We start from the raw sequence: 57,671 nt of genomic DNA on the forward strand, positions 1-57,671 counted from the left end.
GAGGTGTGGCTCGCGCGGCAGACGTCGCTGGGTCGCACGGTGGCGGTGAAGCTGTTGCCGCCGAAGCTGGCGAAGGACCCGGAGTTCGTGGCTCGGTTCGAGAAGGAGGCCACCGCGCTGGCCGCCCTCAACCACCCGAACATCGTGCAGATCATCGACCGGGGCGTCGCGGGCGAGCACTACTACTTCGTCATGGAGTTCGTGGAGGGGCGCTCGCTGAGAGAGGCCATCTCCGCTGGCGCGCTGTCGCCGCAGCAGAGCCTGAGGCTGATGCTCCAGGTGGCGCGCGCCGTCGAGTGCGCGCACGACAAGGACATCATCCACCGCGACCTCAAGCCGGAGAACATCCTGCTGGACGGGCGGGGCAACGTGAAGGTTGCGGACTTCGGGCTGGCGGGCATCCGTCAGTCGGAGTCCCGGTTGCAGCTCACCGCGACGGCGGTGGCCATGGGCACGCTGAACTACATGGCCCCGGAGCAGCGGCGCGACGCGAAGAACGTGGACGGTCGCGCCGACCTGTTCTCGCTGGGAGTGGTCCTCTACGAACTGCTCACCGGGGATGTGCCCCTGGGGCGCTTCAAGCTGCCGTCCCAGCGCGTGGCGGGGTTGGATTCGCGCGTGGACCTGGTGGTGGAGCGCCTGCTGGAGACGGACCCGGAAGCCCGCTACGAAAAGGCGGGGGAGTTGTGCGCGGCGCTGGAGACGATGATCTCCACCTCGTCCGCACCGGGCCTGATGACGGGCATCCAGCCGGCACGCCAACTGGCGACCGCGCGCGCCCCGACGACGAGCCAGATTACCCGTCGCCTGCGCATGGGCTGGCGCCAGGTGCGCAGCGGGCTGTCCATCGTGGGCGGGCTCGCGGTGATTGGCCTGGCGGCACGGGTGTTCATGGACGCGTCGGGCCAGAACGGTTCCGAGCGGACCTCCTCCGAGCAGGGCAGGAAGGTGCGCACGCCCACCCGGCCGTTTCCGCCGAACACGTACGGCGAGGCCTTCACCTCGTCGAGCGTGGCGTTGGCCCAGAAGCCCGGCGGGGAGACCCGGTTCGGCGTCACCTTCGAGGGCCAGGGCACCGAGGAACTCAACCTCCACAGCGGGCGGTGGGTGATCGAGGAGGGTGAGCTCAGGGCGTGGCAGGGCGGCCTGGATGCCTCGGGACGGAGGCTGGTGCCGCGCGCGTACGTGGCGCACCGCTACTTCGCGGCCGACGACTTCGACGCCCAGGTGTTGATGGACGTCAAGCCGCTCGGGGACGAGTACCCCGAGGAGCCGGACGCCCAGCACTACGGCGAGCTGTCCTTCCGCATCAAGGACCTCCAGGTGTCGGCCTTCGCCATTCCGGGCGTGGGGATGCGCCTGGCGTGGCGCTACTTCACCGAGGATGGCCACGAGGTGGTGGGCAACAGCGCGCAGGACACGGACGGGCTCGTCGAGGACGAGATGCCGTTGCCCTCGACAGGGCCCTACTTCGTGCGGCTGAAGCTGAGCCCGAAGGCGGAAGGCGTCGTGCTCGCGGAGGGCTTTCTCGGCAAGCAGCGCTTCGCCCGGAAGCTGCTTCCGGGCCTGAAGAACCGCGTCGGCAAGGTGGCGGTGGGGTGCCGCAACCTGGCCTGCACCTTCGACGACCTGTCGGTGAAGGGACAGTTGAAGGAGCGTCCTCCCCGCCAGGCGGTCGCGGGCCAGGAGCAGTAGTCCCCCGGGGCCAGCTCCGCCCCGCGCGCCGGTCTCCTGTTTCGGACACTCCACTCGCATCGCGCCTCGCCTCGGGGCCTTGTGGAGCGGGCAAGTGTTCTCCTGCCGAGGGCTGTCCTCGGGGAGACGGGTTCTCGCCCTGGACGACCTTGCGCGGGCTTCGCGGGCGTCCCACTTTCTTCCGGTGTTCGGGGCCCTGGGGGCTCCGGTCGAGCTGCCGGGGGACGGGATGGAATTCTGGCGCGTCGTGTTGGCGCCCATCTATGCGGCGTTCCTGGCGGCGCTCGTCGTCGCGGCGTTCACGTTTGGACGGCGAGGCGCGCGAGCCCGCATCCCGCGACTTCCACTGGTCTGGTTCGGCATGCTGGCCCTGGGCGCGCTCGCGCTGGTGTTGCGCCTGGGGGAAGGCGGTGCGCCGACGCTCCTGTCGGACGAGGCCGTTGGCAAGTCCCTGGCGCTCGCGCTGCTGGTGGTGGCGGCGCTCCTGGCGGTGCGTGGCACGCGGGTGCGCTCGGGCGCGGACCTGCTGCGCGGCACGGTGCCCCAATCGCTGGACGAGGCCGTGGCGACGCTGCGCTCCGGTGAGGCGCCGCGCTGGGGCGTCTACCAGGGCACGCTCGATGCCGACGAGGTGCTCACGTCACCGGGCGGCATGCCCTGCGCCTTCTTCGAAGCCGAACTGCGCGAGGTGGCGGCGGACGGTCGGAAGGGCGCGCTCCTGTCGCGAGAGCGGGCCTATTCGCCCGCGCTGACGTTGCGAGGCGCACAGGTCCGAGCTCACGTGAGGTTCTCTCCCGCGTCGCTGATGGCGCCGATGCGGCCTCGTCGCTGTCGGACGCTGTCGGTGATGCCGCCCTCGTCCTGGTACGAAGAGGTGCCCGTGAGTCCGGAGGGGCGCGGGCTGTCGGGCGCGAGCGAGGCCGACGATGAGGCTCGGGCGCTGTCCTGGGAGCGCGTGGGGAGCGCGGGCGACACCTGCTTCGTGGTGGGCGAGCTGCGGCGCGGCGCTCGCGAGGGCACCTACGAGCTGAGGGGCCGGCGGGGCGGGGCGGCGATGGTGGTGCTGGGCTCGGACGCCGACGTCACGAGGGGCACCCTGGCACGCCTGGCCTGGAGGCACTTCGCGGCGGCCGGAGCGATGTCCATGGCCGCCGCGTTCATGCTGTCGCGCTCGATGTGAGCCGCGCTACGGCGTGGACGGACCCCACGCCGTGGAGAACACGAGCTGCTCCTGGCTGTCGGCGAGCCGCACGGTGAAGGTCCGCTCGATTCCGCCGAGCCCCCGAGGCGTGCTCTTCGCCAGCTCCGCCAGCACCGCGCCGGCCGTGCGCAGGTGGAAGCCCGTGTTCCACAGGCCCTCCAGGTCGCTGTGCACCGTGCGCAGCTCCTCGCCGCTGCGGCGCTCCTCGATGGAGCGGCGCAGGCGCACCAGGCCGTCCACGAAGCGGCGGCACTTGGCCAGCGTGTTGCGGTTCTTGTCCGTGACTTCGGCGAAGCTGAAGTTGCCACCGGGCGGCTGCCACGTCTTCTCGCGCAGGAGCAGGCCCGAGGCGAGCTGCTTCACCGTGGAGTCCCGCTCGATGAACCACGCGGCGATTTGCGCGGCGCGGGTGGGGGAGAGGTCTCCGGACAGGAAGCTGCCCTTGTTCATCACCTCGGTGAGGTACGACTCCCAGATGGGCGCGTAGACGAGCTTGCGGAACTCCGAGGACACGCGGGCCGTCTGCTCGCTCCACGGCATGGCGCGGGCGAGGGCGCGTGAGAACAGCTTGAGGTCGAACGTCTGGAGCCGGGGCACCAGCTCGCGCAGCATGTCGTCGGACACCTTCAGCTCGACTTGCGTCTGCACGTCCGTCTTGCCCAGGTGCGCGTCGAGCTTCGCCGTGACGCTGGCCGCGTCATTGGCGTCCAGCACACCCCAGACGACGGCGTCGTCCACCGCCTGCTGCAGCTCCTGCTTCGTCAGCTTCTTCTTCTGCCCCCACAGGAGCATGTGCAGGCCGTAACGGAAGTCCGACGCGGCCGGGGCCTGGGCGAAGGACTCCATGTCCGCCCGGAAGTCCACCGCCCAGCGGTTGCGGTGGCCCATCAGCGCGTCCTCGTACGTGCGCTGCCCCAGGAACGCCTGCCGCCGCGCGCCCTGCGTGTTCTCCTGCGACACCCAGGTCTGCTTGAGCGAGCCGCGCGCCTTGAACACCTCGAAGGTGCCCAGGCTCAGCGAGAAGCCCACGGTCTGCTGGAGCGTGAAGGACGCGGTGTTGAGGTAGTTCTTCAGGGTGAACCTGCCCGCGTTCTCCGGCGCGCGCAGCCACGACATCAGGTCCACCAGGTTGCCGAGCACCAGCTGGCCGTGGAAGTTCAGCGCGGTGGCCTCGTCCAGCTCGACTTCGAGCAGCGTGGAGGACTCGGAGATGCGCAGGTATTCGTACTGGAAGGCGGCGCCGATTCGCGCCTTCACCACCTTCTCCAGCGCGCCCTCCACCTTCTGCTTCAGCTCCTCCCACTCCTGCTTCAGGTGGTCCAGGTTGACGAGCTGCGGGTCCAACCCCAGCCGCTCCAGCACGGTGCGCAGCAGCGCCAGGTCCTCCGAGGAGGCCACCTTCTGAAGGGCCTTGTCGATGAGCTCCTCGACCTTGGCCTCGGCCTGTCCCGCGAGCGCGGACAGCACTTCCTTGAGTCGGGCCTGCACGGCCTCTGGGTCCGCGAAGGCCACCTGGATGCCCAGGCCCGCGCCCTGCGTGGCCTCGTGGGACTTCGCCTTGCGCACCGCGAGCTGGAGACGGCCCGGGCTCGGACGGGAGAAGCTGAGCTGGTAGTCGTCAGTGAGCGAGACGCGCGCGCGCACCAGCGCGACGATGGACGTCTTCAGCTCGATGAGCTCGCTGTTCCGGACGAAGGACAGGTCTCCCAGGTTGGTGGTGAAGAGGTCCGCCCAGCCCAGGTCCAGCCCCGTCTCCAGCATGCCGCGCACCCGCCACGACAGCGCGTCACCCGTCCCCAGCTTCGTCAGGTCCGTCGAATTCACCAGCAGGCGCGGCGAGGCCAGGTCTTCTTTCGCGGCCTCGCGCATGTTGCGCGCCAGCGGATGCGCGCGGTAGTCGCTGAGCGTGGCGGACAGCTCCGTCTTCCCATTGGCGGAGACGAAGGAGTAGCGGCCGGATGCCCCCGCCTTCACGAGGCCGGTGGCCTGATAACGCATCCACCCCTTGTCGCCGCCCAGGAGGAGCTGCGGACGCGGCGAGTCCGAGGGCGGGGCGTTCGCCGCTGCCGCCTCACCGACGATGCCGTTCTCGTCCACGTCGCCGGAGGAGTTGAAGTTGCGGACGGTGGCCTCGGCGCTGGCCTCGAAGGAGAGCGCGAAGTCCCCCAGGTTCAGCTTCGGCGGGAGGATGCCCTCGCGCGTGAGGCCCTCCTGCGCCAGCGTCACCCGGATGTCCTGGTCCTGGAGCTTCACGTCCGGAATCTTCTCGGCCAGCTCCGCCGGCAGGTTCGCCAGCGTCTCAATCACCTTCATGTGAAGCCCCCTCGACCTGCATGGAAGTGCCGTCCCAGCATGCTCCAGGTTATCCCGGGAGGCACGTGCTGTCGGCTTCGAGGTGGAGTCCAGGGCTGGCCCGGCTGGCTGCCTGGGCGCGAGGGGGTGGGCCCGCGGGGAGGAAGGTCACACCTCGTCGCCGAGGCCGTATTCCTTGAGCTTCCGGGCCAGGGTGTTGCGGCCAATCTCCAGCACCTTCGCCGCGGCCGTGCGGTTGCCCTTCACCGAGTCCAGGACGCGCAGGATGTGGAGGCGCTCCACCTCCGCGAGTGGCAGCAGTCCGGCCTCGGCCGATGAGGGACTGGCCGTCGCGCGAGCGGGGTCCGCCATCGACTGGGGCGCCGTGCTGGCGGGAGGCAACCGGTCCATGTCGGGCAGGGGGAGGTGCTCCTCGAGGATTTCGCCCTCGCACAGCACCACCGCGCTCTCGATGCAGTTCTCCAGCTCGCGCACGTTGCCGGGCCAGCGGTAGCGCTTGAGTCGCTCCAGCGCGAGCGGGCTGAGCCGGGGCGGAGGCAGCCGGTGACGTCGCGCCACGGCGGCGACGAAGTGCCGGGCCAGTCGCTCGATGTCCTCCGCGCCGCGCTCGCGCAGCGGGGGCAGGACGACCTCGACGACCTTGATGCGGTAGTAGAGGTCCTCGCGGAAGCGTCCCTCCGCCACCATGCGCGCGAGGTCCCTGTGCGTGGCCGCGACGATGCGCACGTCCACCTTGATGGCCTGGGTGCCGCCCACGCGCTCGAACTCGCGGTCCTGGATGACGCGCAGGAGCTTGCCCTGCACGGGGAGGGGCAATTCGCCAATCTCGTCGATGAACACCGTGCCGTTGTCCGCCGCCTCGAACTTGCCGGGCATGCGGTGGTCCGCGCCGGTGTAGGCGCCGCGCTCATGGCCGAACAGCTCGTTCTCGATGAGCGTCGCGGGCAGCGCGGCGCAGTCCACCTTGACGAAGGGCTTGTCGCGGCGCGGCCCGTTGACGTGGACGGCGCGCGCGAAGAGCTCCTTGCCACTGCCGCTCTCTCCGCGCAGCAGCACGGTGGCGTCGGTGGGCGCGGCCTTGCGCACCAGCCGGTAGATGGCCTGGAGCTGCGGGGACTCGCCGATGATTCGGTTGAAGAAGTAGCCCACCGGGGCGTGCGGCTGGTCCTTCGCGCGCTGGAGCTCCTGGTACAGGCTGGTGCTCTGCAGGGCGGTGCTCACCTGCGAGGCAATCGCGTCGAGCCGCTCGGTGTCCTCCGGGGTGAAGCGATCTCCCCCGCGACGGTTGAGCACCTGGAGCACGCCGTACAGCGCGCCGTCCGCGTCGCGCAGGGGCACCGCCAGCAGGCTGGTGGTGCGGTAGCCCGTCATCCGGTCGATGTCCGCGAAGAAGCGCTGCTCTCCGCGCGGGTCCGGGACGTTGATGGAATGGCCCTCCTGGGCCACGGTGCCCGCGACGCCCTGGCCCAGCTTCACGCGAATCTGCGACACCTCCGGCAGGTGCGCCGCGCGGCTGAACAGCTCCCGGCGCGCGGGGTCCAACAGCCACAAGGTTCCCCGGTCCGCCTGCATGGTGGCGGCGATGCGGTCCATCAACGTCTGGAGGAATGCATCCAGGTCCACCTCTCTGCCGACGAGCGCTCCAAAGGGGAGGAGGACCTGGGTGATGTCCGCGGCAGGGGGCATGGTGGGCAGTGGCGGGAGGATGAAGGCCGACGCGTCACCATAGCATTCGAGTGGCATCGTTCCGCCCGCCTCTCAGGCCGCGCGGCCCAGGATCAGTCGCTGCCCCTCGCGGGCCGGCTCGCACACGGGGAAGAGGGTGCGCGCCTGCTCGGCCATGTCCTCCAGCGTCTCGTCGGTGTGCGCCGGGTCATGGTGGAACAGGCACAGCCGCCGCGCGCCCACCGTCTTCGCCACGTCCGCCGCGTCCATCATCGTCGAGTGGCCCCAGCCCTTCTTCGGGATGCCCTTGCGGCCGTCGTACTCCTCGGGCGTGTACTGCGCGTCCAGGCACAACACGTCCGCGCCCTCGAACAGCCGCGCCACCTCCGGCGTCAGGTCCTCGCGGCACAGCTCCACGTCCGTGGCGTAGATGAACGAGTGCCCATCCGCCTCCACCCGGTACGCCAGGCACCCCTGCGGGTGCGGCACGTCGATGGGCGTCACCTTGAAGGGCCCCACCTCCACCGTCTTGCCGTGCAGCGCGGACAGGAAGTCCATCCGCGAGCGCATGATGCTCAGCGGCACCGGGAAGTGCGGCGGCTGCATCTGCGCCGCCAGCTCCGACTGGAGCGCCTGCGCGCCATTCGCGCCGGGACCGTACATCGTCAGCTCCGTCGTGGGCAGGTACGCGGGCGTGAAGAAGGGGAAGCCCTGCACGTGGTCCCAGTGCAGGTGCGAGAAGAACATCGCGACCTTGTGCGGCGGGCCCTCGCGCATCATCACCTCACCCAACGCCCGGATGCCCGTGCCCGCGTCGAGGATCAGCCGGTGGCCCTGGCTCGTCACCTCCACGCATGCCGTGTTGCCGCCGATGCGCGAACCCGAGACAGCGATGCTCCCCCGAACGCCGTAGAACCGGATATCCATGACGACCTCCTCATTCAATGGAGGGCCTCCGTGAGGACGCCCTGATGCCCCGTGCTTGAGCACGTGGGATGCCATGTCCAAGTGGCTGGAATTATTGACGAGAGGTCTGACGTTGCGGGGCACCGCACCATTCTGGAGCGCCCCTGGATGGTGCGGCCGTACCATTCCGGGGCATCGAGAATTACGGGGAGTTCCGGCTGATGGCCGGGCTGCTGGGGGCCCTGGCGTTCATCGCCCGCGTGGGAGATCCGGTATAGGACGGAGCCATGGCGTTGATTGCGTTCTGCACCATCAAGGGCGGCGTGGGGAAGACGACGCTCTGCGCGCACGTGGCCTCCGCGCTGGCGGACATGGGCAAGCGCGTGCTGCTGTTGGACCTGGATCCCCAGGCGCACGCGTCGCTTGTGCTGGGGCTGGAGAGTCGCGAGGGGCCATGTGTCGGGGAGGCCCTGGGCGCGCGGCCCAAGTACCGGTTGGACCAGGTGGTGGTGGCGTCACCGAAGCGGCCCACGCTCTTCATCGCGCCGGCGGCGCCTCGCATGGCTTCGATGGAGCGCGAGCTGTTCCAATGGGGACACCGCCTGCAGGCGATTCCGCGCGCACTGAAGACGCTGAGCTGGACGCCGGACGTCATCCTCGCGGACACGCCGCCGAGCATCGGCGCGTACACGGAGGCGGTGCTGGGCTTCTCCGACCTCGTCGTGGCGCCGGTGCCCACGGGGGCCTTCGCGCTCCAGGGCCTGGGCGAAATCGAAGCGGCGTGGCGCGACGTGCGTGAGCAGCAGAGCGGCGAACTGGTGGCGGTGGTGAACCTGTGGGACCGGCGCACCACGGCGACCAACGAGGCGATGGAAGAGGCGCTGAAGGACTCGACGGTGCCGGTGCTGCGCGCGCGGATTCCGCGCTCGGAGTCCATCAATCAAGCGGGGCTGGGCTACGAGGTGGTGTTCGACACGAGCCCCGCGGCGCCGGGTGTCGAGGAGCTGCGGGCCCTGGCGCAGGAGCTGGCGAAGCGCGTGGGCCTGCGCTGACTTACGGCGTGGGCACCCGCCCCGGGAGCACGGGACGGGCGCCTTCGCGCGAATCAATCAGAGGTGGTAGTGGCCGGCGGCCTCGGGCTGGTAGGGCACGGCGACGATGCGCAGTCGCTTGGTGCGCCCGCTCGGCAGCGGCCAGGCAATGGACTGCCCCACGGACAGGCCGATGAGGGCGCTGCCGATGGGGGCGAGCACGGAGATGCGACCCTCGTCGCTCTTCGCGTCCCTCGGGTAGACGAGCGTGACCTGCCGCTGCTCGCCGGTCTGCTCATCCTCGAACAGCACGGTGCTGTTCATCGTCACGACGCTGGGAGGAACCGTCTCCGAGGACACCACCTGGGCCCGGGACAGCTCCGAATCAAGCATCTCCACGAGCTCGGCCGTACGGCCCCCTCCATGGTGGTCGATGACCTGGCGCAGACGCTCCAGGTCGGTCTCAGTCACGATGAGGGACTGCTCGCTGGTCATGTCGATGGCTCCCGTGAAAAGTAAAGAATGAGGATAGGGTCAACACCGCGCCAACGGCTGGGCGAAATATCTATTCCCGGCGAGCCCGGAGAGCCATGCGGGGCCTCAGCCGCCGTCGTCCGGGAGCTTCAGCACCCACCACTCGATTCCCTGGGCGCCGTCGTCCGCGAGGAAGAAGACCTGGGGCCCCGCGTGCGTGAAGAAGTAGGGGAGCGCGCCGAGCGGTCCGGGTACCAGTTCCTGTCGTAACCGCGTCCCCGACTCCATGCCGTGGGTCTCCCAGAGCTCCGCGCCATTGACGCCATCGTCCGCATGGAAGAGGGCCGTCGTGCCCACGCCTGTCATCCAGCGGGGCTCCGAGTGGGCGGGGCCCGGGTGGATGTCCTTCACGAGGAAGGCGCTGCCGGGCGTGCCGTCGGTGCGCCACAGCTCGATGCCGTGGGTGCCGTCATCGGCGCTGAAGAGGACGCTCGGGCCGAGCGCGCCGAACCACAGGGGATAGGAGCCCTCCGGGCCGGGATACACGTCGAAGGCCAGGGTGGTGCCGCTCTCGGTGCCGTCGCTGAGCCAGGGCTCGCGGCCCGCCAGGGGGTCCGCCGCCGCGAAGAAGACGCGGTCTCCCGCCACCGTGAAGGTGTCCGCGTACGAACCGCTCGGGCCCGGCCAGATGTCGCGCAGGAGCCGGGTGCCGCTCTCGGTGCCATCACTGACCCAGGGCTCCTCGCCGTGTTCGCCATCGTTGGCGGCGAAGATGAGCCGCGAGCCGAGGGCGGTGAGGGTGTTGGGGAATGAGCCGGTGGGGCCTGGCAGGAGGTCTTTCACCAGATGTGTCCCGGCCTCGGTGCCGTCGCTGATGCCGAGCTCCCATCCGGCGTCAGGGAAGTTCGCGAGGAAGAAGATTCGCGAGCCCACGACGGTGAGGCAGCGCGGCGAGCCGTCCTCGGCGCCAGGGGCCAGGTCCTTGACGAGCGTGGTGCCCGCGGGGGTTCCGTCCGTGCGCCACAGCTCCTCGCCGTGGTTCGCGTCGCGCGCGTTGAAGTACGCGATGCCGTCCAGCACGACCGGGGTTCCGTCGCCCTGGCTGCCCCCCGAGCCGGGTCGGATATCCTTCACCAGCACCGTGCCCTCGGTGGTGCCGTCCGTGCGCCACAGCTCCCGGCCGTGGACGCCATTGTCGGCGAAGAAGAGGACCCATGGGCCGACGACGAAGAAGTCGGAGGGCTCGGAGGATAGAGGGCCCGGGCGCAGGTCCTTGATGAGCACGGTGCCCGCCGGGGTTCCGTCCGTGCGCCACAGCTCCTGGCCGATGCTGCCGTCGTCCGCGTCGAAGTAGAGCGTGTTGCCTCGTGCCGTCCACGCGCGGGTGTTGGCGCTGCCTGGGCCCGGGAAGATGTCCTGGATGAGGCGCGCGGGCGAGGGGCTCGAGTGCAGCGTGTCCTCGTCGTCGCCCGTCCACAGCAGGTGCTTCGCGGCGACTCGGAAGTCGTAGCCCACGTCCCGTGCCCACAGCTCGGCGCCGGTGCCGCGCTCGTTCGCGGTGAAGAACACCCTACGGCCGCTGACCGTGAAGTCGCGCGCGGCGGATGAGAACGCACCGGGGGACAGGTCCTCCAGTCGAGAGGTTCCGCGTCCGGAGCCATTGCTGCTCCAGGGCTCGTGGCCCTTCCCGGGCTCGCGCGCGGAGAAGTACAGCCGTCCCCTGGCTTCACGGAGGAAGGCGAGGGCGGAGCCCTGGGGGCCGGGCACGAGGTCCTTGACGAGCACGGTGCCGTCGGGTGTGCCGTCGCTGCGCCACAACTCGTCACCGTGATCGGGGGACCAGGCGGAGAAGTAGAGGCGCCCGTCCATCGCGGTGAGTTCGCGGGGGTTGGAGCTGGTGGAGCCCGCGGCGATGTCGCGCACGGGGAAGGTTCCGAGCACGGAGCCATCGCTGCGCCACAGTTCGTCGCCATGGTCGGGGAAGCTGGTGACGAAGAAGAAGAGGTTGCCTGCGGCGCGAGCGCGCAGCGGCCCTTCGAGCGTGGGGAACGGGAGGTCCATGAGCCTCACCGTGCCACTCGGATTGCCGTTGCTCGTCCAGAGCGCGAGCGCGGGGAGTTCACCGGGAAGGTCGTCGTCGTCCTCGTAGCTGACGAAGAAGAAGAGTCGGCCGTCCACCTGGGTGAGCGCCCTGGGGCGGACGATGACGCCAGGTGGGGCGTCGACTTCCTTCACGGCGACGGTGCCGCTGGTCGTGCCGTCGCTGCGCCAGAGGACCCGGTCGACGAAGAAGTAGAGCCGGCCTTGAGCTGCGACGAGTTGGGAAGGGAAGGCGCCGGATGGACCTTCCGCGATGTCCTTCACCAGCGCGGTGCCTCCCTCGGTGCCATCCGTCCGCCACAGCTCGACGCCGGACTGGCCGTCATGGGCGAAGAAGAAGAGGTGCTCGCCGAGCTGGACGAGGCTCTCGGGATGGGAGCCCAGGGGGCCTGGACGCAAGTCCACGACGAGGCGGGTGTTCGAACTCCGTCCTTCACTGCGCCACAGCTCCTCGCCGTGCTCGCCGTCATGGGCGACGAAGTAGAGCGTGTCTCCCACGGCGGTGAACTCACGCGGCTCCGAGCCGAGGGGCCCAGCGCGGAGGTCCTTGACGAGGAAGGTGCCTCGGTCCGAGCCATCGCTCTTGAAGAGTTCGGTGCCTCGGGAGCGGTCGGTGGCGACGAAGTAGAGGGTGCCGTTGACGTCGGTCAGTTCATGCGGGCCGGAGCTGAGGCGGCCTCCCGCGATGTCGTCCACGGGGTAGGGGGAGTCCAGCACGTCCGGGGTGCCCCCCAGCTTTCCCATCGACAGGGTGTCCGCATCTCCTCCGCCACAGCAGAGCGCGGAGACCAGCAACGTGAGGAGCAGTGACAAAGGCAGGAGCGGCAACGCCATGAGGGACACCGTTCTTCGCGCGACATTTCTCGCGCGAGTGGGCGCCAAAGGTGGCTTGCTCCCGCCTCGTGAAAACCCACCCTCCAGGGACGGGGAATTGAGCGCCCGGGCACATCGCCACGGTCGGTCCGAGGCGACTCAGCGGCCGAAGCCGCGTCGAGAAGCGCGCCACGGTGGATGGAACAGTGTCAGCCTGGGGACCACTGTCTGGTCCGGAGGGCCAACATGTTCACGTTCATCGACGGCCTGTCGTCCTTCCTGACGCCGTTCGTTCCTTGTGACTCCGGCTCCTGGCGCTGCGTGAATGGGCCTCGGGAGTGCTGGAGGGCCACCCGTTCCAGCTCTCCGTCAGACATCGAAAGATGCCGACTGAACTGCGTCCCATGGCAGAGGACGTGGCCAACGCGCTGGCCGCGCACGCCACGTCCGCGACAGCACTCGCACGAAAGCTGGACCGCTCCATCATCGCGCTCTGGGGCTGCCCCCTCGAACGGCTCGACCAACGCGTCACCGTGGCCGAGCTTGTCGCCGAGGGACTTCAGCTCCAGACGTTCGAGCCCTGACGCTCAGAACGGACTGTCCGCGCCGCGTGTCGGCAACACCGACACGCCGCCGGACAAGTACGCGTCGATGGACTTCGCCGCCTCGCGGCCATCAGACAGGGCCCAGACGATGAGGCTCGCGCCCCGGCTGGCATCCCCCGCGCTGTAGACACCATCCGCCGAGGTGGCGAAGCGCTTGTCCACCTGCACCGTGCCGCGAGGCGAGAGCGCCACGCCCAGGTCGTCCACGAGTCCCGTTGTCTCCGGGCCGGTGAAGCCCATCGCCAGGATCAGCAGGTCCACCTCGAGCGTCGTCTCGGAGTCGGGAACCTCCACCAGCCTCGGGCCGCCGCCGACCGCGCGCTGCACCTCCACCTTCACGGCGTGCAGGGCCTCCAGCTTCCCGTCCGTGCCGACCAGTCGCTTCGTCTGCATCGCGAAGCCGCGCTCGCCGCCTTCCTCCTGGCTCGACGACGTGCGGAAGACCACCGGCCACCGGGGCCACGGGTTGTCCAGCGCGCGCACGGAGGGAGGCGAGGGGAACAGCTCGATTTGCTGCACGCTCTTCGCGCCCTGCCGCAGCGCCGTGCCCAGGCAGTCCGAGCCCGTGTCACCACCTCCAAGGATGACCACGCGCTTGCCCGCAGCGTTCAGTCGCTCCTGCTGTTCACCGTGCCCATCCACGAGCCGGTTCTGGTGCTCCAGGTACTCCATGGCCTGCACCACGCCGCTCAGCTCGCGCCCGGGCACCTCCAGCTCACGCGCCCGTCGCGCGCCCATTGCGAGCAAGAGCGCGTCATGTCGCCCGCGCAGTTCACGGAAGCTCACCGAGCCGCCCACGTCCACGCCGGTGCGGAACACCACGCCCTCCGCCTCCATCAGCGCGAGGCGACGGTCCACCACGGACTTCTCCAGCTTGAAGTCCGGAATCCCGTAGCGCAGCAGCCCTCCGGCCTTCGGGTCGCGCTCGTACACGGTGACGCTGTGCCCGGCCGCATTGAGCTGCGCCGCCGCCGCCAGCCCCGCGGGTCCCGAGCCCACCACGCCCACGGTGCGCCCCGTGCGCCGGGTGGGAGGCCGGGGCTTCACCCAGCCCTCCGTGAAGGCGCGCTCGGCGATCTCCTTCTCCATCTGCTCGATGGTCACTGCGTCGCGGTCGATGGCCAGCACACACGCCGCCTCGCACGGCGCGGGGCACAGCCGGCCCGTCATCTCCGGGAAGCCGTTGGTGCGGGTGAGGATGTCGTACGCCTCGCGCCAGCGGCCCCGGTACACGGCCTCGTTGAAGTCCGGGATGAGGTTCCCGAGCGGACAGCCCTGGTGACAGAAGGGGACGCCACAGTCCATGCAGCGCCCTGCTTGTCGCTTTGCTTCCTCGGGAGCCAGCGGCAGCGCGAACTCCCGATAGTCGCCCAGCCGCTCCTGCTTCTCACGCTTGTGCGGGTGGACGCGAGCCCACTCCATGAATCCGGTCGGCTTGCCCATGGTTCAGCCCCTCCCGCCGACGACGTGTTGGAGCTGCGCCCCCACCGAGGTCTCCGGTGGCTTCTTCGCCGCGCGTCGCGCCTGCAACACGCGCTTGTAGTCCGTCGGCATCACCTTTACGAACCGGGGCACCATCAGCTCCCAGTTGTCGAGCACCCGCCGCGCCAGCGCGCTGTGCGTATGCCGCAGGTGTCGCTCGACCATGCCGTGCACGAGCCAGATCTCCGACTCGTCCACCAGCGACTCCAGCTCCACCATCTCTAGGTTGCACCGCTGTCGGAACGTCGACTCCTTGTCCAACACGTACGCGGTACCGCCGCTCATGCCCGCCGCGAAGTTGCGGCCCGTGGGGCCCAGCACCACCACCACGCCGCCCGTCATGTACTCGCAGCCGTGGTCGCCCACTCCTTCCACCACCGCCTGCGCGCCGCTGTTGCGCACCGCGAAGCGCTCACCCGCGAGTCCTCGCAGGTACACCTCGCCCGCCGTGGCGCCGTAGAGGGCCGTGTTGCCCACCAGCACGTTCTCCTCCGCCACGAAGCGGCTGGACTGGTGCGGGTAGACGATGATGCGTCCGCCCGAGAGGCCCTTGCCCACGTAGTCGTTGGCGTCTCCCTCCAGCTCCATCGTGACGCCGGAGACCAGGAACGCGCCGAAGCTCTGACCCGCCGAGCCCTTCATCCGCACGTGCAGCCGCCCGTCCGGGAGCCCTCGCGCCCCATACTTCTTGGCGATCTCCCCGGACAGCATGGCGCCCACCGCGCGATGCGTGTTGCTCACCGGCCGCGTCAACAGCATGGCGGGCCCACCGTCGATCACCGCCTTCGCGTCGCGAAGCAGCTCGTGGTCCAGGTGGTCCGACACATCCTTGGAGCGGGGCACCGTGCAGTGACGGGGCTCGCTCTCCGGAGCAGCGGGCGCGGCCAGCAGCGCGGAGAGGTCCACGCGTCGCGCCTTCCAGTGGTCCACCGCCGCGCGCTGGCGCAGCAGGTCCACCCGGCCCACCAGTTCCTCCATCGTCCGAGCCCCCAGCGCCGCCATCTTGCGCCGCAGGTCCTCCGCGATGAGCAGGAAGAAGTTCACCACGTCCTCGGGCTTGCCCTGGAAGCGCTCTCGCAGCGCTCCGTCCTGCGTGGCGATGCCGGCCGAGCACGTGTTGAGGTGGCACTTGCGCAGCATGATGCAGCCCACGGCCACGAGGCTCGCGGTGGCCATGCCGAACTCCTCGGCGCCCAGCAGCGCGGCCACCAGCACGTCGCGCGCGGTGCGCAGGCCACCGTCCGCCTGCACTCGGATGCGCGAGCGAAGGCCGTTGTGCACCAGCACCTGCTGCGTCTCCGCGAGGCCCAGCTCCCACGGAAGGCCCGCGTGGTGGATGCTCGAAATCGGCGAGGCGCCCGTGCCGCCCTCGTAGCCGGAGATGACGACGCAGCCCGCGCCCGCCTTCGCCACGCCGGCGGCGATGGTGCCCACGCCCACCTCGCTCACCAGCTTCACGCTCACCCGCGCCTTCGGGTTGGTGGACTGGAGGTCGTAGATGAGCTGCGCCAAGTCCTCGATGGAATAGATGTCGTGGTGCGGAGGAGGGGAGATGAGCGTCACGCCCGGCGTGGACCAGCGGACCTTGGCGATGCGCTCGTCCACCTTGTGGCCCGGAAGCTGTCCGCCCTCGCCCGGTTTGGCGCCCTGGGCGACCTTGATCTGCAGCTCGTCCGCGTTGACCAGGTACTCGGTGGTGACACCGAAGCGCGCGCTCGCCACCTGCTTGATGGCGCTGCGGCGCAGGTCGCCGTGCTCGTCCGGCAGGTAGCGCCGAGACTCCTCGCCGCCCTCGCCGCTGTTGGACCTGCCACCCAGCCGGTTCATCGCGATGGCCAGCGTCTCGTGGGCCTCCGCGCTGATGGAGCCGAAGGACATGGCGCCCGTGACGAAGCGACGCGCCAGCGAAAGGGCCGGCTCTACTTCTTCCAGGGGGACGGGACGACAACCCTCGGTCACGACCTCCAGGAGACCGCGCAGGTTACAGTGCTCGTGCGTCTCGTCGTCCGCCAGCCGCGAGTACTCCGCGAACTGCGCCGCGTCGTTGCCGCGCACGGCCGCCTGGAGCTTCGCGATTGTCGCCGGGTTCCACTTGTGCCGCTCACCCTGTCGACGCCAGCGGTACTGGCCGCCCACGGGGACCTGGCCCTCCGCCGTTTCGAAGCCGCGCGCGTGGCGCTCCGCGACCTCGCGCCCCAGCTCGGGCAGGCCCACGCCTTCCACTCGGGAGGGCGTACCGGTGAAGTGGCGTTCAATCAGGCCGCGCTGAAGTCCCACCGCTTCGAACAATTGGGAGCCTCGGTAGGACTGGAGCGTGGAGATGCCCATCTTGGACATCACCTTCATCAGTCCTTCCTCCACGGCGTGGATGAAGCGCTCCTGCGCCTTCTCCGCGTCCACCCCCAGCTCGCCCCCGTCCGCCATCGCCCGCACCGTGTCCAGCGCCAGGTACGGATTCACCGCCGCCGCGCCGTAGCTGAAGAGGCAGGCGAAGTGATGCACCTCACGCGCCTCCGCCGTCTCCAACAGGAGGCCCGTGTACATGCGGATGCCGTCACGGACCAGTCGCTGGTGCACCGCGGACATGGCCAGCAGCGCGGGGATGGCCGCGTGCGTGACGTCCACGCCCCGGTCGCTCAGGAGCAGGATGCTCGCGCCCGCGTCCACCGCGTCGACCGCCGCCGCGCACAGCTTCTCCACCGCCGCTTCCAGTGCGCCCTCTCCGCCGTCCAGGGGATAGAGCAGCGACAGGCGCTTCGTCTCGAACAGGCCCTCGCCGTGGATGGAGGCAAGCCGTGCGAGCTGCCCGTTGGTGAGGATGGGGCCGGGCAGCGAGAGCCGATGGCACTGCTCGGGCGTCTCCTCGAAGGTGTTGCTCTCCGGGCCCAGCGCCGTCGCCAGCGTCATCACCAGCGACTCGCGCAGCGGGTCGATGGGTGGGTTCGTCACCTGCGCGAAGAGCTGGTGGAAGTACGAGAAGAGGCTGGGGGCCTGGTCGCTGAGCACCGCGAGCGGAGTGTCCGTGCCCATGGAGCCCACCGGCTCCTTGCCCGTCTCCGCCATGGGGGTGATGACCGAGCGGATGTCCTCCACCGTGTAGCCGAACGCGCCCTGGAGCCGTGTCAGCTCGTCGCCCCGCAGCCGCTCCGGCGCGGCGATGGTGGGCAGGTCGTCGAAGGTGAAGACGTTGCGTTGGAGCCAGCGACGGTAGGGCCAGCGCGTGCTGATGTCGCGCTTCACCTCCTCGTCCTCCAGGATGCGGCCCTCGGTGGTGTCCACCAGCAACATGCGGCCCGGCGTCAGGCGCCCCTTGCGGCGCACCTGCGAGGGTGGCACGTCGATGACGCCCGTCTCCGAGGCGAGGATGATGCGGTCATCCTCCGTGACGAGGTAGCGCGCCGGCCGCAGCCCGTTGCGGTCCAACGTCGCGCCGATGAGCTGCCCGTCCGTGAAGGCGATGGCCGCGGGCCCGTCCCACGGCTCCAAGAGCGCGGAGGAGTACTCGTAGAACGCGCGCTTCTCGTCCGACATCAGCGCGTCGCCCTCCCACGCCTCCGGAATCATCATCATCATCGCGTGGGGCAGGGTGCGGCCGCCCAGGTAGAGCAGCTCCACCATGTTGTCGAACTGCGCGGAGTCGCTCTTGCCCGGGACGATGATGGGCCACAGCGGCTCCAGGCTCCCGCCCAACCGCGCCGTCTGGAGCAGCCCGCGACGCGCCGTCATCCAGTTGCGATTGCCACGCAGGGTATTGATTTCGCCGTTGTGCGCGATGAAGCGGAACGGCTGCGCCAGCTCCCACGTGGGGAACGTGTTGGTGGAGAAGCGCGAGTGCACCAGCCCCAGCGCGCTGACGAACTCCGTGTGCTGGAGGTCCGGGTAGAAGCGCGGCAGGTCCGCCGGGAGCAGCAGCCCCTTGTAGACGAGCGTCTCCGAGGAGAGGCTGGCCAGGTGGAAGCGGCCCATCGGGTCCACGCCGCGCGCCTGCACGCGGTTCTCCGTCAGCTTGCGGATGCGGTACAGCTTGCGCTCGAACGCGCTGGGCACCACGCGGCGCCGCGCGATGAAGAGCTGGCGGATGACGGGCGCGGCCTCGCGAGCCACCGGCCCCAGGTGCTCCGGCGCCACCGGGACGTCGCGCCAGCCGAGCACGCGCTGCCCCTCCTCGGCGACGACCTCCTCCAGCACCGCCTCGCACGCGGCCCGGGCTTCAACCTCTTGCGGCAGGAACACCTGCGCCACGCCGTACTGTCGACGCGGAGGCAGCTCGAAGCCCAGCTCCGGCGCCTCATGCTCGAAGAAGCGGTGCGGCAACTGGACGAGGATGCCGGCGCCGTCTCCCGTTCGAGGATCCTTCCCCGCGGCCGCCCGGTGACTCAGGCGGTTGAGCAGTTCCAGGGCGTCCTCGACAATGCCTCGAGAGCGCTCACCTCGCAGGTGAGCCACGAAGCCCACTCCGCAGGCATCGTGTTCGGTCTCGGGCTCGTAGAGGCCGTACCGGCCGGGGAGGATCGCGGTCATCAACTTCCCCTTTCCCGCCTGACGCGGGAGGTCATCGCTGTGTCGCTACACGCTAACGCGACGCGTCGACTCCCGTAAAGAAGCCACGAGCGAGAGGCCGGTGGTCGGGCAGTGGGCCAAGGGGCCTTGCCGGCCACCCCCAAGACGGAGGCCCTCGTCAATGGGTGGCCAGTCGATTGCCCTCGGGGGAGGGGCGGCCTCGTCACGCCGTGGGAGGGACCCACCGTGGTGGGTGGACCGGGGGCGCTCGGGATTCGCTATGAAGCGGCGCGTCCGCGCGAGCTCTTCTCGCACGGCGTCATGAGGACCGCGCCATGCCCTACACCCCCATCATCGGCACCCTGGGCTACGTGATGTCGCCGGACGGGCAACGGGTGCTGCTGATCCACCGCAACGCCAGGCCCGACGACGCGCACCTGGGCAAGTACAACGGGCTCGGCGGGAAGATGGAGCGCGACGAGGACGTGGGCGCGTGCATGCGCCGCGAGATTCGCGAAGAGGCGGGCATCGAGTGCACGCGCATGGTCCTTCGCGGCACGCTGTCCTGGCCCGGCTTCGGCAAGCATGGTGAGGACTGGCTCGGCTTCGTCTTCCGCATCGACGCCTTCGAGGGCACGCCGCTGGAGCGCAACGCGGAGGGCACGCTGTCCTGGGTGCCCCTCGCCGAGCTTCCTCGCCTGCCCATGTGGGACGGAGACCGGCACTTCCTGCCGCTCGTGTTCGACGAGGACCCTCGGCCGTTTCACGGCGTCATGCCGTATTCCGGGGGACGCGCGTTGAGCTGGAGTTTCACGCGGCTGTGAGACGCACCCTGTCTGGGTTTGCCACGCGCGGGGTGCGTGTATTGGCCACTGTGATGAAACAAATACGTCCAAGTTGAGCTTGCGCGTTGACGAGCCCTGGCTCGCGGGCGTAGTTCTATGGATTCTGAAGATGAGAATGGTTCTCAATTTCAATATCCCCTCCGTGGAGGGCGTCCCGCCGGCCGAGCGGAGCGTGTCGTCCGGGCAACTGTTCCGCCTGGGCGAGACGTTGGAACGAGAAGGCGTCTGGGCCCGGTGGGGCTGGGCGCTCGTCATGGCGGTGGTGGCTCACGTGGGGGTGTTGGGGGTGGGAATGGCGCTGCCCGCGCCCGCCCAGGTGGCGCCCGTGGCGGAGGAGCCGGAGTTGGTGTTCCTCTCCTTCGCGCCCCCTCCGCCCGCCTCGGGAGGCGCTCCGCGTCCCGCTTCGGTCGAGCGTGCGTCGCGGCAGGCCCGCCCTCGCGCGCCGCGTCCGGTGGTGGTGCCTCGGGCCGTGGTGCCGCAGCAGAGGCCCGAGATCGTCGAGCCCACGCCGCCCGAGGAGGCTCCGGCCGTTGAAGAGGCGGAGACGAGCGTGCCCGAGGCCACCGCGGAGGCGCGTCCCGAAGACACGTCGAAGCCGAGCGTGGTGGGGGGCGTCGCGGGTGGGGTGGCTGGTGGCACGCAGGGCGGCATCGTCGGCGCTCCGGGGGGGACGGGCGAGGCGGTGGGGTTGGGGCAGGTGCTGCGACCTCCGTCCGTCTTGAAGCAGCTCACGCCGGAGTACCCCCGACGGGCTCGCGTCGATGGCGTCCAGGGGCTCGTCCTGGTGCGCATCATCGTCGGCACGGACGGTGAGGTTGAGACCGAGCACACGCGGGTCATCCGCTCCATTCCCATGCTCGATTCGGCGGCCATCGCGGCCGTCAATCGGTGGCGCTTCACGCCGGCCATCGGACGCCAGGGCAAGCCCGTGCGCGTCATCCTCGAGCTTCCCGTCCAGTTCTCCTTGAATTGAAGCAGGTCATGGCCCTCCCGCTCCGCAAGCCGCTGTTCTGGATTCATCTTGTCGTCGGTGTCGTCGTTGGCATCGTCGTCGCCATCATGTCGGTGACGGGGGTGGCCATCGCGTTCGAGTCCCAGGTGCTCGAGTGGGCGGAGGCCGAGGCTCGCGCCGTGCCGGCTCCCGAGGCGGAGGTCCGGCGGCTGCCCATCGAGGCGCTGGTGGCGAAGGTTCGCGAGGCGAAGCCCGAGGCCCAGGTGTCGGGTGTCACGGTGTATCCGTCCGCGACGGCGGCCGCGCAGGTGGCCCTGGGGCGCGCTGGCGTCGTGTTCGTCAATCCGTACACGGGCGAGGTGCGGGAGGGTGGGGCGAAGGGTTGGCGGGACTTCTTCCATGTGATGGAGGACTGGCACCGGTGGCTCGCGACGGGCGGCGACAATCGCGCCATCGGCAAGGCGATCACCGGCGCGTCCAACGCGGGCTTCCTGTTCCTGGCGTTGTCGGGGCTCTACCTGTGGTGGCCGCGCAAGTGGACGCTGAAGACGGTGCGTCCGGTGCTCTGGTTCAAGCGGGGATTGAAGGGCAAGCCTCGCGACTTCAACTGGCACAACGTCATCGGGCTCTGGTCGATGCCGGTGCTGGTGGTTCTCACGGCGTCCGGCATGGTCATCTCGTACAAGTGGGCGTCGGACTTCGTCTACTCGGTGACGGGCAACCCCGCGCCAGCGACGCAGGGGCCTCCGGGGTCCGCGGGCGTGAAGGTGACACCGCCGGAGGGTGGAGCGCCGCGCAAGGACCTGGGTGCGCTCCTCGCGACGGTCCAGGAGCAGGTGCCCGCCTGGGCGAGCATCACGTATCGGCTGCCGTCGCCGCCCCGCGGGGCGGGTGGGCAGGACAAGCCGTCCGCTCCCTCAGGGCAGGCACCGTCCGCGCAGCCACCGGCAGGGCAGGGTGAGCCTGGCGCTCGCGCCGAGGCTCCGGTCGTGGCGGGCGAGCGTCGCGCTGAGTCCCCCGTCACCAACAGTGAGCGTCGCACCGAGACACCAGCGGGTGAGGGTGCGCCTCGCGCCGAGCCGCGAGGTGGCGCGCCCGTCGCGGAAGGTGAGCGCCGTGTTGAGGCACCGGCCGCTGAGGGCGAGCGTCGCGCCGAGTCGCGGGGTAGCGCGCCCGTCGCGGAAGGTGAGCGCCGAGCCGAAGGCAAGTCGCGCGGTGAGTCGCGCGGCCCGAAGGGTGACAGCGACGGCAAGGTCGACGCCGTCACCTTCAACGTGAAGGAACAGGATGGATGGCCGCTGTTCGCCTCCACTCAGTTCTCGGTGGACCCGTTCTCGGGCGTCATCGCGAAGCGTGAGGGCTTCGCGGACTTCAACAGCGGACGCAAGCTGAGGACCTGGCTGCGCTTCCTCCACACCGGCGAGGCGCTCGGGTGGGTGGGCCAGCTCATCGCCGCGATGGCCTCGCTCGGTGGTGTCTTCCTCGTGTGGACCGGCTTCGCCCTGTCGTGGCGACGCTTCTTCCCGAAGCGAAACCCGCGCACTTCGACGCCCGCGCCGGCGTCGTCCGAGCCCACGCCCGTGAGCTCGCCGGAGACCCCCGCCTAGGACACCTCGAAACGGGCGGGCGAGGTTCCCGCGACGCCCCCGGGCGTCCCTTGGTTGATTCTGAAAATCGCAGTCATTCTCAATTTAACTGGAACGGCCCCTCGATGGGCCTGGGAGTGGGGAGAGTCATGTCGTTCATCAAGTCACGCAGCCCTGGAATCCGGACGAGCGCGGGTCACACGGGAGGAATTCGTTCCGCGCTGAGGCCGTGGGGTCCCGCGATGGGGCTCGCGTCGGCGCTGGCGGCCGGTGGGGCGGTGGCGCAGGAGCAGGAAGCACAGCAGGTGCCGGTGGCGGCGGAGGCCCCCGTGGAGGCCGCGCCCGTGGAGCCCCAGGGCACGACGCCCGCCCCGGAAGCCCAGGGCACCGAGGGTCACTTCACGCTGCCCACCGTGCAGGTGCAGGGCGACGCCGAGGGCTATCAGGTCAAGGAGAGCTCGCTGCCCCGCGTCCAGCGCGCGCTGGTGAATACGCCGCAGTCCGTGACGGTGGTGCCGGAGGAGGTGCTCGAGGAGCAGCAGGCGACCACGGTGCGGGATGCGCTGCGCAACGTCTCCGGCATCACGATGAGCGCCGGCGAAGGTGGCCGTCAGGGTGACGCCTTCATCCTGCGTGGTTTCTCCGCGCAGAACGACGTGTCTCGCGACGGCGCGCGAGACTTGGGCTGGTTCACCCGCGACACGTTCAACCTGGAGGGCGTGGAGGCGTACTTCGGTCCGTCCTCGGTGCTCTTCGGCCGTGGCTCCACGGGCGGCGCCATCAACCTGGTGACGAAGAAGCCCAAGCGCACGTCCTTCCAGGAGGTCGCGCTGAGCGGCGGCACCGCGCCGTCGGGCCGCGTCGAGGCGGACCTCAACGAGGCGGTGTCGGAGAACTTCCAGGCGCGCCTCAACCTCATGGGCCAGCTGGCCTCCACGGCGGGCCGCGATGTCGTCCAGGACAACCGGCTGGGCCTGGCGCCCTCGCTGCGCTTCAAGGTGGCGGAGCAGACCACGCTGGAGCTCGACTACCTCTTCCAGCGCGAGGACGGCCTTCCCGACTACGGCGTGCCCTACTTCAACGGCAAGCCCGTCACGGAGACGCTGGATGTCCCACGCGAGAACTTCTACGGCGTGAAGGCGGACACCGAGCGCGTGGATGCCCACGTCGCCACGGCGCGCCTCACCCAGGGACTGGGCGAGCAGTTCCAGTTCACCAACACGCTGCGCTTCGGTCGCGTGGACCGCTTCGCCAGCCCCACCGCGCCGCGAGGCCTCACCCCCGCGGGCGCGCCGACCACCATCGGCCGGCAGCGCTTCCAGACGGAGACGGACAATTCCGTCATCTCCAACCAGGCCACCGTGGGCGGCGAAGTGGAGACGGGCTTCATCAAGCACACCGCGAACGCGGGCGTGGAGCTGTCGTGGGAGAAGCGCGGCCAGTCCCGCGATAACCTCAACGCCGTGGGCCTGCCCACCGGACCCAACATCCCGGCGGACCTGTTCGAGCCGGACGCGGAGCCGGACCTGTCCGCGGTGTCGCCGGTGTTCTCCGGCTCCAACGTGAGCATCCAGCGGACGCTCGGCCTCTTCGCCGCGGACCAGGTGCAGGTGGGTCAGTACCTGGAGCTGGTGGGCTCGCTGCGCTGGGACGTCTTCAACACCGACTACTCCACCACGGGCAACACCGGCGCCAAGAGCCGGCTGCGCAAGAGCGACCACCTCTTCAACTGGCGTGCGGGCGTCGTCCTGCACCCGGCGGAGAAGGTGAGCGTCTACGGCATGTACGGCACGTCCTCCAGCCCCTCCGCGGAGCTGGGCTCGGTGTCCGCGGACACCGTGAGCCTGGACCCGGAGAAGAACGCCATCCTGGAGGCGGGCGCCAAGGCGGACCTGCTCGACGGCCGGCTCGGGCTGACGGGCGCGGTGTTCCGAATCACGAAGACGGACGCGCGCGTGCCCAACACGGACCCGGAGGGGCCGCCGCAGGTGCTCGAGGGTGAGCAGCGCGTGCAGGGCTTCAACGTGGGCATCGCCGGCACCATCGTCGAGCGCTGGAAGGTGCTCGCCAACTACACGCTGATGGACTCCGCCATCGTGGAGCACACGAACGCGTTCCTCGTGGGCCAGCGGCTGCCCAACACGCCGCGCCACAGCATCTCCCTGTGGACGACGTACTCGCCGCTGAAGGACTTCACCGTGGGCGGCGGCGCCGTCTACCAGGACGTGACGAGCGTCAGCAATCCCGCGGCGCCCACCACGGCGACCAGTTACGTGCCGAACTTCTGGCGCTTCGATGCGTTCGCCAGCTACGCGTTCGGCAAGGCGCAGGTCCAGCTCAACGTCTACAACCTCACCGACACGCTGTACTACGACCAGTACTACGGCGGCCACGCGGTGCCCGCCGATGGCGTGTCCGCGCTGCTGACGGCGCGTTACCGCTTCTAACCAAGAGGGTCGCGGTCATGATGTTGCACATTCCCAATGTCCTGACCGCGCCCGAGGTGGCCCGCTGCCGCGCGGTGATGGAGCAGGCGGACTGGACGGACGGCAAAGTCACGGCCGGCCACCAGTCCGCCCAGGTGAAGAAGAACCTCCAGCTCCCCGAAGGCGGCGCCGCCGCGCGGGAGCTGGGGGAACTCGTCCTGGCGGGGCTGGAGCGCAGTCCGCTCTTCATCTCCGCCGTGCTTCCGCAGCGCGTGTTTCCCCCGCTGTTCAACCGCTACGACACGAGCATGTCCTTCGGCTCGCACGTGGACGGCGCCATCCGCCCCGTTCCGGGGACGGGGCAGCGCGTGCGCACCGACGTGTCCGCGACGCTCTTCCTCTCCGCGCCGGACAGCTATGACGGTGGAGAGCTGGTGGTGGAAGACACGTACGGCCACCACGCGGTGAAGCTGCCCGCGGGGGACCTCATCATCTACCCGTCGACGAGCCTGCACCACGTCACCCCGGTGACGAGGGGGGCGCGGCTCGCTTCGTTCTTCTGGGTGCAGAGCATGGTGCGCGACGTGTCCCGGCGCGCCCTGCTGTTCGATATGGACACCGCCATCATGCAGCTCAACCAGGAGGTGCCCAGGAGCCCCTCACTGGTCATGCTGACGGGCGTGTACCACAACCTGCTCCGCCAGTGGGCGGAGCCCTGAGTCACCTCAGGTCCGGTCCTTGCGGACCACGACCTTGCGGCCGCGGATGGTCGCCGCCTTCAGCGCGGCGATGACGCGGTTGGCATCCGGCTCGGGGACTTCCACGAGCGAGAAGCCGTCGGCGATCTGAATGGCGCCGATGCGCGACGAGTCCAGGCCCGCCTCACCGGCGATGGCGCCCACCAGGTCGGCGGGACGCATGCCCGCCACACGGCCCGCGCCAATCCACAGCCGGGTGGTGTCCCAGGACGGAGGGCCCGCCGGGCGCTTCGGGGCGCCTCGCTCCGAGCGGACGGGACGCCCGCCCGGTCCCGACGAGGGGCCACTGGAGCGAGCCGGCCGCTCCGTCGCCGGCGAGACCGCGGGAATCTCCTCCTCTTCCTTCGCGCGGCCTTCGTCCTGCGAGTCCTGGAGCAGCTTCACGGCCGCCGCGGCGATGTCGAGCGGCTCGAACTCGCCGGCCAGGTCCTCCACGATGCTCCGCAGCGACTCCAGTCCGCCGGCCACCAGCGTCTCGCGCAGCGTGGCGCGCATCAGCTCCTGGCGACGGGCCCGGAGGTCCGCCACGGTGGGGATGGTGGACACGGTGATTCGCTGACCGGTGACCTTCTCGATGTTGCGCAGCAGCCGGCTCTCGCGGGCCTCGACGAGGGTGATGGCCACGCCCTCGCGACCCGCGCGGCCCGTGCGGCCGATGCGGTGCACGTACGCCTCCGGGGCGTTGGGCACGTCGAAGTTCACCACGTGGGACAGGCGGGGGATGTCCAGGCCGCGCGCCGCGACGTCCGTGGCGACGAGCAGGTCCGTGCCGTGCGACTTGAGCTGCTTGATGACGCGGTCTCGCTGCTCCTGCGTCATGCCGCCGTGGAGCGCGTGCGCGCGCCAGCCCCGGCCGTTGAGGGAGACGGTGAGGTCGTCCACCTCCGTGCGGGTGCGGCAGAAGATGATGGCGGCGGTGGGGGACTCCACATCGAGCAGCCGGCCCAGCGCGGCGATCTTGAACGAGCGCGGGACGACGTACGCGGTCTGCCGGATGCGAGGCAGCTCACCCGGCTCCACCTTCTCCTTGGCGATGCGCACGCGCACCGGCTGGTGGAGGTGGCGCTCGGCGATGCTGGCGATGCGCGGGGGCAGGGTGGCGGAGAAGAGGGCGGTCTGCCGGTTCTCGGGCGTCCCGGAGAGGATGGCCTCCAGGTCGTCGGCGAAGCCCATGTCGAGCATCTCGTCGGCCTCGTCGAGCACGACGGTGCGGACGTTCTCGAGCTGGAGGGTGCCTCGGCGCAGGTGGTCCAGGGCGCGGCCGGGGGTGGCGACGACGACATCCACGCCGCGCTTGAGCACGCGCAGCTGCTGGCCGATGACCTGGCCGCCGTACAGCGGCAGGACGGTGGCGCCCAGCTTCTGGCCGTAGCGGTGGATGGCCTCGGACACCTGCATGGCCAGCTCGCGCGTGGGGACGAGCACCAGGGCGGAGGTGTTGTGGGGGCCCGCCTCACCCGGGTTCAGGTGGTGGAGGAGGGGGAGGGCGAAGGCCGCCGTCTTGCCAGTGCCGGTGGCGGCGATACCGAGCAGGTCCTTCCCTGCGAGCAGCGGGGGGAGGGCGGCCTGCTGAATGGGCGTGGGCTCCTCGTATCCGAGGGCACTGAGCGCCTCCACGAGCTGGGGCTTGAGGCCCAGGGATTCGAAGGAGGCGACGGGGGGCGAAGACGGCGGTGCGGAAGTCACGTCGGGGCTTGTACCACCGGCTTCCTCCCTCGTGGCTTTAAGAATCGCCCTTCTGTCCCACATCTATCGCGTCCCTGGTGGGCGCTGGTGGGTGGACGGCCGCGAACCGACCCCTCACGTGGGGGGCGAAAGGTCCAACGGGTCAGGCTTCTTCGTCTGAAAGGACTGTCCGGACAAGGGCGTCGCCGGGCCTGAGCGGTGGAGGCAGACCCTGGGGCCCGTGCCATTGCGGTTTAAGATGACCGCATCCCTCGGGGGGACCCATGCGCGCAACTCTCGCCCTCACGCTCCTGCTCGCGGCCTGCGCGAGCACCATGCCGCCACCTCGCGGAGAGTCACGCAAGGTGCTCCAGCGCCCCGCAGGCGCAATCGCCCCTCCGCGGGCACCATCGTCTCCCCAGCGCAACTGGGGGGCCGTACAGGCTGGCCCGTCCACCAAGGCGATGGTGTTCAACTGGTATCCGCCGGAGCCTTTGCCGTCCCAACTCGAGACAGAGCGGCGCTATGCGCTCTGGCGTGATCGGCCGCACGAGCGGCACCACATATTCCCCCAGGCCCAAGAGCTTTATTTCCGGTCCAAAGGCATCGCAGTGCATGACTGGACCGTCATCATCGATGTGGTCCATCACCGGGCCTTGCACAAGGATGGAGACGGGGGACCGTGGAATACCGAGTGGCTTGAGTGGCGCCGCAATACGAGGGGGCGCGCCACCAAGGTCGAGCACTTCGATTTCGCTCGCGAGCTGATACGCAAGTACAACGTGTTTGGTATCCCGGTGACGTACTATCAACACCTCAATCTCCCTCCCCTCCCGCCTCCGTGAGGACGTCATGCGCGTCTACGAGCTACGCACACCAGCGCGCCGGCGGTGGAGCGCGGCACTCCGCGCCACTCGAAAGTGGAGCCTCCCAGGCGTCGAGGACTGTCCAGGATGTCGAGAGACTTGGAGCGGCACCCTCGCGTACCCAGCTGTCGACCTCTCGGGTGTGGACTGGGCACGACGCCTCGAGGAGCCGCGACCGGCGCAGTGGGGTGAGGTGGTGGAGTTGCGCGAGTTGGTGCGGCCCCTGTGTCCTCCCGGGGCGCTCCTCGAGCCAGGGACGGAGTTTGGCCCGGCGATGGGGACCGCGCTCGGGCGGTGGGGGCCCGTGACGCTCACCGACCCCTGGACGGTCTGGGTGCGCACAGACGCGCTCGAGTATCTGTCGGGGCTCCGCGGAATAACGCCCGCGCGCCACGAACTGCGCCGCACCGTCACGGAGCTGCTTGAGCTGCAGATTCCGGCGCGTGGACGGCTGGCCCCCGAGTGTCTCCCAGCCACCGTTGAGGCGCCGTGCGGCGTGTGCGGCCGCGCGGGTTGGCGACTGCCACAGCGGTACTGGCTCGACAGTGCGCAGGTCCCAGACCTGGACCTGTGGAGGCTCGAGGACGCCCCTACCGTGGTCTGCGCGTCCGAGCGATTCGCGCACGCACTCGACGCGATGGAGGACCCCAGTGACATCCTCCTGGTAGAGCTGGCGGCGGAGGACTCCGCTGGCTACAGCGAGCGCCCGCCACGACCAGCGTCGTAGGGCTGGAATCCCCTTCGCCAGGCTTCAGCCCTGCTCGGGGACCCCCAGCCCGGTGACTTCCTGGAGCCCTGTCGGGGTGGCGTGGAAGACGGCGAAGGCGTCCGCCCCCTGCTCCACACTGGCGAGACAGCACACCTGGGAGACTCGGCCGGAGGCGTGGGCGAGGGTGCCCCGGTAGCGCTTGTGCAGATGTCCACAGAGCACGAGCGAGGGCTGGAGTGCTTCGGCCACGAGCCGCGCGTAGTCATTGCCCACGGCCTCGGCGCTGGGGCTGCGACGCTGGTGCGCGAAGTCCTCGCGGTCCTCGGTGGCGATGATTCCGGAGGGCCAGTCATGCACGAGGAGGACATCCGCCCGTTCGAGTCCCAGGGCGCGGTCGATGTCCTCTTCGTTGAAGCAGGTGAAGTCCTTGAGGGACACGCTGCCGAGCAGGGACAGGGGCGGATGCGGCTTCTGGAAGCCCCCTTCGTCATGAATGCCGGAGACGCCGACGACGCGCAGCCCCCTGGGTTCGACGACGCCCACGCGGCCCACGTACCGGCAATTGGTGGCGATCAGCGCGCCCTCGGGGGTCGCGTCCAGGTGGCCGTGCGGCTCGTGGTTGCCGCCGATGAAGTAGACGGGCCAGGGGAAGCGGCGGCGATTCTGGTGGTAGTCCCCGAAGTCGCCCAGGTGCTTGTATCGCGCGGGGGCGGCCATGGTCGCCAGGTCCGAGTCGTCGCGGTGGGGCTCGAAGTCTCCGACCTGGAGCACGAAGGCCAGCTCCCGGTGCGCGTTCTTCGTCCAGGACTGGAGGAAGGACACCATCCGGTTCATCCGCCCGTGCACGTCGCCCACGGCTGCGAAGTAGAAGTCGTCGGGACGGGGGGCCATGGTCGCCTCTCAGCATGACGCGTCCTGGCGTCGGGTGGCGCAGCGACGGGGGCGGGCACAGGGGGCTGACCGGGACAGGGAGTAGTTGTCCGGGCTTCGCAACTTCCCTGGGAGTGTGGAGATAATCCATACAAAGCAGTCGCGGCTGAGTTGCCCCTCGGGCCTGGCCGCAATCCAAACCCCCGGAGATCTCCCCATGACGCGCATTTCCTCCAGTGGAGGCACGCCCACCCGTGCCTCGCAAAGTGACACGTCGGTCGCCGCGGCCCAGCCGAAGCCGGAAGTCCGCAAGCCCGCGGTGACGTCGCAGGACAGCTTCTCCCGCCCGACGCAGAAGGGCGTGGAGCGTGCCGCGGTGGCCATCAACCCGGATGAGTTCGTTCCGGGGCCCACGCGTCGCGATGTCTACAACGACCTCGACGTTCAGAAGATCCGCTCGCAGTCGAACAGCCTCCGGAGCTTCAGCGAGGGTGAAGCCCAGCCCCGCACGCGCGAGGACGCGCTGGCCAACGCGGACCGCCTGCTGGGTGGCGCGAACTTCCTGAAGCTGAGCGAGACCGCGCAGGGCGCCAACATCACCCGCGACGCCAAGGACGTGAACGACGCGGCGGACACGGACCCGGCGTCGCCGCGCCATCAGGCGGCCGTGGCCGAGGTGGAGGCCAACGCGGCCCTGGAGCAGGAGGCGCTGGAGAACCTCTCTCCCGAGGAGCGCCAGCAGTATCAGGAGGTGCGCGATGGGCTGATGGCGGTGGAGCCCGCGGGCGACCCGGTGGCGACGCTCGCGCTCCAGAAGCTGCTCTTGGAGGGCAAGCTGCCGGGTGAAGAGGCGCTGGGCGGCGAAGGAGATCTGCTGGACCAGCTCCACACGCTGCAGACGCAGGAGCTGGGCGAGGGGATTGATCGCGGCGCGCTGCTGTCGGACGTGGTGCAGGAGCTGGCGACGCCCGAGTCCGTCAACCAACGCAACAAGGGCACCTGCGCGGCCACCGCGGCGACCATCCAGCTCCTCATGGAGAACCCGGCGGAGTACGTGCGCCTCGTCGCGGGACTGGCGAGCAGCTCCGGCGAGGTGACGCTGGCGGACGGCGAGACGGTGATGAAGCGCGAGGCGCTGGGGGCCGAGGCGAAGGGCGGAGAGGACGTCCGCTCGGAGAGCCAGGAGCTGCTTGCGCCGGCGTTCATGGAAGTGGCGAACGGCGACAAGGACTACCAGGACAAGACGGACGCCCACTACGAAGACGGGAAGAAGACGCACAGCGGCCTGTACGCGGACGAGTTTGATCGGCTCGCGGAGGCGGTGTTCGACCGGAAGGTCGACACCGTGAAGGGGATTGGCGGGGCCGAAGAGGAAGCGGCGGCGTGGGAGCTCATCCAGGAGCGCACGGCCGCTGGAGAGTCGGTGGCGGTGGGAATGACGTGGGGTTCAGGAGGCCACCAGGTGGTGGTGACGGGCACGGGCGTGGACCCGAAGACCGGCGAGGAGTACGTCGAGTACACCAACCCCTGGGGCCGCACCGAGCGCATGCCGAAGGACGAGTTCCTCAGCCGGCTCAACAGCATGCACACCCGCCCCGAGGAGAAGGGGAAGGAGCTGGACCGCGACCCGAGGCATCCGGACGCGCCCGATCGCATCGCGCGGACCGGGTAGTCGGGCCGGCGTGGCTCAGCCGACGAGCGAGGGCCAGTTCCGGCCGACCCAGGCGCGCTGTTCGACTTCGTCGCGCCAGCTCCGGTCCTCGCGGTCGATTCTGCGCGACGTGGCGAAGAGCCCGTTCAGGGCGGTGAGCAGGCGCTCGGCGAAGGGCGCGTCCTCCACGACGAGGAGCGCCTCGCTCTCCCAGTAGGCGGCGGTGACGTCCAGGTTGGCGCTGCCGATGGCGACGGCGCTGGTGTCGCAGACCATCAGCTTGGCGTGGACGTGGGGGAAGAGCTGCTCCAGCTCCGGCTCCCACTCCGGCATGGCGGGCAGCGCCCATTCGTAGGCGATGCCGCCCGCCTCGATGACCGCGTCCAGTCGACTGCGGACGTAGCGGTCCGCCACCTCGCGCAGCGCTCCACCCGGGAAGTACGTCCGCGCGGAGCCGTAGTGCGGCCGGACGCTGCCGAACAGCACCTCCACGCGGACGCCCCGGCGCACGGCGGCGATGAGCGCGTTCTGGAGTTCGAGCAGCAGCGGGAAGGTGTTCACCAGCACGAGCCGTGAGCGCGCGTGGCGGATGAGCGCGAGCTGTGTGTCGAGCGTGTGGGTGTCCCTGAGTCCTTCATGCAGGACGACCCGGGCCGCCATCGTCCCCACGGATTGCGTGGGTGGGAAGGCATAGGGCTCGCCGCCCGCGCGGGTCCACTCGGACAGGAACGCGCCTTCGAGGACGCTGACCAGGGGCCCTTCCAGTCGCGCGCCACAGTCGAGCCAGGGGATGTCGCGATAGTGCGAGGTTCGTCGCAGGCCCACTTCATCGAAGCCCGTGTAGTAGGGCGCGCCGAGATTCCGGCCCGAGACGAAGGCGCGCTCGGAGTCGATGACGGTCAGCTTGCGGTGGTTGCGTTGCTTGAGCTCGGAGAGGCTGGGCACGCCGACCAAGGGCGCGATGGCGCGCACCTCGACGTGGGGTGTCTCGGACAGAGTCACGAGGGCGGGGTTGAGGGCGCCGAAGGAGTCGTGGCCGCTGTAGAGCGCGTCCGCGAGGAACCGCACGTGGACACCACGTGAGGCGGCTCGCTTCAGTGCGTCCGTGATGCGGGCGGTGACGGCGTCGTCCTCGACGATGTAGCACTGCCAATGAATGGTGCTTCGGGCCGAGTCGATGGCCGCGAGCACGGACTCGCGAGCCAGTCCGTTGTCGAGCTCGAAGTCGATGTGGTGTCCCTCCAGGAGGGGACTGCAGCCCGCCAGTGCCAGCTCCCGTGACCAGGTGTTTGGTGCGTCGGGGATGGGGAGCGGGTCCAGGGAGGTTGCCCGGGGCAGCGCCAGGCACTCCTCGGGGCTCAGCGTGCGCAGGTACGGATGGACCGGCTTGTGCGCGTCGCGAGTGACGACGGCGGAGATGGCGACGCCCGCGGCGGCGAGACGGGTGGCCACGCGCAGGAGGCGCTGTCCGTCGACCTGTTGGGGCACATCGTCCGCGCGAGCGTCGTCGAGCCACGCGCTGGCATCGAGCAGCAGGGGCCAGGGGGTGTCGGGCAGCAGCTCGCGGAGGTGCTCGCGTTGTTCGTCGAGAGAGTCGGTGTCGCGCAGTCTGACGAAGACGAGGTGGTGACGGTCCATCGCCAGGGCGCGCACCGCTTCGAGCGCGTCCTCGTCGAGCTGGCTGTCCACGAGGAACAGGGGTTGTTCGGGCCCGAGCACGTAGCAAGGGGAGAGGTTCCTGGGGGCGGAGGCGCCGGAGAAGGAGAACGCGAGCGGGTGGAGTCCGCGAACGTGGTCGAACCAGGACGCGGTGAGCGCCGCGGTGCCGCCTTCGTGTCGAGTGGTTCCCAGGGTGGTTCCGCCCTCGAACACGGACAGTGGGCCCGCTTCGGGGACGGAGATGCTCGACATGAAGCCGACGCGCTCGACGGAGAAGCGGGGCGCCAATCCGGGGACGGCCACGGAGTCGGAGACGGCGTAATGGTCCTCGAACAACACGGACGCCGTCTGCGTGCGAGGCAGGAGCAGCGTGGGGACGCGAGCCTCCTGGAGGGCCCTGGCTCCCAACATCCCAAGCACCAGGGCTTCCATGTCGGCCAATGCGTCGGCGGGGATGACCAGGAGGTCCGCGCCGGAGCGGAGCGCCGCGACGTCGAAGGCCTCCACGCGGCTGTCGGCGGGGTTCTCGGTGAGGGATTCGACGTGGAGCGTCTGCGTGATGCCCAGGGCGCGCGAAAGGGCCTGGAGGTGCGAGGTCTGCTCGGGCGCCGAGCCGGTGGTGAGGGCGATGAGCTCGGAGGGCAGGGCGCAGCGGGAGAGAAAGGTCGCCACCGAGCCGAGTCCCCGTCCATCTGGAGCGATGGCCACGGCCATGCGTGACGGGGCCCTGGGCGCGGTGGCGGGGGCCTTCCCGATGTTGAGCACGGGGACGTGCTCGCGCAGCGAGAGCGTGAGCATGGCGCTGACCCGGGCACGAGGGGACGTGTCGAGGTGGGGACCGAGGACGACGAGCTCGGCGCCGTGCTTCGTGGCGGCCTCGATGAGTGAGCCGGTATCGAGGTGGGTTTCGAGTGCGCCACTGACCTGGAGTGTGGGGCTCCAAGCGTGCAGGGCGTGTCGAAGCCGGTCCAGGACGGTGAGGCTCGCGGGAGGAGGGGCCTCCAGCTCGCTGCGCTCGGGGACCAGGCCGTACAGATAGACGGCCTCGGGCGAGGCGCTCAGCCGACGAACCGCGTGGAGCACCGCCTCGGACTCCGAGCCAGCATCGAAGACGACCACTAGACGACGGAACATGGCGCGCGCGGTTCCCAGGACAGCCTGTCGCCCGCCTTCACCGACTCACGGCTCCAGCGGTCGACCGAGGAACCATTATGCCGGGATTGAGCCGTGGCGGCGCCCTTCGATGGAGGGAGTCGAGGTTTTGGAGCGGGGCCGGGCTTCGAACTCCCGATGCCGCGCTTTCCTGGAACTCGCCGTATGAAATTGCAGGCGGATTGGAACTGATTGCCTGAGGCAACGAGTCTGGGATTTGCGTGGGGATTTGTTAGTCTTCGGGTTCATGACCATTCCATCGCGTTGCAAGAGGCGTCAGTTGATGGCGCTCGTCGTGGCGAGTGTCATGGGCTGTGGAGACGGGGTGCTCGAGAAGGCGGCCCATGGGGAAGCGGGGACAGTCCCTCGCTCATTGGTGGACTTCGCGGTGGGCATCTCGGATTCGGATGCGGAGACGTTCACCCATCCGGCCTGGGACGGGCTCAACGTGAAGCGGGCGCGAGTCGTCGTGCCCTATGACGTGGCCCAGCGACCCGCGAACGACGCCCGGAGACTGAAGTTCGAGGCGTGGTTGCAGGCGACGGCGGCGAAGGCCGTGGAGCCCTACGTGACGCTCGGACCGAGCGATCTGCGCAAGGCGGCGAATGGGAAGTACCTGGCGCCCACGGACGTGGAGTTCCGCGCGGCCTTCGAGTCATTCCACGCGACGTACCCGGCCATCACCCTGGTGGGAGCCTGGAACGAGCCGAACTTCCCGAACTCCGTCCTGCAGAGCGGAGTCCCGTTGGATGAGCCCACGTGTGCCAGTGAGGACCTGGAGAACTGCGGGCCGCTGAGGGCGGCGTTCTACTACCGGCTCGTCGTGAGCATCTGTCCGGACTGCACGGTGGCGGCGGGGGAGTTCGATGCGACGCCGAACGACCCGTACTGGGATCGCTATCGCATCTTCCTGCGGAGCCACCGGCCCAAGCTGTGGAGCATCCATCCGCACCATGATGCCAATCGCTATCAGGCGAGCGGTGCGCACTGCGTACCGGGAGACCAGGGCTGCACGACGCGGACGTTCGTGAACTGGCTCGGGGGGCTGGATGCGAGCTGGGACGTGGGGCACATCTGGCTGACGGAGGTGGGAGCGTTCTACCGGAACGCGGATGGGCAGGTGTTCGGTGACGTGTCCCAACGAGACACCACGAAGTTCATCCTGCGGCTGCCGAACCTGAGCGGGCGAATCACCCGCATCTACTATTACAACTCCGCGAACCAGTGCTCGACGGCGGCCAACTGCGCCATGCAGGACCGGGGCATCATCGCGCCAGAGCCCTGGGATGGAAGTCCCCTGGGGTATGACACCGCCGGCCGCATCCGACCGTCTTATGCCGTGCTGAGGGACAGGGACACCAACGGGCCCTGAACGCCAGAGTGACAAGGGGCTTGAAAGGCCACACAGCAAGGACAGTAGGGTGCCGCCTCCCCCGCGTCACCCCGGAGTCTGTCCATGAAGCGATGTCAGTGGTTGGGTCTTGGCGTGGCCTTGGTCGCCCTGGTCCTGGCGGGCTGCAATGATACGCAGTCAGAGGAAATCCAATCGTCAGGGATTGAGCAGTCCTCGGCCGTATCCGCCCTGGCGCCCGTGCGTGTGCCGAAGTCGGTGGGCAAGAAGGTCTACGCCCACTTGATGCCGTGGTTCGAGACCCAGGCCTCATCCGGCAATGGGTCCTGGGGCATCCACTGGACGATGGCGAACCAGAACCCCAACAACGTGGATGGCTCCGGCCGGCGGCAGATTGCCGCGCACTACTACCCGCTGATTGGCCCCTATGCCTCCGGGGACAAGGACGTCATCGAGTACCAGTTGCTGCTGATGAAGTACGCCGGTGTGGACGGCGTCCTCATCGACTGGCCCGGCACAGTGAATGCCTGGGACTATCCGAAGAACAAGCAGAACTCCGAGGCCCTCATCGCCCGCACCGCGGCGGTGGGCCTGGACTTCGCCATCGTCTATGAGGACCACAACATCCAGCTCGCGGCGAACGCGGGCATCATCACCGACAAGCTCGCTGCGGGGCGGGCGGACCTGGGCTACCTGAGGGACCACTACTTCCCCCAGGGCAACTACATCCGGGTGAACAACGCACCGCTGCTGCTCGACTTCGGTCCGCAGGCATTCCAGACGCCGTCGGACTGGACGAACCTCTTCGCCTCGCTGTCACCCAAGCCGGCGTTCCTCACGCTCTGGTACGAGTCCCAGGAGGCGGGCGCCAACGCGAGCGGCGAGTACGCGTGGATCTACTCGGACTTCATGGCGGGGCTGAATCACTTCTACGCCAACCGTCCCCTGGGCCTGAAGATGGGCGTGGCCTACCCGGGCTTCCACACGTTCTACAGCTCGGGCGGCTGGGATGGCCCCACCTGGAGCATTCCCCACAACGGGCTGGGCTCGTTCCAACAGACGCTGGACGCGGCCCTCGGGAGCAGTGTCGGCCATATCCAGCTCGCGACGTGGAACGACTATGGAGAGGGCACCATGCTGGAGCCGACACGGGAGTTCGGCTACGGCTTCCTCACCACACTCCAGCAGCGGCTGGGCGTGCCCTATTCACAGCGCGAGCTGGAGCTCATCAACACCCTCTACCAGCAGCGCAAGCAGCACGCCGGCAACGCGGCAAGGCAGGCTGAACTGGACCAGGCCTTCCAGTACCTCGTCGCGCTCCAGGTCGCCCAGGCGGAGGCCATCCTCAACGGTGGCTCCACGCCCACGACGGTTCCGCTCACCAACCCCAGCTTCGAGTCGGGCATGACGGGCTGGTCCACGTGGTCTCCCAATGGCACGGAGTGGGCGGCCTTCAGCGAGACGTACAACGGGGCTCAGTCCGGGGCCTATCACCTGACCCACTGGGGCACGGCGGCGTACGAGGCGTGGACGTACCAGGTCATCACCGGCCTTCCATCCGGGAGCTACAAGGTGAGCGCGTGGGTGCGAAAGGGCGGTGACTTCGGGCTCGCGCGCCTCCAGGCGAAGACGTGTGTCTCGTGCGAGCCGGTCTTCACCTCGCTGGGGACGTATGGCTCCTGGACGCGGGTGGAGACGCCGAGCATCTCCGTGACCGGAGGCACGCTGGAGCTGGGCTTCCACGCCCAGGCCCCGGCGATGAACGGCGCCAACTTCATCCACATGGATTCCATCGAGCTGCGCAGGCAGTAGAGCGTGCACCTTGACTTATCGGTATAGGCAGCAAGTCAAGAAATTGCTGGATGTGGTGCAACTCGGTGGCTAAAGTATCGACTCCCCCAAGGTTGAAGAGGAGTTGCCATGTCGATATCGCAGCGCATCTTGTTGGGCTGTGTCCTGTTCTTCGCGCAGGGCGCATTGGCCGCGCAGGGGCAGATCCTCGCGCGACCCAAGGCGACTGTGCCGGGCATCAGCTACGGCTACTGGGAGTACCTGCCGCAGGGCTATGACGACAATGCCGGGGCGAGCTATCCGCTGGTGATCTTCCTGGGGGGCCAGGGGCAGGAGGGGGATGGAACGGCCTCGGTGGCGGGCTTGGAGAAGCTGATGGCGGTCACCGCGCCGCCTCGGCTCATCCGGAACGGCCGGCACTTCCCGTTCATCCTCATCTCGCCGCAGCGGTTCAATGCCTGGTGGGGCGACAATGAGATTGACGCCATCCTCGAGTTCGCGAAGACGCGTTATCGAGTCGACCCGAACCGCATCTATCTGACGGGGCTCTCGGCGGGAGCCATCGTCACCTGGTCCTACGCGGTGGCCTTCCCGCAGAAGCTCGCGGCGATTGTGCCCATCGCGGGGAACGGCAACGGGATTCCCATCTGCAACATGTGGAACGTGCCGGTGTGGGCCTTCCACGGCACGGCGGATGGGACGGTGTCTCAGTGGGGATCCATCGACCCGGTGAACAAGCTGAACAACGTCTGCAATCCAGCGGCGAGCCCGCCCGCCCAGCTCACGCTGTATCAGGGCGTGGGACACGACTCGTGGTCCCAGACCTACAACGGTTCAGCGGGTCATGACATCTACGCGTGGATGTTGAGCCACTCGCTCTGAGCGGTTGTCGGAGGCTCGTGGTTGGCGTCCGCTAATCCTTCCACAGCATCTTCCACGGATGCTTGCGCAGGTCCGTCACCAGGGTGCGCAGTTCGTTGTAGAGCGTCGGGTCCTTGAGGACGGCGCCAGCGGTGCCTTCTCCAGCCTCTATCCTCGCCAGCACGCGGTCCGCCCGGGCCGCGATGCTGTCCAATTGCCCCACGGCGGCCGTGAGCTTCTCCAAGGCCAGTTTCACGCGCTTCCCATCCTCCGGGCCCAGCTCGCCCGTGACGGCCGCCAGTCCATCCAGCGTCGTCCCCGCGGACTTCGTCAGTCCCGGCAGCTCGCTGCGCAGCACCGCCGCCGAGGCCGCCGCGTCGTCCAGCAGCCGTGCCGCCTTGCCCCCCGGCTGGAGTGACTCCCTCGCGAGCTGAGCCAGCTGCCTCAAGTCCTTCGACGCCGCCGCCAGCTCCGAGGCCAGCACCTTCACGTCGCCCTTGTTCTCCGTCAGCAGCTCATCCAGCGTCTTGGAAAGCCGCGAGATGTTGGTCACCAACCCCGTCACCGCCTCCGGGTCCTTCTCCAGCATCCCAGACATCGTCTCCACGAACTTCGAGAGATGCTCCGCCAGCAAATCCAGACGCGGTGCATCCGTTCCCCGCAAGGCCTCGCCCTCGGGCCTGCCTCCCGGCTGGGTTCCTGGATTCAATTCCAGATAGGGCTCGCCCAGCAGGCCCACCGAGGCCACCGTCACCCGCGCATCCGAGCGCAGCGCCGCCAGCGACTCCGGTGTCACCGCCAGCTCCATGCGCACGGGCAAGGGCTGTCCGCTCGAATCCCTGCGCTCCGGCTGCAGTCGAATCGCCTGCACCCGGCCCACCTGGACGCCGCCCAGCTTCACCGGCGCGCCCTCCACCACGTTGCCCGTGTGCCCGAAGTCCACCGGGAGCACCGTGGACGACCCGAGGCTGAGCTCACCCATCAACCACAGCAACACCAGCACGCCCACCACCGCCGCCAGCACCAGGGCGCCCACCTTCAATTCCAACCGTCGCTCATCCATCCGTCGCACCCTCCATGAACGGCGCCGTCAACACCCGCAGCTCGGGCGCGGAGGACTCCAGGAAGCCCTCCGGCGGCCCCAGGTACGCACACCGACCTCCCGCCACCACCAACACCTGGTCCGCCAGCCCCTTGAGCTGTCGATAGTCGTGTGTCACCACCAGCCCTCCCAGTCCCCGCGTCTTCAGCGACGCGATGACCTCTTCCACCTGCGTGGCCGCTCGCCGGTCCAACCCGGTGGTCGGCTCGTCCAGCAAGAGATAGCGCGGCTTCAACACCAGCGCCCTCGCGATGGCGGCGCGCTTCTTCGCCCCAGGCCCCAGCTCCGGCGGCAACCGGTCCGCCCACTCCAAGAGCCCCACCTGCGCCAGCGCCGACTCCACCGCGTCCTCCGGGGCCTTCGGGTCCGCCAGCCGCACGTTCTCACGGAGGGTCCGCCAGTCGAGCAGGGCAGGGCCTTGCACCAGATAGGGCGCGCGGCGCCGCAGCCGGACCAGCTCCCGCTCCGGCTGCGTGTCCACCCGCTCGCCCCACAGCTCCACGCTGCCGGAGTCCGGTTGCAACAAGCCCACCGCCATCCGACACAACACGCTCTTGCCCGAGCCGCTCGCCCCCGCGATGAACGTCAGCTCGCGCGTCGACACCTCCGCCGTCACGCCGTCCAGCACGCGCCGACCTCCCTCGAACGCGACGCGCACGTCCGTGAAGCGCAGCGTGTCCTCGGTGCGGGTGGGGGAGTCGTTCGCGCTCACAGGCGTAGCAGTTGGAATGCGAGGGAGACACCAAAGTCAATCAACAGACACCCCAGGCTCGCGGCCACCACGCCCTGCGTCGTGGCTTCTCCCACCGCCTCCGCGCCACCCCGGGCTCGCAGCCCCGCCACCGCCGCCGCCAGGGGAATGTACAGCCCACACGCCACGGCCTTCATGCCCGCCGCCAGCAAATCCCAGCCATCCACATACCGGGGGTCCATGAAGGCCCGACCGTCCACGCCGAAGACGAGGCTTGCCACCAGCGCCGCCGACAGCGTCGCGGCCACCGTCCCCAAGGTGCTCAACAGCGGAACGCCCAGGAGCCCCGCCACCACGCGCGGCGCCACCAGGTCCGCATACGGGTCCCCCGCGGACATCTCCAGCGCCTCCACCTGCTCGTTCACGCTCATGGTGGACAGCTCCGCCGCATGGCCCGCCCCCGCGCGCGACGCCGTCAGCAGCGCGGACACCACCGGCCCCAGCTCTCGAATCAGCAGCTCGAAGTACGCCGGTCCGAGCACCGCCACGTTGCCCACGAACCGCCGCGCCTGGCTGTTGGCGATGGTCACCAGCACCGCGCCGAAGAAGGCCATGCCCGACATCACCAGCCACACGCTGCGCCCCCCCAACTCGTGGAGCTGCACCGCGCACTCGCGCCAGGACACGCCCTCGCGAGCCCCAGCCCGCACCGTGCGCGCGAAGAGCACCACCGGGGCTCCGAAGAACGACAGCACCCGGTTCATGCCATCCACCCCGCGAGGACCAGTGTGAGCACGAAGTCGATGACGAAGATGGCGGCGCACCCTTGCACCACCGCGCTCGCCGCCGCGCGTCCCACCGCCTGGGCGCCCCCGCGCGCCGACAGCCCCACCGTGGTGGACACCAGCGAGATGGCCAGGCCGAAGGCGCCCGTCTTCACCACACCTCCCAGGATGTCGAGCGGACTGAGCATCTGCGCGAACGTCCCGAAGAAGATTCGCAGCGGCAGGCCCAGCGTGAAGAGCGCCGCCACGGACTCGAAGAGGATGGCGACCAGGAACGTGAAGGTGCTCATCGCGAGCATGCTCAATTCCATCGCCACCACGCGCGGCGCCACGAGGATGGCGAAGGGGTCCAGGCCGATTCCGCGCAGGCCCTCTATCTGCCCACCCACCTGCATGGTGGCCAGCTCCGCCGCGTTCCTCGCGCCAATCCGCGCGGACATGATGAGGCCCAGCAGCAGCGGACCGAACTCCCACAGCACTCCATAGCCCGCGGCCCACCCGAGGAACGCCCGCGCGCCGAAGCGCTGGATGTAGAGCCCCGACTGCAACACGACGATGACGCCCGCGAGCGCCGCCGTGGCCAGCGCGAGGGGCAGGGAGTCGTACCCGAACTGCACCAGCGCTCGTGCCAGCTCGCGCCGCTCCAGTCGCGGGAGTCCGAGCACCGTGCGCGCCGCCACCAGCGCCAGCGCTCCGATGCCTCGCACTGCCCCCAGGCCCAGGCTCCCCGCGCCGCGCACCGTCTTCAGCCCGGGGCTCTCGACGCGCGGCGGTGGGCTCACGGGAGCACCTCGTCCTGTTCGCGCTCCAGCTCCGGCGCGGGAGGCCCGTCGTACACCAACCGCCCACCTCGGAGATACAGCCAGCGGGGCAGGGGAAGGTCCAGCGGCGCCTCGGGTGCGGCGACAATCAACGTGCCGCCCCGGGAGACCTCCAACAGCACGCGTGCCACCTGCCTGGCCGTCCCCGGGTCCAGGCCCGCGAAGGGGTCGTCCGCGAGCAGCACGGAGGGCCGCGCCGCCAGCGCCCGACCGATGCCCGCGCGCTTCTTCATTCCACCGGACAGTCGCTCCGGCAGCGTGTCGGCCGCGTCCTGCAAGCCCACCGCGCGAAGCACCTCGTCCGCGCGCGCCTCGGCCTCGCGCTCCGGCACATGTCGCCGGACGAGCGGAAGCAACACGTTCTGCCGCACCGTCATCGAGTCGAACAGCGCGTCCGTCTGGAACACCATGCCGAAGGATGCCTGCCGCTCACGTCGCGCGGCGGAGGACAGCCGCGCCACGTCCTGCCCATCCCACAGCACCTGCCCGCGAAACGCGGGGACCAGGCCCGCCAGCGACTTCAGCAGCGTCGTCTTCCCCGCGCCAGAGCGCCCCAGCAGCAGCGCCTGGGTCCCCGGTGGCAGCGCACAGCGCACGTCCGAGAGGACCGTCCGCGCGCCGTGCCTCACTGTCAGGGCTTCAGCGCGCAGGTCCATGGGCTCGCTCTCTCACGGCGTCCAGCGCAGCAGGGTGCCGCGGTGGCCCGTGGCCCACACGTCCCCGGGCCCCGAGCCACCCAGCGCATTCAGCGTCGCCGGCGACTGCGTGGCGGTGCTCCAGGTCGACCCGTTGAAGAAGTGGACGTCGTTCACCTCCGAGGACACCGCGTAGAGGGCGGTGCGGCCGAAGGCCATGAGGGCCCGGAGATCGGGCGTGGCCCCGCCCGTCACCGTCAGTGTCGGCAGTCGAGTCCAGGTGTCTCGCGAGCGCTCCAACAGCAGCGCGCCGTCGCCCGCCACATAGGCCAGCCGAGGCGTCAGGACCCGGACGTCGTTCAGGAAGCCAGTGGCACCCGACACTCCCAACTCCTCCTTCGTCCACGTCGTCCCGCTCGTCGGCGCACGAAAGGCCACGGGGCGGGGCTGTCCATCCACCGTCTCCGCGCCCACCGCGAGCAGCGTCCTTTCATCCAGGCCATGAATGGCCCTCAGGTTGGAGGCCACCTCCGTGAGGACCGTGGGCTGCTCCTGCGTCGCGCCTCCGTCGTCGTAGCGCCAGCGCAGGACGCGGCCCTGACTGGTGACGGCATACAGGGTGACGATGTTGTCCGTGGGGCTCTCGAAGCCGACCAGGCCGTTGATGGCGCCGGCATGGCCACTGGAGAAGCTCTCGCACGGCTCGGCCTCTTCACCGGGCTTCAGCGTCGCGAACCGACCCGCGCGGGAGCCCAGGAAGACGCGGCCATTGCTCGCGGCCCACGCCGACTTCCACTCGCCCTCACAGTTCGTCACGGGCGTGACGGCGTCGTCTTCCACGTGAAGCACACGGCTTGCCGCGCCCGCAAGCCATCCGTGCCTCCTCGAGTACACGGCCACCGCGTCGAACCGCGCGTTCGCATCACCCAGCTCCTCCCGCACGCCCCACGTCGTCGAGGCACAGCCCGTCACCCCGTCATCCGTCTGGCCATTGCAGTCGTTGTCCAGGCGGTCGCACTGCTCGGTGAGTCCCTGTCGCGCCAGGGCGGAGCCCTCGTCACAGTCGGTGTCCTCCCGCGTCGCGCCTGGCTCGGGCGGCACACAGCCGGGCCCCACCCACTGTCCGGCCTCTCCATCTCCGTCGTCGTCCGCGAAGTAGGCCACCGGCTGCTCGCTGCTGGCGCACGCGGAGGCGGAGGGCCCCGCGCAGGCCAGCACCCCGGAGCAGCCCAGCGGCGTCGTGCACGCCATGCCCACGGAGAACCCATCGCTGTCCGCCACGCCGTCGCAGTTGTCGTCCCTGCCGTCGCAGCGAAACTCCGCCTGCCCGGGGTGGATGTCGCCGGCCGTGTCGTCACAGTCCCCACCGCGCGTCGTGAAGCCCGTGGGCGTGATGCAGGCAAGGGCCCGCGGGGCCCCGTCATCGCCGTAGCCATCCGCGTCCGCGTCCGGCCAGAACGGAGTCTCGCGCGGGGCGTCGTCCTCTCCTGCAACACAGTTGTTGTCGACACCGTCACACAGTTCGGTGGCCCCGGGGTGGATGGCCGGGTCTGTGTCGTCGCAGTCCGTGCCGGGGTAGGGCGGCTTCGCGGCGAAGGCTCCATCGCCGTCCAGGTCCTCCGCGCGCAGGTCCAGGCCCAGGTCGGTGACATCCCGGGTCGGAAACCGGGCCTCCGCGGACTGGCTCGCGATGACGGGCCCGGCACACGAGCCCTCGTGCGCCACGGCGGTCACTCGCAGGTCACGACTCCAGCCCGGATGATCCTGGATGACGCCGAGGCGCGTGTCGCTGAGGCGCTCCTCGTCTACCGGCACCGCGCCCGATGCGGTGTGCGACGCGTCGTGCACGTCCACCACCGTGAGCGTCAGGCACTTTGGCCGGAAGGTCGCATACGTGATGAAGACCCTCAGCGCGGGCGCGCTGGCGGGGGTCTCCGTCTTGCAACCCGACAACGCAAGTGTCAGCAGCAGTACACCCACCTGGAATAAACGCATCGCCCGTGCATTCCCCGCCGCGTCGCGGCGCCCGCTGTCGTGACGTACCGCCGTAGAACCCAAGGACATCCGGAACTCCCCCATAGACCGCCGCGCTGGCCATCGTCCAGAAGCCCCCGTCGCAGGGTGCATCCTTTCGCTCGTCGGGCCCCAGCGCGCGCCACCCCGTCACCCATCTGGCCCGAGCCCCGCCTCCTCGCTCATGTCCCCTGTTCGAACCGCCCTCTTCGCGCCCCTCTGTGCCTGGCTGGCCTTGTCTCCAGCCGAGTCCCAGGCGGCCCAGAGCGATGCACCCGTGGCACCCACTCCCTCGCGCGGCGCTGCGGATTCCGCACCCGAGGCTGCGAATTCCGCACGGCCCGCTGCGGAATCCGCACCCGTCGCGCCAGGCACGGCGGCGCCCGCGAGTCCTCCCGCGGACAGCGCGCCGCTGACGCTGGAGCGAGCGGTGTCGATGGCGGCCGAGCGCAACGAGTCAGCGCTCGCGGCCCAGCAGCGCGCCACCGCCGCCGACGCCCGCCTGTCGCGCGCCCGTGCGTTCTTCTTCCCGGAGCTGACGGCGACGGGCACCTATACGCGCCGCTCCAACCAGTCGACGCGTGAGGTGGGCGGGCAGCAGGTCGTCCTCCAGCGCTACAACGCCTTCGGCGCCAACATCGTCGCCCGCGTCACGGTCTTCGACGCGCGCGGCTTCCCGCTGTACCGGGCCGCGCGCCTGGACGGCGAGGCGGCGGGGCTGGAGGCCGTGGAGGCCCGACGTCAGATTTCGTTCGAGGCCGCCAACGCCTTCCTCATCACCCTCCAGGAGCAGCAGGTCTTCCAGGCCGCCGAGCAGCGCATCGCCTTCGCGAAGCAGTCGCACGCGGACGCATCGGCCCGGGCGAAGGGGGGGCTCGCGAGCACCAACGACGTGACACGCGCGGAGGTGGAGGTGGCCACCGCGGAGGTGGAGCTCATCAGCGCTCGCAACCTGGCGCAGACGAGCCGCCTGGAGCTCGGCTATCTGCTGGTGGAGTCGGTGGAGGGCGCGCTCGTCATGCCGCAGGCCCTGCTCGACGACGCGGCCCGGCCGCTCGCGACCCACGACTCCATCATCCCTGGCGCCGTGGAGCGCCGCCCGGACATCCTCGCCTCGCGCCTACGGGTGGAGTCGCTGGAGGCGAACGCGCTGGAGCCGCTGGCGCGACTGCTGCCCTCGCTGGGCGTGGCCGCGACGTACCGGCTCACCAATGAAGGCGGCCTGACGGGCCGCACCGGTGATGGCTTCCTGTCGGCCGACCTCGTCTGGAACCTCTTCGATGGCGGTGAGCGCTACGCGGAGCGCCGTGAGAGGGTGGCCCTGGCGCGCGCGGCGGAGCTGGAGCAGCAGGCGGGCACGCGGCGCGTGGACGTGGACATCCAGCGGGCCCGCGTGGCCCTGGAGAACGCGCGGGCGGCGCTCACCCAGAGCGAGCTGGCGACCCGCGCGGCGCGGCAGAACGCGGAGGAGCAGGGCATTCTCTACCGCCAGGGATTGTCCACGGCGTTGACATTGGCGGATGCCTCCCTCCGGTTGTTCGAGGCGGAGGTGGCCCTGGCGCGCAGCCGGTATGCGTTGGGCGTGGCCCTGCTGGGCCTGAGGGCGGCAGTCGGACTCGATCCCCTGGGGAAGGAACCGTGAAGGCGATGCGACGCGCAGGAACGCTGACGCTGGCCGTGGCCATGCTGGCCATGGGTGCATGCAAGAAGGACGCGGAGGCGTCGAAGGGCGCGGAAGCGGCCCCGGCCGGGAAGGCGGGCGGTCGTCCCGGCGGCGGAGGTCCGGGTGGCCGTGGGCCCATCCAGTTCCCCGTCGAGGTCGCCCCCGTGGAGGCCCGCGACGTCGAGTACGTCGTCAACGCGGTGGGCTCCGTGGAGGCCTTCGAGCGGGTGCAGATCACCGCGCGGGTGCCCGGCGCCGTGGAGCGCGTCCTCTTCATGGAGGGGCAGACGGTGAAGAAGGGCGACGTGCTCGCGGAGATCGAGCCCGCGCGCTACGCCATCGCCGTGCGCGCGGCCGAGGCCTCGTTCGCCAAGGCGCGCGCCTCGCTGGCGGAGGCCCAGTCCGGCGCCGCCCGTCGCACCGCCGTCAATGAGGCCAGCCCGGGCCTGTTGCCCGCCGAGCAGCTCGACACCTTCCAGGCGCGAGCGCGCACGGCGGAGGCGGACGTCGCCTCGGCGCGGGCGGCGCTGGACCAGGCCCAGCTCAACCAGCGCGACGCGTACGTGCGCGCACCCATGGACGGCGTGCTCCAGACTCGCACCGTGCAGACGGGCCAGTACGTGCAGCCCGGCATCGTGATGGCGACGCTCCTGCGCAAGGACCCGCTGCTCTTGCGCTTCACGGTGCCCGAGGCGGACGTGTCGCGGCTGAAGCCGGGCCTGCCTGCGCGGTTCTCGGTGCGCTCGGAGGGCGGCTCGTACATGGCGAAGATCACCCACGTGGCGGAGGCCGCCGACGAGGCCAGCCGCATGGTGCCGGTGACGGCCGAGGTGTCCGCCGAGGACGCGCACCGGCTGCGCCCGGGCGTGTTCGCCTCCGTCGCGGTGCCGGTGGAGACGCGCGGTGGCAGCCCGGTGGTGCCGCAGACGGCGGTGCGGGCCAGCGAGCGCGGCTTCATGGCGTTCGTGGTGGAGGGTGACAAGGCCCGCGAGCGCATCCTGGAACTGGGCATGCGCACGGCGGACGGCCGGGTGGAGGTCCGTGAGGGCCTCAAGGCGGGGGAGCGACTGGTGGTGCGCGGCGGCGAGGCCCTGCGCGACGGCGTGGTGGTTCGCGTGGCCGAGGAGAAGAAGCCCGCGCTGACGGCCGAGCCCCGCGTCGAAGACGCCGGCGGCGGCGAGGGAGCTGGGCGATGAGCCTGACGGAAGCCTGCATCAAGAAGCCGGTCCTCGCCTGGATGATCATGGCGGCGACCATCGTCTTCGGCGTGGTGGCGTCGCAGCGCATCGGCATCAGCCAGTTCCCGGACGTCGACTTCCCCACCATCAACATCAGCGTGACGTGGGAGGGCGCCAACCCGGAAGCGGTGGAGAGCGACGTCATCGAGGCCATCGAGGAGGCGGTGACGCAGGTGGAAGGCGTCACTAGCATCACCTCCAACGCCCGGCAGGGCGGCGCCAACATCACGGTGGAGCTGGACCTGTCGCGCAACGTCGATACGGCGCTCGCGGACGTGCAGACGAAGGTGAGCCAGGCGCAGCGCCAGCTCCCCGAGGACATCGACCCGCCCATCGTCACCAAGACGAACCCGGAGGACCAGCCCATCATCCAGGTGGGTGTGTCCGGGCCCTTCTCGCAGCAGGTGGTGAGTGACTTCGCGCGCTACCGCGTGAAGGAGAAGCTCCAGACGGTGCCGGGCGTGGGTGAAGTCCAGATTGGCGGCTCGCTGGAGCGCAACGTCCGCATCTGGGTGGACTCCGGCAAGCTGGACTCGCTCGGCCTCACGGTGATGGACATCACCGCCGCGCTCCAGCGGGAGCACGTGGAGCTGCCGGCGGGTCGCATCGAGACGTCGGGCCGCGAAGTCAACGTGCGCGTGCTGGGCGAGGCGCTGGACCTGGAGACGCTGCGCAACATCGTCATCCGGGAGCAGGGCGGCCAGCCGGTGTACCTGCACGACGTGGCGTTGGTGGAGGACGGCTTCGAGGACATCCGGCGCATGGCGCGGGTGAATGGCATCCCCGCGCAGGGCCTGGGCATCAAGAAGCAGCGCGGGGCCAACGCGGTGTCGGTGGCGCAGGGCGTGCGCGCGGAACTGGCGCGCATCCAGAAGGAGGCCCCAGAGGGGATGGACGTGGCGGTGCGCTTCGACTCGACGCAGTTCATCGAGGAGAGCGTCCACGAAATCGAGTTCGAGCTGCTGCTGGCCTGCATCCTCACCGCGTTCGTGTGTTGGGTGTTCCTGGGCTCGCTGTCGAGCACGATGAACGTGGTGCTGGCCATTCCCATGTCGCTGTTGGGGACGGTGGCTGTCATCTACTTCCTGGGCTTCACGCTCAACACCTTCACGCTGCTGGGTCTGGCATTGGCGGTAGGCATCGTCGTGGACGACGCCATCATGGTGCTGGAGAACATCTTCCGGCACGCGGAGGAAGGGAAGGACCGGGTGCGCGCCGCGCGCGAGGGCACCGCGGAGATCACCTTCGCCGCGCTGGCGGCGACGATGGCCGTCATCGCCATCTTCCTGCCCGTCGTGTTCATGAAGGGCATCATCGGCCGGTTCTTCCTCCAGTTCGGCGTCACGCTCTGCGTCGCGGTGCTGCTGTCGTACGTGGAGGCCATCACCCTGGCGCCGGCGCGCTGCGCGCAGCTCTTGAAGACGTCCCGCGAGGGGCGCAGCAAGATGGGCGTGTGGGTGGACAAGGGCTTCAGCAAGCTGGAGCACGCGTATGGGCGGGTGCTGGGCTGGGGGCTGAAGCGGCCCTGGCGGGTGCTCGGCGGGGCGGTGGTGATCCTGGCCGCCAGCGTGTTCGCGTTCCGCGCGCTGCCGGGCGAGTTCGTCCCGTCGCAGGACCAGAGCCGGTTGATGGTCCGCCTGCAGACGGCGGTGGGCAGCAGCCTGGAGGAGTCGAATAAAATCTTCCAGCGGGCGGAGGCCTTCGCCTCGTCGCGCCCGGAGGTGCTCAGCGTCTTCGCGGTGGTGGGCGGAGGCGGTGGCAACACCAGCGCGAACGGAGGCTTCATGATGCTGACGCTGAAGCCACCCGACGAGCGCATGCCGCAGGCGGAGTTCCAGCAGATCCTCCGCAAGGAACTCAACAGCTACCCGGGTCTGCGCGCCGTGGTGCAGGACCTGTCGCAGGCGGGCTTCACCGCGCAGCGCGGGTTCCCGGTGGAGTTCAGCGTGCGCGGCTCGGACTGGGACCAGCTGGTCAAGGCGAGCCAGGAGATGCGCGAGAAGGTCCAGGCGAGCGGCAAGGTGGTGGACGTGGACACCGACTACCAGTTGGGCATGCCGGAGCTGCGCATCACCCCGGACCGGGCGCGCGCGGCGGACCTGGGCGTGCCGATTCAAGCGGTGGCGACGACCATCAACGCGCTGGTCGGCGGCGTGCGCGTGGGCAAGTACAGCACCGGAGGCCGGCGCATCGACGTGCGCATGCGGCTGTTGGCCGGGCAGCGTTCCCGGCCGGAGGACCTGGCGATGCTCAAGGTGCGCACGGCGAGTGGTGCGCTCGTCCCCCTGTCATCGCTGGTGACGCAGGAGGAGCGGCCGGCGCTGCAGGCCATCACCCGCAGGGACCGAGAGCGCGCCATCAGCATCTTCGCCAACGTGGCGCCGGGCTCCAGTCAGGAAGAGGCGCTGGCCACGGTGGAGCGGCTCGCGAAGGACCTGCCTGGAGGCGTGCGAGTGGTGCCGGGCGGCGCGAGCGTGGCGTTCCGCGACTCGATGAGCAGCCTGTTCTTCGCGCTCTTCCTGGGGATTGGCGTCGCGTACATGGTGCTGGGAGCGCAGTTCAACTCGTTCCTGCACCCCGTCACGGTGCTCACGATTCTCCCACTGTCGGTGGCCGGCGCGTCCTTCGCGCTGCTGGGCACGGGCAGCACGCTGAACATCTTCAGCATGATTGGCTTGTTGCTGCTGATGGGCATCGTGAAGAAGAACTCCATCATCCTGGTGGACTACGCGCTCCAGCAGCGGGAGCTGGGGTTGGACGCGGTGGAGTCGATGCTGCGCGCCGGCCCCGTGCGTCTGCGGCCGATTCTCATGACGTCCACGGCGACGATGATGGCGGCGGTGCCGGCGGCGCTGGCGCTGGGCGCGGGCAGCGAGACGCGCGCGCCCATGTCCATCGCCGTGCTGGGCGGCCTCTCCGTCTCCACGGTGCTCAGCCTCGTCGTGGTGCCGGCCTTCTACGTGGTCGCCGACCGCATGAAGACGCGGCTGGCCACGTGGCGGGGCAAGCGTCCGGATGACGAGGTCGGCGGTCCCACGGCACAGGCGCGGCCCGGGGGCGAGGAGCCTCGCCCGGCGGCGCACGGCTGAGGTCAGGGGCTCGCGGCTTCACGCCGCGAGCCTCTTTCACCCAGGCGCTGGCGAGGGGGCAGGCGCCGTCACGGCGTCTGGCTGAAGCACGCGCGCACCGTGGACATCGTCAAGGGCACGTCGGTGGATGGGCAGGCGAGTCCACGGCGAGCAAGGAGATGACCCCATGGCGCACGAGACCGAGCTTCCTCCCTCCATCACCCCGGTGAAGGAGCGCGACGAGTCGCTGGACCTCCAGGCGTTCCTCGACGAAATCGGCAACAGCCGCGAGGTCAGCGTCAACAAGGTGGACGCGCGAGACGCGGCGCACGCGGTGCTTTGCACGCTGGCGCGCCGCCTGTCCGACGGCGAGGACGTGAAGCTGATGCGCGCGCTGGGCCCCGACATCGGCGACATCGTCGGGGAGTGCACCATCCTCCGGGGCCCGTCGCATGCGCGACGCATGCACCGCGACGAGTTCATCTCCGACGTGGCGGACCACCTGAAGATTCCGGTGGACCAGGCGGACCGGGTGATGAAGGTGGTGTTCACCGCGGTGAGAGACCGCATCCCCGAGGACGAGGTGTCCGCAGTGGCCTCCCAGCTCCCGGCGGACCTCGCGGACAGCTTCCGCCGGCCGGTGTAGCCAGCGGATTCGCCGGTACCGGGCTTCCCGTCTCCAGGAAGCCCGGCTCGGCTCACGGCCTTCAGGCAGGCCTGGCGAGCGCCGCGTCGATGGCCTGGACCAGGCGCGGGTCCTCCGCCGTCACGTCCGGGGCGAAGCGCGCGGCGACGCGACCATCGCGGCCGATGAGGAACTTCTCGAAGTTCCACTGCACTTCCGGAATCGGATTCGCGTCGATGCCGTAGCCCTTGAGCTTCTGGCGCATCGGCCCTTCGCCCGTGGCGTCGGGGACCGCGCTCGTCAGCTCGCGGTACAGCGGGTGCTTGTTCTCGCCCACGACGGAGATCTTCGAGAACAGGGGAAACTTCACGGAGTAGGTCAGGTCGCAGAAGTCCTTGATCTCCGCCTCGGTGCCCGGCTCCTGGCCCAGGAAGTTGTTCGCGGGAAAGCCGAGCACCTCCAGCCCCTGGGCGTGCTTGTTCTCGTAGAGCTTCTCCAGGCCCTCGTACTGCGGGGTGAGGCCGCACTTGGAGGCGACGTTCACCACCAACAGCACCTTGCCCTTGAACTGGCCCAGCGTCAGGGCGGCGCCGTCGATGGACTTCAGCGGGATGTCGTAGAGGTTCTGGCTCATATGGGCGCAGAGCCTCTTACTTTGGCCCCGCGCCCGTCAATCGCCGCCGTGAGATGTGTCGCCCCGCCTATACGCGGGTGACGCTGAGTCGCGCGAAGTAGTGCCAGGTGGAGCTGACGCCCTGCGCGGTCGTCGACTTGTGCCTCTGGACGATTCGCTCCGCGGATTCTCCACTCTGGTGCTCCAGGATGAGCCGGGCCTCCACGGTGGTGGAGAACCAGGCGCGCACCATGCTGGGAATCGCGTTGGCCGTGCAGATGCTGCCGACGACGAGCACCCGGGGGTCGTCATTCGGGATGGTCTCCGAGTCGCCCCCAGCGAGGCGCAGCCGGCAGTACCCACCGTTCGCGGTGGGTGACTTGTTCGTCACCATTCCGTCCTCCTCCTGTCCGGTGAGGTAGACGACGCTCGAGTAGCCGGAGATGTCGTACGTCCCGGGGGGAACCGTGATGACCCCGGTCTTCAGGTCCAGCCGGATGGAGCGCTCGGGCGAACACGACTCCACGCGGGTGAACACCCGGGTGTTCATTCCGGGCGCCAGCGTCTTCGTGTCTGGCGAGTCCTCGGCGAAGACGGCGAACACGCGCGAGTAGTTCACCGGGGAGGAGGTCCACTGGTAGGTCTCCTCGGTCTTGCCTCCCTCTCCGTCCAGGGTGAGCACCTGGATGTTGTCGTCGCTCCGGCCGCCGGTGAGCCACCGGTCCTTCGCGCCGCCCACCTTCAAGTAGACCGCCCGGCCTCGTTTGACCTCGCCGCTGCCCACCGCCGTGCGACTCTGCATCACCGTCCACTGGTAGCTCGACTCCTTGTCGCCGCCCTCACCGTCGAGCGTGGAGACCTCTCGCTGGCCCTCGCTGCGTCCTCCCGTCAGCCAGCGGGGCTTGTCGCCGCCCACCTTGAGATAGACGATGTCGCCGTAGCGCAGGGGGCCGCTGCCCACGGTGTCGCGGGTCTTCATCAGGGTCCACCGGTAGCTGGACTCCAGGTCGCCGCCCTCGCCATCGCGGGTGTACACCCGCTTGTTGCCGTCGCTGCGGCCGCCGGTGAGCCACCGGTCCTTCGCGCCGCCCACTTGAAGATAAAGGGTCTCTCCATAGATGAGTGTGTCGGTGGTGGGGATGAACTCCGGAGCGGGGAGGGGCTTCATGGGACCGATTCGTGGGGACTCAAGGCTGGCTTTCTCAGACACGGCATCCTCCTGTGGATGCGCTGAACGATGACATACGCCATGAGGAAGCCCGCCGACTGATACGAAGCGATACAATGAGAGACAAAGCGGCTCGCTCGCCAACGGATGCCACGGAAGGGGTATGCTTCAGGGGACGCATTCCTGGCACGGGCACTCTCATGGAACTGAAAAGTCAGACGTCGACCCCGCGTGTCTTCATCGTGGATGACGATACGCAGCTCACGGCGATGGTCGCCGACTATCTGCGGATGCATGGCTTCACCGCGGAGTGTGAGGTCAGCGGTGACCGGGCGGTGCCCCGGATTCTCGCCGCGCGGCCCGACCTGGTGGTGCTCGATGTGATGCTCCCCGGCAAGGATGGCTTCACCGTCTGCCGGGAGCTTCGGGGGGCCTATCCGGGCCCCATCCTCATGCTGACGGGGAGGGGCGCAGAGGTGGACGAAGTCGTGGGGCTGGAGAGCGGCGCCGACGACTACCTGCCGAAGCCAGTCAGCCCCCGCGTGCTCCTGGCGCGGCTGCGGGCGCTCTTGCGCCGCACGAGCACGGCGCCCGCGACGGAGCCTGGCCCCGTTCGCGTCGGCGAACTCACGGTCGACCCGGCTCGCAGAACGGCCCATCTGCGGGGGGCGGCGCTCGACCTGACTTCGGGCGAGCTGGACGTGCTGTTCCTGCTGATGACGCATGCGGGGCAGGTCGTGAGCCGGCAGCTCATGTACCAGCGGCTTCGGGGCGTGGAGCAGGATGACATCGACCGCTCCGTGGATCTCCGCGTCTCGCGTCTGCGTCACAAGCTGCGCGAAGCCTCCGGCGAGGCGGACGTCATCAAGACGGTCCGTGGGGTCGGCTACCTCTTCACCGTGAGCTGACCCGTGGACCGACTCTTCCTTCGCGTCTATCTCCACATCTTCGCGGGCGTGCTCATCGCCGGACTCGCCGCCAGGGCGTTCGTGATTCCGAGGATCAACGCGCAGCTCGCGCGGAACCTCGAAGTCTCCCTGGCGGTGCCCGTCGGGCTGATGGCCGAGCTGTTCGAGGCGCGCTACCGCGAGCACGGCGACTTCGGAGGTCCCGCCGAGGAGGCCTCCAAGCGCTTCGGCGTGCCAGTCGCGCTCATCCCCCAGGCACGGACCCCGCTCGACGCCGAGGGAGCCGAGCGGCTCGCGCGCGGGCAGGTCATCCGGGAGGGGCCGGTGTTCGCGTCGATGCTCTATGCGCGCATCGAAGGGACGAACCACGTCCTCCAGGTGGGGCCGCTGCCGCTCATGTTCCCGCTGGGCGGTGCGCGAGGCGGCGCGCTCCTCCTGTTGTTCGTGGGCGGGCTCTCCCTGGGCATCTTCGCGCTCCTTCGCCCCGTGCGCCGTCAGCTCCTGGACCTGCGGCGAACCGCCGAGGCGCTCGGCAGGGGAGAGCTCGGCGCGCGAGCCCAGGTCGGCTCACGGGACGTCATCGGCGCCCTCTCGGCGGCGGTGAACCACATGGGCGCGGAGCTCCAGCGCTCCATCACCTTGCGAGACGAGCTCCTCCACAACACCTCCCACGAGCTTCGGGCCCCGAGCCAGCGGCTGCACTTCAGCCTCGCGCTCGCGAGAGAAGCGTCAGAGCCCGACGCGCGGGAACAGGCCTTCGACCGGGTGGAGCGCAGCCTGTCGGAGCTCGATGCGCTCATCGACGAGCTGCTGACCTATGCGCGCCTGAAGGCGCACGGCGCGCGCAAGGAGGCCCGGGTGGATGTGCGTCCTGTGCTGGCCGCGCTCTGCGAGACCCTGACCCTGTTGCCACACAAGGCGGTGCTGGCCGCCCCGGGGCCGGACGAGGAGCCGCTCGTCGTTCGTGTCGAGGCCCGGCTCATCGAGCGCGCGACGTCGAACCTGATTCTCAATGCCCTGCGCCATGCGAACTCCCGGGTCCAGGTCAGCCTGAGCCGGGAAGGGCGCGTGATTCACATCCATGTCGACGACGACGGGCCGGGGATTCCGCTCGCGGAGCGGGAGCGGATCTTCGAGCCGTTCCATCGACTCGACGACGAGCGCCACGGCTTCGGGCTCGGGCTCGCCATCGTGCACCGCATCGCGGAGGTGCATGGAGGGAGCGTCCGTGCCCTGGGCTCGTCGCTGGGGGGCGCACGCTTCACGCTGTCGTTTCCAGCGTGAAGCGCGGCCCGAACCCGGGGCGGAGCCTTGCCCCTACTTCTTCGCGCTGCTGCGCAGGTAGCGATAGAACTCGGAGTCGCTGCCCAGGAAGAGGGACGTGGAGCGGTCCACCACCTGGGGGTAGGCCTCCAGCGTGCGCATGAACTGGTAGAACTCCGGGTCCCTCCCGAAGGCGTCCGCGTAGATCTTCGTCGCCTCGGCGTCGGCGGTGCCGGTGATCTCCTGCGCCTTGCGGTACGCCTCCGAGCGGATCTCCTTCAAGTCCCGCTCCCGCTGTCCGCGCACTTCGGCCGCGCGGCCCATGCCCTCGGAGCGCGAGCGCTCGGCGGTGCGGCGCCGCTCGGAGATCATGCGCTCGAAGACCTTCACCTGGACCTCGTCGACGTAGTTGATGCGGCGGATCTGCACGTCCACCAGCTCCACGCCGAACTCCTTGACGATCTCCGCGGCGCGGTCGCGAATCTGCCGGGTGAGCTTGTCGCGTCCCTGGGAGACCTGCTCCAGCGACTCACCGCGCTCGGCCTCGGTGGTGTACTCGTCGTCCTCGAACGGCCGGTTGGTGGAGCGCACCGCCTCAATCAGCGCGAACGAGGCGATGGTGTTGCGCGTCTCGCCGTCGATGATGTCGTCGAGCCGGGACTGGGCATTGCGCTCGTCGCGCAGGCGCTGGAAGAAGCGCAGCGGGTCCACGATGCGCCAGCGGCCGAAGGTGTCCACCCAGATGTACTTCTTGTCCTTGGTGGGGATCTGGTTCGGGTCCCCGCGCCAGTCCAGCCAGCGCTTGTCGAAGCGGTTCACCGTGTCGACGAAGGGCTGCTTGAAATGCAGTCCCGGCTCGGTGATGGACTGGCCCCGGGGCTGGCCGAAGCGGGTGATGACGGCCTGCTCGTGCTCGCTCAACGTGTACGTGCTGGAGAAGCCCAGCACGACGGCGAGCGCGGCGACGACGACGAGAATCAGTGCGACGCGGCTCATTGCTGGGCCTCCTTCAGCTGCGCTGCGCCCGCGGAGACGGAGTCCGCCCCGTCCATCCGCAAGAGGGGCGTGAAGCCCTTGAGGTTCTCATCCATGACCACCTTCTGCCCGGCGCCCTGGAGCACCTGGCTGACCGTCTCCAGGTACATCCGGCGACGGGTGACCTCCGGCGCCTTGCGGTACTCCTCGTAGACGCGGGTGAAGCGCTCGGCCTCGCCCTTGGCGCGGTTGACGCGTTCAATCGCGTAGCCCTCCGCGGAGCGCAGCGCCTCCTCGGCCTCGCCCTTGGCGCGGGGGATGGCGCGGTTGCGCTCGGCGTAGGCCTCGTTGATGGCGCGCTCCTTCTCCTGGATGGCCTGGTTGACCTCGTTGAAGGACGGCTTGACGGGGTCGGGCGGGTTCACGTCCTGGAGGACGACCTGCTGGATGTCCACGCCCGTCTCGTAGCGGTCCGCCAGGTCCTGGAGCAGCAGCTTGGACTGGGTGGCCACCGTCTGGCGGCCCGTCGTGAGGACCTCGTTGACGGAGTGGTCGCCGACCACCGCGCGCATCGACGCCTCGGAGATATCGCGGAGCATCCCCTCCACGTTCTTCACCTTGAAGAGGTACTTGTACGGGTCCTTGATCTTGTACTGGACGATCCACTCGACCACGGCGACGTTGAGGTCACCGGTGAGCATCAGGGACTCGCGCTTCAGGTCCGACGTGCTCGCCGAATACGACGTGGCGCGCGAGTTGACGGACTCCGTGCGGAAGCCGAACTCCGCCTTGAGCTGCCGCTGCACCGGCACCTTGACGATGCGATCCACCCAGAACGGCAGCCGGAAGTGGGGACCCGGCTCCACCGTGCCCACGAAGCGGCCGAGCCGGAGGATGACGCCAACCTCGTCCGGCTCCACCTGCGCGTAGCTGGTGAGCAGGCCCACCAACGTGACGAGCGCAATCGAGCCCAGCAGGAGCCGACGTCCGAGGCCGCGACTCAGCCTCTTCTGCAGCTCACGCAGGACGTCCGCGGGGTCCCGCCCGTTCGGGTCGGGGTTCAACACTCGAGGATCCCATGCCATCCCTCAGTCTTTGGACTGCAAAGAATCTACTTGCAAGGAGAACCGGGGCGGCGAGTGAAACGGGCCCGGAATCCTGGTTCATTCGTGACCCCTTGCCTGCCGAGCACCTATGGTCCGTCCCCGCGCCCATGGTCACCCTCGACGCCCCGGCTCCCGACTTCGAAGCCCTCACCACGCAGGGGCAGCGCCTGCGCCTCTCCGCGCTGCGAGGGCGCCCCGTGGTGCTCTTCTTCTTTCCGGCCGCCTTCACGCCCGTGTGTACCCAGGAGGCGAAGCATTTCGGCGAGGCGCTTCCGCAGCTGCGGGCTCTTGGCGCCGAGGTGGTGGGCGTGTCCACGGACACGCACCAGGTTCAGTGCGACTTCGCCGCGGCGACGGGCGCCGAGTATCCGATGGTGGGCGACCCGAGCGCGGGCATCGCGCGCGGCTACGACGTCGTGTGGCCGCTGCTCAAGCGCGTGCAGCGGGTGACCTTCGTCATCGATGCGCGGGGCATCATCCGAGGCATCTTCCACCACGAGCTGCGCGTGGAGCACCACGTTCGCATGGTGGTGCGCGCCGTCCAGAGCCTCGCCACGGCGGGCTGAACCGCGCGGCGCCTCGGCCTTCGACTCCGGAAACGACACCGGCCTCGCGGCCGGGATGAACCCGGAGCCGCGAGGCCAGGAGCGGACAGGGCTCAGTAGTTGAGGTTGACCGCGAAGTGGAACGTGTCACCGGACGCGTTGTCCACGTCCGCGCGGAAGTCGAAGTTGGTGCCGCTGCGGTAGTACCAGAGGTAGCCGCCCGCGCCGACGTTGCGGATGACCTGGTCCTTGATGTTGAGCGTCACGTTGCCGGAGGTCGGGCACACGGCGGTCTTGTGGTAGTCCACTCCGCCGCGCTGGGCGTAGGCGCCACCGCCCCAGTTGGTCAGGCACATCTTCCAGTCGTAGGCCGCGTTGCAGAAGTTGTCCTGGAACCAGGTGATGTCGCACGGGCCGTAGGCCGCGGCGCTCGTGCTTCCGGCGGCCAGGCCGTCCTTGAAGATCGACTCACCGCGCTCGGTCGCACCCTCGGCGTCGCGGGGGGACGTGCGCATCAGCTCGTAG

Annotated in this window: 43 protein-coding genes (2 of these 43 cut by a window edge); 22 read left to right on the top strand and 21 right to left on the bottom strand. The window is 69.5% G+C overall.

Translation table 11 applies throughout. From position 1 onward, the window contains the following. Positions 1-1,695 carry the 3' portion of a serine/threonine-protein kinase gene (locus HUA78_RS34245; protein ID WP_174478084.1) on the top strand. Its footprint begins 723 nt before the window's first position, so 1,695 of the gene's 2,418 nt are visible here — the last part of the coding sequence; the start codon falls outside the window, past its left edge; the stop codon is at positions 1,693-1,695. A 229-nt stretch (positions 1,696-1,924) separates the two neighbouring features. Then, on the top strand, positions 1,925-2,875 hold the full coding sequence (locus tag HUA78_RS34250) for a hypothetical protein (RefSeq protein ID WP_174478085.1): 951 nt from the start codon (positions 1,925-1,927) through the stop codon (positions 2,873-2,875). Between the two features lie 6 nt (positions 2,876-2,881). Here HUA78_RS34250 and HUA78_RS34255 read toward each other — a convergent pair whose 3' ends face one another. The 3 genes from HUA78_RS34255 to HUA78_RS34265 all read right to left on the bottom strand — a co-directional run bounded on the left by HUA78_RS34255 (position 2,882) and on the right by HUA78_RS34265 (position 7,801). Beyond that, the gene (locus tag HUA78_RS34255) at positions 2,882-5,209 is read right to left on the bottom strand and encodes a hypothetical protein (RefSeq protein ID WP_174478086.1); all 2,328 of its coding nucleotides are present in this window, start codon (positions 5,207-5,209) and stop codon (positions 2,882-2,884) included. A gap of 147 nt (positions 5,210-5,356) precedes the next feature. Next, positions 5,357-6,952: a sigma 54-interacting transcriptional regulator gene (locus HUA78_RS34260; RefSeq protein WP_174459282.1), complete on the bottom strand. Its 1,596-nt coding sequence runs from the start codon at positions 6,950-6,952 to the stop codon at positions 5,357-5,359. Positions 6,953-6,967: 15 nt separating this feature from the next. Further along, the gene (locus tag HUA78_RS34265; RefSeq protein ID WP_141646228.1) at positions 6,968-7,801 is read right to left on the bottom strand and encodes an MBL fold metallo-hydrolase; all 834 of its coding nucleotides are present in this window, start codon (positions 7,799-7,801) and stop codon (positions 6,968-6,970) included. A 266-nt stretch (positions 7,802-8,067) separates the two neighbouring features. On the opposite strand from HUA78_RS34265, the gene HUA78_RS34270 reads away from it, so the two are divergent. After that, positions 8,068-8,832 (top strand): ParA family protein, encoded by a 765-nt coding sequence (locus HUA78_RS34270; protein WP_174478087.1) that lies wholly within the window; start codon positions 8,068-8,070, stop codon positions 8,830-8,832. Positions 8,833-8,889: 57 nt separating this feature from the next. Here HUA78_RS34270 and rnk read toward each other — a convergent pair whose 3' ends face one another. Together rnk and HUA78_RS34280 are read right to left on the bottom strand one after the other, a co-directional pair. Beyond that, the gene (rnk, locus tag HUA78_RS34275) at positions 8,890-9,306 is read right to left on the bottom strand and encodes a nucleoside diphosphate kinase regulator (protein ID WP_141646227.1); all 417 of its coding nucleotides are present in this window, start codon (positions 9,304-9,306) and stop codon (positions 8,890-8,892) included. Between the two features lie 105 nt (positions 9,307-9,411). Continuing rightward, on the bottom strand, positions 9,412-12,219 hold the full coding sequence (locus HUA78_RS34280; protein ID WP_174478088.1) for an ELWxxDGT repeat protein: 2,808 nt from the start codon (positions 12,217-12,219) through the stop codon (positions 9,412-9,414). Positions 12,220-12,581: 362 nt separating this feature from the next. On the opposite strand from HUA78_RS34280, the gene HUA78_RS34285 reads away from it, so the two are divergent. Continuing rightward, positions 12,582-12,782: a hypothetical protein gene (locus tag HUA78_RS34285; RefSeq protein WP_217442696.1), complete on the top strand. Its 201-nt coding sequence runs from the start codon at positions 12,582-12,584 to the stop codon at positions 12,780-12,782. 3 nt (positions 12,783-12,785) lie between these two features. On the opposite strand, the gene HUA78_RS34290 is transcribed toward HUA78_RS34285, so the two are convergent. Together HUA78_RS34290 and gltB are read right to left on the bottom strand one after the other, a co-directional pair. Then, positions 12,786-14,246 carry a glutamate synthase subunit beta gene (locus HUA78_RS34290; RefSeq protein ID WP_174459287.1) on the bottom strand — a complete coding sequence of 487 codons (1,461 nt, stop codon included), beginning with the start codon at positions 14,244-14,246 and terminating at the stop codon, positions 12,786-12,788. Positions 14,247-14,249: 3 nt separating this feature from the next. Beyond that, positions 14,250-18,806 carry a glutamate synthase large subunit gene (gltB, locus tag HUA78_RS34295; protein WP_174478089.1) on the bottom strand — a complete coding sequence of 1,519 codons (4,557 nt, stop codon included), beginning with the start codon at positions 18,804-18,806 and terminating at the stop codon, positions 14,250-14,252. Between the two features lie 314 nt (positions 18,807-19,120). On the opposite strand from gltB, the gene HUA78_RS34300 reads away from it, so the two are divergent. From HUA78_RS34300 to HUA78_RS34320, 5 genes are all read left to right on the top strand, one after another. Further along, a complete protein-coding gene (locus HUA78_RS34300; RefSeq protein ID WP_174478090.1) occupies positions 19,121-19,609 on the top strand; it encodes an 8-oxo-dGTP diphosphatase in 489 nt (162 codons plus the stop codon). Positions 19,610-19,745: 136 nt separating this feature from the next. Beyond that, positions 19,746-20,603 carry an energy transducer TonB gene (locus HUA78_RS34305; RefSeq protein WP_254624052.1) on the top strand — a complete coding sequence of 286 codons (858 nt, stop codon included), beginning with the start codon at positions 19,746-19,748 and terminating at the stop codon, positions 20,601-20,603. Between the two features lie 8 nt (positions 20,604-20,611). Beyond that, positions 20,612-22,189 (top strand): PepSY domain-containing protein, encoded by a 1,578-nt coding sequence (locus tag HUA78_RS34310; RefSeq protein WP_174478091.1) that lies wholly within the window; start codon positions 20,612-20,614, stop codon positions 22,187-22,189. A gap of 221 nt (positions 22,190-22,410) precedes the next feature. Then, the gene (locus HUA78_RS34315) at positions 22,411-24,615 is read left to right on the top strand and encodes a TonB-dependent siderophore receptor (protein WP_254624053.1); all 2,205 of its coding nucleotides are present in this window, start codon (positions 22,411-22,413) and stop codon (positions 24,613-24,615) included. Positions 24,616-24,632: 17 nt separating this feature from the next. Beyond that, a complete protein-coding gene (locus HUA78_RS34320) occupies positions 24,633-25,313 on the top strand; it encodes a Fe2+-dependent dioxygenase (RefSeq protein ID WP_174478093.1) in 681 nt (226 codons plus the stop codon). A gap of 6 nt (positions 25,314-25,319) precedes the next feature. Here the strand turns inward: HUA78_RS34320 and HUA78_RS34325 are convergent, their stop codons facing one another. Further along, positions 25,320-27,038 carry a DEAD/DEAH box helicase gene (locus tag HUA78_RS34325; protein WP_174478094.1) on the bottom strand — a complete coding sequence of 573 codons (1,719 nt, stop codon included), beginning with the start codon at positions 27,036-27,038 and terminating at the stop codon, positions 25,320-25,322. Positions 27,039-27,301: 263 nt separating this feature from the next. On the opposite strand from HUA78_RS34325, the gene HUA78_RS34330 reads away from it, so the two are divergent. Together HUA78_RS34330 and HUA78_RS34335 are read left to right on the top strand one after the other, a co-directional pair. After that, positions 27,302-27,862: a TIGR02269 family lipoprotein gene (locus tag HUA78_RS34330; RefSeq protein ID WP_174478095.1), complete on the top strand. Its 561-nt coding sequence runs from the start codon at positions 27,302-27,304 to the stop codon at positions 27,860-27,862. A gap of 7 nt (positions 27,863-27,869) precedes the next feature. After that, positions 27,870-28,610, top strand: a complete 741-nt coding sequence (locus HUA78_RS34335) for a double-CXXCG motif protein (RefSeq protein WP_174478096.1) — start codon at positions 27,870-27,872, stop codon at positions 28,608-28,610. Positions 28,611-28,634: 24 nt separating this feature from the next. Here the strand turns inward: HUA78_RS34335 and HUA78_RS34340 are convergent, their stop codons facing one another. Continuing rightward, positions 28,635-29,483 (bottom strand): metallophosphoesterase, encoded by an 849-nt coding sequence (locus HUA78_RS34340; protein ID WP_174478097.1) that lies wholly within the window; start codon positions 29,481-29,483, stop codon positions 28,635-28,637. Positions 29,484-29,679: 196 nt separating this feature from the next. Between HUA78_RS34340 and HUA78_RS34345 the strand changes: the two genes are divergently transcribed. After that, positions 29,680-31,134, top strand: a complete 1,455-nt coding sequence (locus HUA78_RS34345) for a hypothetical protein (protein WP_174463699.1) — start codon at positions 29,680-29,682, stop codon at positions 31,132-31,134. A 15-nt stretch (positions 31,135-31,149) separates the two neighbouring features. Here the strand turns inward: HUA78_RS34345 and HUA78_RS34350 are convergent, their stop codons facing one another. After that, on the bottom strand, positions 31,150-33,906 hold the full coding sequence (locus HUA78_RS34350; protein WP_174478098.1) for a phosphatidylserine/phosphatidylglycerophosphate/cardiolipin synthase family protein: 2,757 nt from the start codon (positions 33,904-33,906) through the stop codon (positions 31,150-31,152). A gap of 265 nt (positions 33,907-34,171) precedes the next feature. Between HUA78_RS34350 and HUA78_RS34355 the strand changes: the two genes are divergently transcribed. The 3 genes from HUA78_RS34355 to HUA78_RS34365 all read left to right on the top strand — a co-directional run bounded on the left by HUA78_RS34355 (position 34,172) and on the right by HUA78_RS34365 (position 37,948). Then, the gene (locus HUA78_RS34355; RefSeq protein ID WP_217442697.1) at positions 34,172-35,296 is read left to right on the top strand and encodes a hypothetical protein; all 1,125 of its coding nucleotides are present in this window, start codon (positions 34,172-34,174) and stop codon (positions 35,294-35,296) included. Between the two features lie 84 nt (positions 35,297-35,380). Further along, on the top strand, positions 35,381-37,087 hold the full coding sequence (locus HUA78_RS34360) for a glycoside hydrolase family 71/99-like protein (RefSeq protein WP_174478100.1): 1,707 nt from the start codon (positions 35,381-35,383) through the stop codon (positions 37,085-37,087). A 108-nt stretch (positions 37,088-37,195) separates the two neighbouring features. Further along, positions 37,196-37,948, top strand: a complete 753-nt coding sequence (locus HUA78_RS34365; RefSeq protein WP_141646126.1) for a dienelactone hydrolase family protein — start codon at positions 37,196-37,198, stop codon at positions 37,946-37,948. A 31-nt stretch (positions 37,949-37,979) separates the two neighbouring features. Here HUA78_RS34365 and HUA78_RS34370 read toward each other — a convergent pair whose 3' ends face one another. The 6 genes from HUA78_RS34370 to HUA78_RS34395 are packed head-to-tail and all read right to left on the bottom strand — an operon-like array spanning position 37,980 to position 43,956. Continuing rightward, entirely contained in the window at positions 37,980-38,990 is a 1,011-nt protein-coding gene (locus HUA78_RS34370; protein WP_174458275.1) for an MCE family protein, read from the bottom strand. Then, on the bottom strand, positions 38,983-39,741 hold the full coding sequence (locus HUA78_RS34375) for an ATP-binding cassette domain-containing protein (protein WP_141646128.1): 759 nt from the start codon (positions 39,739-39,741) through the stop codon (positions 38,983-38,985). Before HUA78_RS34375 ends, HUA78_RS34370 begins: the two co-directional genes overlap by 8 nt. Beyond that, the gene (locus HUA78_RS34380) at positions 39,738-40,484 is read right to left on the bottom strand and encodes an ABC transporter permease (protein WP_141646129.1); all 747 of its coding nucleotides are present in this window, start codon (positions 40,482-40,484) and stop codon (positions 39,738-39,740) included. The genes HUA78_RS34375 and HUA78_RS34380 overlap by 4 nt, the downstream gene beginning before the upstream one ends. After that, a complete protein-coding gene (locus HUA78_RS34385) occupies positions 40,481-41,287 on the bottom strand; it encodes an ABC transporter permease (RefSeq protein ID WP_246137529.1) in 807 nt (268 codons plus the stop codon). Before HUA78_RS34385 ends, HUA78_RS34380 begins: the two co-directional genes overlap by 4 nt. After that, a complete protein-coding gene (locus HUA78_RS34390) occupies positions 41,284-41,982 on the bottom strand; it encodes an ABC transporter ATP-binding protein (protein WP_174458276.1) in 699 nt (232 codons plus the stop codon). Before HUA78_RS34390 ends, HUA78_RS34385 begins: the two co-directional genes overlap by 4 nt. A gap of 12 nt (positions 41,983-41,994) precedes the next feature. Beyond that, complete coding sequence (locus HUA78_RS34395; protein WP_174468171.1) at positions 41,995-43,956, bottom strand: putative metal-binding motif-containing protein; 1,962 nt, start codon at positions 43,954-43,956, stop codon at positions 41,995-41,997. A gap of 202 nt (positions 43,957-44,158) precedes the next feature. Between HUA78_RS34395 and HUA78_RS34400 the strand changes: the two genes are divergently transcribed. From HUA78_RS34400 to HUA78_RS34415, 4 genes are all read left to right on the top strand, one after another. Next, a complete protein-coding gene (locus HUA78_RS34400; RefSeq protein WP_174468169.1) occupies positions 44,159-45,616 on the top strand; it encodes a TolC family protein in 1,458 nt (485 codons plus the stop codon). Positions 45,617-45,621: 5 nt separating this feature from the next. Continuing rightward, positions 45,622-46,833 carry an efflux RND transporter periplasmic adaptor subunit gene (locus HUA78_RS34405; RefSeq protein WP_174468168.1) on the top strand — a complete coding sequence of 404 codons (1,212 nt, stop codon included), beginning with the start codon at positions 45,622-45,624 and terminating at the stop codon, positions 46,831-46,833. After that, on the top strand, positions 46,830-49,964 hold the full coding sequence (locus HUA78_RS34410; protein ID WP_174458279.1) for an efflux RND transporter permease subunit: 3,135 nt from the start codon (positions 46,830-46,832) through the stop codon (positions 49,962-49,964). Before HUA78_RS34405 ends, HUA78_RS34410 begins: the two co-directional genes overlap by 4 nt. Before the next feature lie 166 nt (positions 49,965-50,130). After that, positions 50,131-50,589, top strand: coding sequence for a DUF2267 domain-containing protein (locus HUA78_RS34415; protein ID WP_141646807.1), 459 nt, complete (start codon positions 50,131-50,133; stop codon positions 50,587-50,589). 61 nt (positions 50,590-50,650) lie between these two features. On the opposite strand, the gene HUA78_RS34420 is transcribed toward HUA78_RS34415, so the two are convergent. Both HUA78_RS34420 and HUA78_RS34425 read right to left on the bottom strand, forming a co-directional pair. Further along, positions 50,651-51,202 (bottom strand): glutathione peroxidase, encoded by a 552-nt coding sequence (locus HUA78_RS34420; protein ID WP_174463707.1) that lies wholly within the window; start codon positions 51,200-51,202, stop codon positions 50,651-50,653. Between the two features lie 67 nt (positions 51,203-51,269). After that, positions 51,270-52,349 (bottom strand): hypothetical protein, encoded by a 1,080-nt coding sequence (locus tag HUA78_RS34425; protein ID WP_174478101.1) that lies wholly within the window; start codon positions 52,347-52,349, stop codon positions 51,270-51,272. A gap of 200 nt (positions 52,350-52,549) precedes the next feature. On the opposite strand from HUA78_RS34425, the gene HUA78_RS34430 reads away from it, so the two are divergent. Together HUA78_RS34430 and HUA78_RS34435 are read left to right on the top strand one after the other, a co-directional pair. Next, on the top strand, positions 52,550-53,257 hold the full coding sequence (locus tag HUA78_RS34430) for a response regulator (RefSeq protein ID WP_174458282.1): 708 nt from the start codon (positions 52,550-52,552) through the stop codon (positions 53,255-53,257). 3 nt (positions 53,258-53,260) lie between these two features. Next, positions 53,261-54,541, top strand: coding sequence for an ATP-binding protein (locus tag HUA78_RS34435; RefSeq protein WP_174464363.1), 1,281 nt, complete (start codon positions 53,261-53,263; stop codon positions 54,539-54,541). Positions 54,542-54,574: 33 nt separating this feature from the next. Here the strand turns inward: HUA78_RS34435 and hflC are convergent, their stop codons facing one another. Continuing rightward, positions 54,575-55,516 carry a protease modulator HflC gene (hflC, locus tag HUA78_RS34440; RefSeq protein WP_141646802.1) on the bottom strand — a complete coding sequence of 314 codons (942 nt, stop codon included), beginning with the start codon at positions 55,514-55,516 and terminating at the stop codon, positions 54,575-54,577. Beyond that, positions 55,513-56,580 (bottom strand): FtsH protease activity modulator HflK, encoded by a 1,068-nt coding sequence (gene hflK, locus HUA78_RS34445; RefSeq protein ID WP_141646801.1) that lies wholly within the window; start codon positions 56,578-56,580, stop codon positions 55,513-55,515. Before hflK ends, hflC begins: the two co-directional genes overlap by 4 nt. A gap of 92 nt (positions 56,581-56,672) precedes the next feature. Here hflK and HUA78_RS34450 point away from each other — a divergent pair, with 92 nt between their 5' ends. Continuing rightward, complete coding sequence (locus HUA78_RS34450) at positions 56,673-57,167, top strand: peroxiredoxin family protein (RefSeq protein WP_217442698.1); 495 nt, start codon at positions 56,673-56,675, stop codon at positions 57,165-57,167. 92 nt (positions 57,168-57,259) lie between these two features. Here HUA78_RS34450 and HUA78_RS34455 read toward each other — a convergent pair whose 3' ends face one another. Further along, positions 57,260-57,671 carry the 3' portion of a hypothetical protein gene (locus tag HUA78_RS34455; RefSeq protein ID WP_174464364.1) on the bottom strand. It continues 299 nt past the right edge of the window, so 412 of the gene's 711 nt are visible here — the last part of the coding sequence; its start codon lies off the right edge, out of view; the stop codon is at positions 57,260-57,262.

Origin of the sequence: Myxococcus sp. CA033 (genome assembly GCF_013336625.1) — a bacterium.
Lineage (GTDB): Bacteria > Myxococcota > Myxococcia > Myxococcales > Myxococcaceae > Myxococcus > Myxococcus llanfairpwllgwyngyllgogerychwyrndrobwllllantysiliogogogochensis.

Coding starts and splice junctions, on each gene's coding strand:
- HUA78_RS34250 (WP_174478085.1), top strand. CDS start 1,925: ATGGAATTCTGGCGCGTCGTGTTGGCGCCCATCTATGCGGCGTTCCTG.
- HUA78_RS34255 (WP_174478086.1), bottom strand. CDS start 5,209: ATGAAGGTGATTGAGACGCTGGCGAACCTGCCGGCGGAGCTGGCCGAG.
- HUA78_RS34260 (WP_174459282.1), bottom strand. CDS start 6,952: ATGCCACTCGAATGCTATGGTGACGCGTCGGCCTTCATCCTCCCGCCA.
- HUA78_RS34265 (WP_141646228.1), bottom strand. CDS start 7,801: ATGGATATCCGGTTCTACGGCGTTCGGGGGAGCATCGCTGTCTCGGGT.
- HUA78_RS34270 (WP_174478087.1), top strand. CDS start 8,068: ATGGCGTTGATTGCGTTCTGCACCATCAAGGGCGGCGTGGGGAAGACG.
- rnk (WP_141646227.1), bottom strand. CDS start 9,306: ATGACCAGCGAGCAGTCCCTCATCGTGACTGAGACCGACCTGGAGCGT.
- HUA78_RS34280 (WP_174478088.1), bottom strand. CDS start 12,219: ATGGCGTTGCCGCTCCTGCCTTTGTCACTGCTCCTCACGTTGCTGGTC.
- HUA78_RS34285 (WP_217442696.1), top strand. CDS start 12,582: ATGCCGACTGAACTGCGTCCCATGGCAGAGGACGTGGCCAACGCGCTG.
- HUA78_RS34290 (WP_174459287.1), bottom strand. CDS start 14,246: ATGGGCAAGCCGACCGGATTCATGGAGTGGGCTCGCGTCCACCCGCAC.
- gltB (WP_174478089.1), bottom strand. CDS start 18,806: ATGACCGCGATCCTCCCCGGCCGGTACGGCCTCTACGAGCCCGAGACC.
- HUA78_RS34300 (WP_174478090.1), top strand. CDS start 19,121: ATGCCCTACACCCCCATCATCGGCACCCTGGGCTACGTGATGTCGCCG.
- HUA78_RS34305 (WP_254624052.1), top strand. CDS start 19,746: ATGGTTCTCAATTTCAATATCCCCTCCGTGGAGGGCGTCCCGCCGGCC.
- HUA78_RS34310 (WP_174478091.1), top strand. CDS start 20,612: ATGGCCCTCCCGCTCCGCAAGCCGCTGTTCTGGATTCATCTTGTCGTC.
- HUA78_RS34315 (WP_254624053.1), top strand. CDS start 22,411: ATGGGGCTCGCGTCGGCGCTGGCGGCCGGTGGGGCGGTGGCGCAGGAG.
- HUA78_RS34320 (WP_174478093.1), top strand. CDS start 24,633: ATGATGTTGCACATTCCCAATGTCCTGACCGCGCCCGAGGTGGCCCGC.
- HUA78_RS34330 (WP_174478095.1), top strand. CDS start 27,302: ATGCGCGCAACTCTCGCCCTCACGCTCCTGCTCGCGGCCTGCGCGAGC.
- HUA78_RS34335 (WP_174478096.1), top strand. CDS start 27,870: ATGCGCGTCTACGAGCTACGCACACCAGCGCGCCGGCGGTGGAGCGCG.
- HUA78_RS34340 (WP_174478097.1), bottom strand. CDS start 29,483: ATGGCCCCCCGTCCCGACGACTTCTACTTCGCAGCCGTGGGCGACGTG.
- HUA78_RS34345 (WP_174463699.1), top strand. CDS start 29,680: ATGACGCGCATTTCCTCCAGTGGAGGCACGCCCACCCGTGCCTCGCAA.
- HUA78_RS34350 (WP_174478098.1), bottom strand. CDS start 33,906: ATGTTCCGTCGTCTAGTGGTCGTCTTCGATGCTGGCTCGGAGTCCGAG.
- HUA78_RS34355 (WP_217442697.1), top strand. CDS start 34,172: ATGACCATTCCATCGCGTTGCAAGAGGCGTCAGTTGATGGCGCTCGTC.
- HUA78_RS34360 (WP_174478100.1), top strand. CDS start 35,381: ATGAAGCGATGTCAGTGGTTGGGTCTTGGCGTGGCCTTGGTCGCCCTG.
- HUA78_RS34365 (WP_141646126.1), top strand. CDS start 37,196: ATGTCGATATCGCAGCGCATCTTGTTGGGCTGTGTCCTGTTCTTCGCG.
- HUA78_RS34370 (WP_174458275.1), bottom strand. CDS start 38,990: ATGGATGAGCGACGGTTGGAATTGAAGGTGGGCGCCCTGGTGCTGGCG.
- HUA78_RS34380 (WP_141646129.1), bottom strand. CDS start 40,484: ATGAACCGGGTGCTGTCGTTCTTCGGAGCCCCGGTGGTGCTCTTCGCG.
- HUA78_RS34390 (WP_174458276.1), bottom strand. CDS start 41,982: ATGGACCTGCGCGCTGAAGCCCTGACAGTGAGGCACGGCGCGCGGACG.
- HUA78_RS34395 (WP_174468171.1), bottom strand. CDS start 43,956: ATGCGTTTATTCCAGGTGGGTGTACTGCTGCTGACACTTGCGTTGTCG.
- HUA78_RS34400 (WP_174468169.1), top strand. CDS start 44,159: ATGTCCCCTGTTCGAACCGCCCTCTTCGCGCCCCTCTGTGCCTGGCTG.
- HUA78_RS34405 (WP_174468168.1), top strand. CDS start 45,622: ATGCGACGCGCAGGAACGCTGACGCTGGCCGTGGCCATGCTGGCCATG.
- HUA78_RS34410 (WP_174458279.1), top strand. CDS start 46,830: ATGAGCCTGACGGAAGCCTGCATCAAGAAGCCGGTCCTCGCCTGGATG.
- HUA78_RS34415 (WP_141646807.1), top strand. CDS start 50,131: ATGGCGCACGAGACCGAGCTTCCTCCCTCCATCACCCCGGTGAAGGAG.
- HUA78_RS34420 (WP_174463707.1), bottom strand. CDS start 51,202: ATGAGCCAGAACCTCTACGACATCCCGCTGAAGTCCATCGACGGCGCC.
- HUA78_RS34425 (WP_174478101.1), bottom strand. CDS start 52,349: ATGAAGCCCCTCCCCGCTCCGGAGTTCATCCCCACCACCGACACACTC.
- HUA78_RS34430 (WP_174458282.1), top strand. CDS start 52,550: ATGGAACTGAAAAGTCAGACGTCGACCCCGCGTGTCTTCATCGTGGAT.
- hflC (WP_141646802.1), bottom strand. CDS start 55,516: ATGAGCCGCGTCGCACTGATTCTCGTCGTCGTCGCCGCGCTCGCCGTC.
- hflK (WP_141646801.1), bottom strand. CDS start 56,580: ATGGCATGGGATCCTCGAGTGTTGAACCCCGACCCGAACGGGCGGGAC.